This window comes from Ktedonobacter sp. SOSP1-52, from assembly GCF_016587395.1.
On record NZ_BNJH01000005.1, the window covers coordinates 366,029 to 423,699 of the forward strand.

Below are 57,671 nucleotides of genomic sequence, written 5' to 3' on the forward strand. Positions count from 1 at the left end.
GACCTCTATGTACTCCAGGGGGCCATTGAGCTTCTGGAGAAGGGGCATCGCCTCGATATCATTTCTTCGCCTGATGGCATCCATGGTCCCGCCGCCGAGATCCAGGGCTCCCTTGATGAGCAGGTCGCCTTGCTGACGTTATCGCACACGGTCTTCAAGAGTGGCTACCTTTACGACATGGCCGAGTTAACCCGGGCCGCCCATAGTGTGGGCTCGCTGGTACTCTGGGACTTGAGCCACTCCGTGGGCGCGGTTCCGGTTGACCTGAACGCTGCCCAGGTCGACCTGGCAATCGGTTGCACCTATAAGTATTTGAATGGAGGCCCGGGCGCTCCTGCCTTCCTCTACATTCGTCGCGAGCTACAGGAGCGCCTCGGCAACCCCATCTCTGGCTGGATGGGCCAGAGAGACCTGTTTAATTTTGCCCTGGACTACAAACCCGCCATGGGCCTACGCCAGTTTTTAACGGGGACGCCCCCCATTCTCTCGCTCTTACTGATCGAGCCAGGCGTTGATGTACTGCTAGAGGCTGGCCTGGACGCCCTACGCGCCAAGTCTGAGCAACAAAGCGAGTATTTGATACAACTATGGGAAGCCGTGCTTAAGGCAGACGGCTTTGTCCTCAATTCGCCACGAGAGGCCCAGCAGCGTGGCTCGCACGTCTCGCTTGGCCACCAGGAAGGCCTGCGCATCGATATGGCGCTCATCAACGACATGCAGGTGCTACCCGACTTCCGCGCGCCCGACAATATCCGCCTGGGCCTGGCCCCTCTCTATACCTCCTTTAGCGATATCCATACAACCGTCACGCGCCTCCACCGGGTCGTAGCAGACAAGCTCTACGAGCAATACCCACACGAAGTCCCAATCGTCACCTAAACAAATATTGTGTGTTGGATAGTGGTTGGGTGGTTGGGCGCATGCGCCCAACCACCCAACCACTATCCAACACACAATTGATCTCTGAGCGCCGCAGGAGCGAAAACATAGCCAATTAGGCTAAAAAAGATGCTTATCTCATCCTCAAACGATAAAACTAAATAGAGAGTAATATATTTAGTTCAAGATAAACGTTTTGCATTGAACATTCCTCTTTCTCTATATATGTGTTCTGCTTTATTTGGAGGCTTTTATGTCTAAACCGCCGGGTGCAAACAAGCTCTTCCGTTCGCCTATTCCTGGCAGTGAGGCAAGCAAACATACAGGTGCCCTCGCTCATGAGGACAGCAGCGAAATTGGTACCCAACCTGTTCCAGCTATGCCGACTGAAACACCTTCGCATTCCTCCTCTGGTGACCTGGCGGATCGACCAACGATGCAAGCTCCGGCTGTTCAACCTGCAAGTGCAGTATCATATCAGCAGAATCCTGCCTCGCAGGCAGGGATAGGAGGGTATAACCCCATGCCTGCGCCGTTCCCTGTCTCACAGTCAGGGATAGGCTACGGACCAGGCCCCGCCCAACCGCCCGTTACACCACGCCCCCAGGCCCTGGCTGGACAGAGTGGCAATCTGAACAATATGCAGCGGCCGCCTGCTGCCGCAAATGCGCCGTGCCCTAATGCGTTTGTCAAAGCACGCAGGAAATACTCCAACCTATCAACGCGTGCCAAAATCGTGATCCTGGCCATGCTTGCACTCTTACTCTTACCCTCAGTGTTTATTGTGCTTGAGAGTGTGAACGCCTTTGCCCTGTATAGCCAGGCCGATAGCGCCATTAAACATTTGGAGGCGGCCCAAAACGTTTTTAGTGGCGGAGGGAATAGCCATGGCAACCTGGCGCGTTACTTCGATGTGAAGAAGCTCCGCCAGGTTCAGGGAGAGATCAACGCGGCACATAGTGACCTGGTCAGGCTGCGGGATGAGCTGGACCAGGATGGAAATGTGGCCATGTTAGCTAACATGGTACCTGCCCAGGTGGGGACTGCTCGTTCCCTGGTACACATTGGGGTCGACGCTACCGAGATTGGCCAGATTGCGCTTCAATCCGCCATCAAAATGGCTCCCACACTCTCGCAAGCCTTCAATAATCCCCTCAATAGCGGGAGTAAGAATACCGAGGAGAGCACCGCCCCCTTAAAGCCGTATCTTACATCGAGCAATGTTGATGAAATATTTGCAGATATAAACCTCATCATTCCGCATGTCCATGCCATGAATATGCAGGCCCGAGGCCTCTCCCTCAACACCTTGCCGCTGAGTAGCAAACAGAGTAATCTTGTAGGCTCACTCCTGAAACTCCTGCCTGCGGCTGAAGTCGGCCTGAACCAGACAATGAGCATGAAGAGCGAGATTAGCTGGTTGCTTGGTGCTGACCAACCGCGCACCTTTCTGGTGGAACCAATGGACCGCGCGGAACTGCGAGCCACGGGCGGCTTTACCGGGCAGTTTGGCGAGCTCTCAATTAATGGTGGACATATGTCCCCGCTGAAGCTGAAGAATATTGCCCAGTTTGAAGAGGATATTACAGGTGAAGGTGCTGCGCGGCCAGATCAGAAAGTCTATGGCAAAGTGGTAGGTCAGCCAGCGCCAGATCCTTATAATAATTGGTGGCCTGTTGGTAACTTTGGTATGCGAGATGCCAATCTCTCCGCCGACTTCCCGACATCCGCGCGCCTGATTATGGACCGCTATAATTACGAGTTTGAGAAAAAGCTTGATGGCGTCATTATCTTTACGCCTGCCTTGATTGAACACGTCTTACATGTGACCGGCCCTATCCATATTGCAGCCTACAATGAGACTATTACCGAGCAAAATCTTGAGGCGCGGCTGCATTACTATCAACTAGATAACACTGGAATTCGCCGGGAAGAGATTATTGAAAAGGTGGAAGACCCGCAGCAGGCGCGCAAGCTCTTTACCCAGCAGGTGACCAAAACCCTGATGGATACGGCTCAGCACCTGCCATATGATAAGGTGCTGTCTCTGGTGAATGAGATGTTTCTCGCGACGAAAACCAAGGATCTACAGATCTACTTCACCAATCCTAAGGTTAATGCCCTGATCACCAAATATGGTGCAATCGCTTCGCTGGATCGCTCGACCCAGCATGATGGCCTGGCTATCGTGCAATCTAACCTGAGTGCCAGTAAGGCATCGCAATATGTAACTACATCGATAAAAGATATTGTTAGTCTCGATGCCTCGGGTGGGGCGACCCATCAAATGGTGATGATGCTGAATTATCAAAAGAAGGGCGATGTCTACGGCATGAGCACTTATCGCGATTATGTGCGTATCTATGTCCCGCCCTCTAGCCAACTCATTTCGAGCTACGGTTTCGCGCATCACTTAACTCCATATTGTGGCTCTGGCGCGGGCTATCAGGCATGCGCACAGGACGTATATGGAGATGGCACTCTTGTTTGTACAACGGCTCCTGTTGATACCGACTCCACTTCATTTCTCGACTATGGTGCTGGTTTCCAGAAGCCGATCCCGGCCATCGGTCAGCTAACCAATCAGAAGAGCGATGAGCCTGGACGTGCCATGTATGCGGGATGGGTGGTTGTGCCGCCCAATTGTAGTATCAAGGTGACGCTCTCGTGGTATGTACCCCCAAGTAGCCATACCTATAGCCTGCTCTTCCAGCCGCAGGCGAGCGTGCATCCACAGCTAGACTTGACGGTTAAGTCGGCCCAGAAGGCCTGTGCGGGTAGTAAGCCCTCCGACTTACACTTCGTCGGAACCATGGATGGGCAGGATCGTACCTTTACCTTGCAGACCGGGCAGTCCGGTGGTGGTTGCGCTCTGAGGATGTCCTGAGGCTTGCGCGACCAGTTTGAGCTTCTGCTGACGCGAGAGGCACTTGATCTGATATTCGGCTCGGAGTGCCTCGCTCTTGCCTGGAAACGCCCAGCTGGCGAGGAGAGTCACGGGCCGATGCGCGCGTGTGTAGTGTCCACCTTTTCCCGCGTTATGCGTGGCGACTCGCCGCTGGAGGTTGTTGGTGTAGCCTGTGTAGAGTGTGCCGTCCGCGCATTTAAGAATGTAGACATAGTGCGTCTCGTCGCTTGTCTCTGGCATGCCTTATCCTATCTCGCATGACTTCTCGCGCCTGCGGCGCTCGCTATGATAAATGGTATGATGCAAGTTAGCGGCCACAGGCCGCTAACTTGCATCATACCATTTATCATACCTTTTGAGAACGGAGGTCAATTGTGGAGAATGGCGAGGTAACCAGGCTATCGCTACGCTACTGTGGACTTGCTACGCTTCCCGTGTCCCTGGCTCAACTGAATTCGCTACGGGTCTTAGATCTTACCGAGAACAGGTTGACGGCTTTGCCCGAAGAGCTTGGCTGCCTGGAGCAGTTAGAGGAGCTGTACCTGGATGACAATCAGCTCGCTACGGTGCCTCATGCCCTGGGCACTCTGGTGAATCTGCGCGCGCTGCACGCAGATATGAATCGCCTGAGCGCTCTGCCTTCCTCCCTCTACCAGCTTCCACACCTGGAGACGCTTCGCCTTTATAAAAATCAGCTTACCGACCTGCCCGCTGATATTGGGCGATTGCAAGGGTTGCGCGACTTTAGCGTTGGCAAGAACCAGCTCACCTCTCTCCCCAAGTCATTATGGGAATTGAGGCGCCTCCAGGTCTTGAATCTCGCGGAGAACCAGCTTACTTCTCTCTCCGAGCGCATCGGCCAGCTAACACAACTGCAAATGTTGGACGTGGCTCATAACCAGCTTACTTTGCTCCCCGAGTCGCTTGGTCAGTTGACGAACCTGACGCATTACCTCTATCTCAGCAATAATCGCCTGTCGGCCCTCTCTGAGTCACTTTTCACACATCTTACCCAGCTTGCATATCTTAATGTCACCGATAACCAGCTCACGAAACTCCCGCGCAGTCTTGGCTGCCTGACCAACCTCAAAGAGTTAAGGATCTATAACAATCAACTGTCAACCTTGCCCGAAGAGCTTGGCAATCTGGCAGCTTTACGCGAGCTACATGCGATGAACAATCGCCTGGAGGCACTGCCAGATTCTCTGGGCAAGCTAAAGCAGTTGAGGGAGTTACGCCTCACCAACAATCACCTTGCTTCTCTCCCCACCTCCCTCGGTGAAATGGAGAACCTTACCGTCCTGGACCTGCGCAATAACCGCCTCGCCGCTCTTCCAGCCTCTCTTGGTAATCTGGCTAAGCTGCGTTCTCTCGACCTGCGCGCCAACAGGTTAACGGCGCTCCCTCCAGGCTTGCAGAAGCTCCAGCACCTGGAGAAGCTAGACCTGAGATGGCTAAAGCTCTCCCCGCTTCCCACCTGGCTTGACCAACTTGAACAGCGCGGATGCACGGTGTTGTTATAGGGTCCATGCCAGCACGGACCCTACATTTTGTCTTATGCCCCTGCTAAGCAGGGACCTGGCTTGTCTTGTCTGCTGACGTTGCGGTCAGTTCCTGGGCGAAGCGGGGGTCCTGGAACTGGTAGGAGGGCGCGAGACCAGGCTGGGAATATAGTTGCTGTAGCTGCCTGGTTGGGATGGTGCCTAGCGCTGTGCTGGGAATGCTTTGTTCGCCCGTGGCTTCGCGCCAGGCTGACTCCCAGATGGAGGCCAGGCATTGTGCTCCATCCACCATCAATTGTATGGTCTGCTCGCCTAGCTGTTGCCACATGTAGTTCAGACTGTTGTGCATCTGGCTCCCAGTGTTGTAGGCGGCAATAATAGTCTCGGGCGGTAAGAACTGAAGGCTGTGGCGCATCATGGCGATAACGGCCAGTGCCGCCTGTTTGCCCCCTGCAATGGGTGGGTTGAGCGTGATACCCGCCAACTTCTGGTTGACGCCATCCACAATCTCGGCGGTAAAGCGGTTGACCATGGCCGTCTCGTAGGCGCTATGTACGCCATGCTCAGATGGCTGGTCTGGGTGCCCATGGTGCAGGTAGGAGACATGCAGTGGCTGGCAGGCATCACCCACATAATGGGCCATTGTGCCCGCGATACAGACGAAGCTCGCGACATCTTGCTGCTTTAAGGCCGCCACCATTTCATCGTACATCTGCCAGACGCGGAAGGGTAAGGCGCCGCGCTTGGCATCCATGTTGAGCGCGTCATAGAAGTTGTTCCAGAGCGTGATACTGACGTTGTGTTCGTCCTGGCACAGATCGAGCAGCGTTTGCCCGTCAAAGGCCCCCTGCCCAGGCTGGTCCATGTCGGCGAAGTGGTTGGATTCGTCCCGGGGTCGCGTTGTCCTCCATACCAGGTCAGCCACGTCGGCCAGGGGGACAAATTGCCCGCCACCATGAATATGGGTTGTCCCTTGTACCAGTTGATCATCTCCGAAGGCGATAGCGTCTTTATTATTACTCATCAGCGTCTTGAGGTTGGGTAATTGGAGGATGTCACAGGCGCTGCCCGCGATTTTATAATGACCAACCTCGCCCCAGTATTCGCGATGCCCCGTATTCCAGCTAGTGACAAGGTCCACATCAAGTTTATGGCATACAATGCTCAGGCAACTTGCCAGGGCGAAGCGAAGTTGCGCGCTCCCCTGTGCCTCCTGAACTACATGCCCACCCCATTGAAGCGCCAGGGGACGCAGGAGGGTAGGTGCCTTGATGGGGCTACCTCCTGATTTCTGTTGCCCCAGAGCGCGATCAGGATCAAGACACCAGATGGTTCCTGAATCGCCAGGCATAGTCTGGAGGGCTGGCTGTCCCGGGCGGGAGCCGATCAGAAGCTCACTGACATAGTCAAAGCCTCCCATGGAGCAGTAGCGGTAGAAGAGGGCCTGGACCTCACCATACATCTTGCCTGAAGCCGCGCCATGCGCGCAGACGGGGAGGCCGATGAGGTCCAGGGAGATATTCTCAGGATTCAGATTCACGGGCGCACCCAGCTCGCCCAGGCCAAAGATCTGCGCTGTCCACTTGCTGAGATCCTCGATACGAATAAGCCCCGCGTCCAGGTTGAGGTAGGCATTTGTCCCGGACCAGTCGGGATAAACCTCCGCGAAGCCCCTTTTGCGCAACTGATTTGTAATTGCCTGGCCAATTGCCTGCCGTTGCCCATTAGAAATGGTGTAGACGGTATTGCCCGGCTCTCCACTCACATGCTGATTGGTCAGGACATAGATGTTATTGCCGTCTGTAACCAGGCAACCTGCTGAACCTATGTGCTCATGTCCTTGTGTATCGGTCACGAGTGGATAGCCTCCTCCGAGCATGTCATGAGGGAAGGCCACATCTCGCAGGGATGGAGGCGCCTCCTGCTGCTCCGGAGCCAGGATCACGCAGGTGGGAACGATACGGCCATCTGGGAGATAGAGGAAGCGTGGCACCACCTGGTCCGGGTCCGCCTCGATCAAGGCTTGTTGAGTCTGCCATTCTTTAACGAAGACGAGCACGCAGGGCCAGGACCAGGGTTGGACGATGGTATTCTCCAACGTGCGCTCGGGAGATTGATGACGGTGGCGCCATTCAGTTTGCTTTACAGGTGTGTGCGCGTCGGGATCATCCTGGCGAATGCGGTAAAGGCCAATGGCGGTCGCGACCACATTCTCCAGGTTTGCCAGGTGTACATGATAGGCATCCCGCGCATCCAGCAGGTCGCGCACAGACAGCGACCTGAAGTTTCTGCCAGCATGGCTTGGGTGTGTCAAGGCTTTCTCCTCTCAAGCAAGCAACAAGCCGCCCACGTTGGCGACATAATTTGAGTAACCATAAAATGTGTTTGAATTCTTTTACATGTCTGGCACTCAATTGAATTCATGAGTATACATTACTCTAAATAAGACGCTGAAATGGTTCTCTTTTCGTGTCTCCTTACGTCTTCTCGCCGCAATATGTCTCACAGGTTTATTAAGATGAGGTGGGGGGAATTCCTGGTAGAGTAAATGTAGATGGAGTGTTTCTATTTAGAAAGGTGAAAATATGCGTGTCAGCATTGGTTTACCAGGAACTATTCAGGGCGTAACGGCTGAGCGCCTGCTGTAGTGGGCAGGCTCTCAATGAGCAGGTGGGCGCGATTGGCTCGGCCCCGGTGCAGCAGGGTGGACCCGAAGTGCTCATCGGTGGTAATTCACCGGCGGCTCTTCAGAGGAGTGCACGCTGGGGCAATGGTTTTATTAGGGGGGGTGTGGGGATCCCTCGCAGGCGTCTCAGGGCTATTCCCAGGTTGAGCAGGCCTGGAGGAATGCCGGGAGGCCGTGAAGGCGACTTAGCGACAAGGGTGTGGATGAGCCCTGCCTCGCTGATCTCGACCAGGTAGATCGCCTTGCCGACCTTGTCGCTAGTAGCGCTTCATAACGGTTAGAGCCGCTCCAGCCGCCGTGTGCTTGTGCGTGGATCAAGATGATCGCGTATGGCATCGCCAAAGAGATTGAGGCTGATGAGCACAATCACGATGGTCAGGGCAGGCCCAAGCATCATCCAGGGATCGGTGCGCAGAAAGGGTTGGGCCTCGCTGACCATCGCGCCCCATTCGGGCGTGGGTGGTTGTACACCGAGTCCCAGGAAGCTCAGCACCGATTCGTCAAGAATGGCGAAGGAGATGGAGAGCGTGGCCTGGACCAACAGAGGGCTAAAAATATTGGGAATGATGTGGCGCGCCAGGATCTTCCAGGTTCTGGTGCCGCTCACACGCGCGGCGGTGACGTAGTCCTGGGACGCTATCTGGAGCGTTTGACCCCGGGCGATACGGGCGTAGATAGGGATACGTACCACGGCCAGCGCGATGACCAGGTTGATCAGGCTGGGCCCTAGCGCGGTAACCAGAGCCAGGGCCAGGACCAGCGATGGAAAGGCGAGTAAGGCATCTACCAGCATGGTAATGACCTGGTCGACCCAGCCCTTATTATAGGCGGCGAGGACGCCAAGAATGGTGCCACAGACGCCTCCTAGCAGAATCGTAATCGCCGCGACCGAGAGTGAGATACGCGTGCCATAGAAGATACGGCTGAGCTGATCCCGGCCAAGCTCATCTGTGCCAAGCAGATGCGCGCCGCTAGGTCCCTGGGCGATGTGCTTGGGATTATAGGTTATTGGAGAATAAGGACTAATAATGGGTGCGAAGATGGCTATCAAGATGAAGAGGAGCAGGATCAGGCCACACCACCAGCGGGGATCTTTCCGCAGGGCGTATAGTAATTGCTTAAAACCCGAACTGGCCTTCTCTCTCTTGCCGGGTGGGTCAGCCTGTGTCTCGCTCTCCAGGCTTGTTGGTACACTCATATATTTCTCTCCTTGCATGCAACCCTCACTTCGCCTCAAAACCTATGCGCGGGTCAAGGACTGCGTAGCCGACATCGACGAGCAAATTGGCCGCCATATACGAAAGGGCAGAGAGCAGCACAACTCCTTGAACGACTGGGTAGTCCTTGGAGAGGATGCTGGTCACAGCTAGTTGACCAATACCAGGCCAGAGAAAAATGGTCTCTATGGCGAAGGTACCCGCCAGAATCGCTCCTACCTGTAAGCCTATAATCGTGAGCACGGGGATGATGGCGTTGCGCAAGGCATGAGTATAGAGTATTGTGCGCTCTCTCAAGCCCTTGGCGCGCGCGGTACGCACATAGTCCTGGCTCAATACCTCGATCATGCTGGCCCTGATCTGGCGCATATTGACCGCGATAGATCCAGCGCCCAGTGTTATCATAGGTAAAATAAGGTAGCGTATGTTGCCTGCCGGGTCCTCTTGAAAGGAGATATAGCCACCTGGAGGAAAGATGCGCAGATTTACGGCAAATAAGAGCAAGAGAAACAAGCCCAGGACGAAGGCAGGGGTAGCCGTGCCAAGCAAACTGACGATATTGACGAGCCAATCGATCCAGGTATTGCGGTGCGTGGCGGCATAGACGCCCAGGGGAAAGGCCAGCAGCAGGGAGAAGAGCAGCGCGCTAACGCCCAATTCCGCGCTGGCGGGAAGCCGTTGCCAGATCGACTGTAGTACCGGCTGTTGGAGCTGGATCGATTGCCCCAGGTTGCCATGAAAAGCCTGCCAGAGCCAGGTGCCAAACTGTTCGGGCAGCGGTTTATCTAACCCTAATTGCTGGTGCAGGGCGGCGATGGCCGGGGGCGTAGCGTCCTCACCGAGTAGCACACGCGCCGGGTCGCCCGGAACAAGGTGAATAGTCATAAAAGTCATAAAGCTGACCAGCAACGCTACAGGAAGCATAAAAAGTAGGCGTTGTGCGATATAGCGGGCCACACTGTACTCCTTCACTGTTTTGAGGTTATATATATTGAGTATGGCTACCTGGCTGGCGAAGCCAGCCAGGCAGCCATACTCAATATGTTCTTATGCGGCCAGGGTTACTGTCGCAAAGTTGTAAATGCCTGTTGGCAGGATCGTGAAGTTCTTGACGCTGGTGGTCGTTGCCTGGACTGAGACTCCGTGGTTGATAAAGACGTACGAGGCATCCTGCAAGATCTGTTGTTGCGCCTGCTGGTAGTCCGTCGCGCGCTCTTGCTGATCGCTGGAGGTACGTGCCTTCTCTAGCAGGAGGTCTGTCTGGGGATTGGAGTACTGCATATCATTATTGCCGCCGCCCGTATGGAAGTACGAGTACAGGTTGCCATCTGGATCGGGACGCCCACTCCAGCCAATGAGCGCCGCCTGGAAGTTATGGGCGCTGGTGTCGCTCAAAATGGTGGCAAAGGTCTCCTGTTTGATGTTAACCGTAATCCCGGCTGGTTGCAGCTCGGATTGAATAAACTGTGCCTCCTGTGTATTGAGCGGCGAGCCACTAGGGACAAGCAGGGTAAAGGTGATGCTGGTCTTTCCTGCTTTGGCCAGCGCGGCTTTGGCCTTTCCAATATCGTAGGTGTAGGGCTTAAAGTTTTTGTCATAGGCCCAGCTAGTCGGTGGAATGGGGCCATTTGACAGAACACCATTGCCCTTGAGCACGGTATCCAGAATCTCCTGGCGGTTAACACCCCACTCGATAGCCTGGCGCACATCGGGATTATCCAGGGGCGCGACTTTAGTGTTGAGCATAAAGCCGTAGAAGCTCAGGGCTGGCGCCTGTTTATAGGTCAGGTCGGGGTTGGATTTGGCCGACGAGATATCGTTCGGGTCAAGCCCATCTGCCAGATTGATGGCCCCGGTTTGCAGGTTGGAGAAGCGCAGGCTGCCATTGGTGATGGGGCGATAACGCACACTATCCAGGTAGGGCAGCGCCTTCCCCTGACCATCCTTTTGCCAGTAAGAGGCGTTCTTCTTGATCGTGAGATGGTCCCCTTTGGCCCATTCGCCAAACGTAAATGGTCCGCTACCAGCATTGGTAGGGGCATTTGCCAGGTTCGCGCCCAGTTTTTGAACCGCCGTTGGTGATAAGATCATGCCAGCGCGGTCGCTCAGGGTTGCGAGCAAGGGCGAAAAGGCGGTCTTGAGGTTGAAGACTACGTGTGAAGCATCCTGGGCCTGTACCGACTTGACGCTTGAAAGCTCGCTATAACGGGGCGATGATTGGTTGGATAGAATACGATTGATGTTAAATACGACCGCATCCGCGTTGAAAGGCGTGCCATCCTGGAACTTTACATCGGTGCGTAGGGTAAACACCAGTTGTGTGGGCGAGGAATACGACCAGGAGGTCGCTAGGTCAGGGACGAGTGCATTCTGCTCATTGACGTGAACCAGGGTGTCATAAATATTCAGCATTACTTGCCGATCAACAAGGGCCGTCGATTTGACTGGATCAAGCGTTACAACATCTGTGTTTAAGCCGGCAGTCAGGTTACCGCCAGTCTTGCTCTGGGTGCTAGACGTGGTGTCGCCGCCGCAGGCTGCTAGTAGCAGCGCCAGGGCGCTCAAGAGCAGAGAAAGTGTCAGGAGCAGGCTTGGCTGACCCATGCCTCCTCTTCGCCAAAAAGAATGTCTCATGGCTTGGTTCCTTCCTTTCGGAGCACTAAATAAAGAAAGATACGCTATCTTCAAAGAAAGATACGCTATCTTCTCAAAACTTCTCACCACTGCATGGCTCACCAGTATGCGAAGCGTTGCAGACGCTGAGAATACATGATAACAAGAGGAACCGCGTTGTTACCTCAAAAAAACGTTGTCAGTTTATGTAATAGTAGATAACCTGAAGGAAGCAAGTGAGTCAGATTTTATTTGACAATTTTTGCCTGGGGAATAGGATAGAAAGGCAAATGCAACTTGCTTGTTAGTAACAATATAATATCAAATTGACCTTTGTCAAGCTTTTTGTCAAGGCTTAATGCAGAGATTTCCCTAGATATAAAGTAATAAAGAATGGTTGTAAAGTAATAAAGAGTGTTTGCTTTAAAGTAATAAAGAATGTTTGTTTGCTACTAGAATGTGATATACTTCGGTAAATTCCTGCTTAAGTAGCAGCATATTTGTAATCTCAATGCGTCTTGCATTGCTTATGGTAAAAGGAGGTTTCTCTTGGCCCTCACAGCAGGAGCACAGACATTTCCTCAACATCGTCCGGCTACCCTGGCCCGGCGGGGTATGGTTGCGGCCCCGCACTATCTGGCAGCGGAAGCCGGGTTAGATATCCTCAAGGCAGGTGGCAACGCGATTGATGCCGCCATCGCGGCGAGTGCCATGCTCCAGGTCGTCTATCCCTTTGTATGTGGTCTGGGCGGCGATGTATTTATGCTTATCTATGAAGGTGCTAGTGGAAAGCTCTACGGCTTAAATGGGAGTGGTCGCTCGGCTGGGACCGCGACCATTGAGCGCTATCATGAGCTGGGGTATGAACGCATGCCAGTGTTTGGTATTCACTCCGTCACTGTGCCTGGCTGTGCCAGTGGCTGGGGCGAGGCTGCGCAACGCTTTGGCCGCCTGGGATTAGGTGCGTCCCTGGCGCCCGCGATCTCCTACGCGGAAGAAGGCTTTGCCATTGGACCCGACCTGCACGCGGCCCTGACCAATGCTAGCGCCAGGCCCGACGTTCACCGTTCCTGGCATACCCATTTTCTCCCTGACGGTAGCGTACCCGCTCACGGGTCGATCATGCGTTTCCCCACGCTGGCGCGGACGCTACGTACCATCGCTAAAGAGGGGCCGGAGGCCTTCTACCAGGGCGCCATTGCCGAGCAGATCGCCAGCTTCTTCGCCCGCGAGGGGGGCTTGATTACGCGTGAGGACTTGGCAGCCCATCGCAGCGATTGGGTGACGCCCTTGAGCGTGCCTTTCGCGGGCCTGGATATCTATGAACTTCCCCCCAATACCCAGGGGGTGACGGCTCTGCAAATGCTGGGTATGCTGGATCAACTTCCTCTCGGGGCCTCTCCTCTTTCCGCCGAAACGGTTCACCTGGCGGTTGAGGCCAAGAAGCTGGCCTTCGCTGATCGCCAGGCTTACCTGACTGATCTCGGGCACATGCGCGTCGATCCTGCCTCCCTTATTGAAGCCAATTACCTGGCAAGCAGGCGCGCGCTGATCGATCCCCAGCGCGCACAGGCTTCTGTTGCTCCCGGCGGTTTTACGGGTGATACTGTCTATCTCTGCGCGGCGGATCGCGAGGGCAACGTGGTCTCGCTTATCCAGAGCAACTATATGGGCTTTGGCAGCGGCGTGGTCGTGGATGATACGGGAATTGTGCTGCAAAATCGGGGCGCGTATTTCTCGCTGGACCCGTCTGCCGCCAATGCCCTGGCGCCTGGGAAGCGTACATTGCATACGCTCATTCCCTCCATGGCCCTGCGCGAGGGGCGACCCGCTATCGTCTTTGGCAGCATGGGCGGCGATGGTCAGGCTCAGACGCACCTCCAGGTCTACACGGCCCTTGCCCGCTATGGTCTGAATATGCAGCAGGCCATTGAAATGCCGCGCTGGGTCCATGGTGCCATTCATGGTACCGGCGGCGAGACGCTGCTGATGGAGAACCGCTTCCCGAGCGAGACGGTCGAGACGCTGCGCAGCCTGGGACACGAGGTACAGGAGGGCAAGCCATGGCTCACGACCATGGGCTATGCCCAGGGTATCATTTTTGATCCCGCCACTGGCGTTATGCAGGGTGGCTCAGATCCCCGCGCCGAAGGCATCGCGGCTGGCTGGTAAGATGATGGATACAAGCAGGGTGCCTTCCCACATGGGAAGGCACCCTGCTTGTATCCATTTCTTATATTTGGAGTGGCCTCAAACGGGCGCGGTCTCTTCTTCTGGAGTATACAGTGTGCCTGTGGGCTGATCCTCCAGGGACTCGCGCAGGCCGAAGCGCTGCCAGAGTACTTGGAGGGGGCGAGGCGCCCACCAGTTCCAGGCTCCAAGCAGGTTCATCATCGCGGGTACCAGCAGGCCACGCACCAGGGTCGCGTCCATCAGGATAGCCAGCGAGATGCCGACGCCAATCTCCTGAATGACCAGGATGCGCGAGGAGGCGAAGGCTGCCACGACGATTGCCAGCAGAAGCGCAGCGCTGGTAATCAGCCAGCCAGTGCGTTGCAGGCCGGTCGCCACGCTCTCGCGGTTGTCCCCGCTACGATCAAATTGCTCCTTGATACGACTGAGCAGGAAGACCTCGTAGTCCATCGAGAGGCCGAAGGCGATGGCAAAGATGAGGATGGGCTGAGTGCTATCCAGGCTACCAAAGGCCCTGAACTGTAACAGGTTTTGCAGGTGTCCATCCTGAAAGATCCAGACCAGCGCGCCAAAGGTGGCGGTCAGGGAGAGCGTATTCAGGAGAATGGCCTTGAGCGGCATAATCAGCGAGCCAGTCATGAGGAAGAGCAGGACAAAGATCGCCACGCCCATCAGGAGCAGAGAGTAGGGGAACGTCGTCAGCAGGCTGGCGAACTGGTCCACATCTTCCGCTGGCGTACCACCCACCAGTCGGCTCAGGTCTGTGGGCGGCGTGATGGCACGTACATCTTTGACCAGGCTTCTGGCATCATCGGAGCTGGCATCCAGGTTCGCCGTCAAGATGATCTCGGTCACATTCTGCTTCGCCAGTTGTTTCGCCGCCTCTGTGATTTGCGGATTTGAAGCTGGATGCGCGTAGAGCTGCTGATATTGCGCTAGCGTCAGGCCGGGAACCAGGCTGACCACGCTCTGCACATTCGTGACATGTTTCAATTGTTTGAGCTTGCTGACATAGGTATCGAGCTTCGCCAGGTTCTCTGTGCTCAGTGCATCCCCCGGTGTGCGCACGGCAATCGTGAGCTGAGAGTTGCCCTGGTCAGGGAAGTTCTGCTTGAGCTGTTCAACTACGATGCGCGAGGAGGCATTCAAGGGCAGCGAGTGCTCATCGGTCTGCGAGAATGAAGCGTGCAGGAAGGGTGTACCCAGTAGGAGCAGAAAGGCAATAGACACAATCGTAATGGGAATGCTCCAGCGCATCACAAAGTAGGAGAGGCGGTACCAGACGCCCTGGCGTGTATCGCTGGCGGAACGCTGGCGGCGACGCAAGAGACGTTGTATGGAGAGCGCGTTCACACGATGCCCTAGCAGGGCCAGGATGGCGGGGAGAAGCGTGATTGATCCCAGCATCGCGACCAGCGCCGAAGCGATCATGGCCATACCTATCGAGCGCAGAACATCCTGGGGAAAGATCAGCAGGCTTATCAGGCTGGTGCAGACCGTCAGTCCGGAGAAGAGCACGGTGCGCCCGGCGGTCGCCATCGTACGCTGAATGGCCCTGCTCACCTGGTCAGGATTGCTCGCCAGCTCCTCGCGGAAGCGGGTAATGATAAAGAGTGCGTAGTCAATCGCCAGGCCCAGCCCGATAATGGTAATTACATTCGTGGCGAAGCTTGAGACGCTGGTAAAGGTTGTAATCACGCGCAGGATCGCGAACGAGCCAACAATGGCGAAGCCACCAATCAGCAAGGGGAGCAGCGCCGCGACCAGCCCATTAAAAATGAGCACCAGTAGCAAGGCTACCAGGGGCAGGGCGATAGTCTCAGAAAAGGCCAGGTCATGCTCCAATTGCTGGTTAAACTGGATATCGGTCGCCAGCGAGCCACCTATGTCGACATGCAGCGGAGGCGCCTTGAGCAGCGGGGTCAGGGCGTCATAGACCTTTGTCCCGCCCGCGCTAGTATTGACCTCCATATAGAGCAAGGCCTGGAGCTTGTCGTGCGAGAGAAAAGAAGAACTGTGAGTTGTGTAATAGGAGGCGAAGGCCGAGACCTCCGGGCGGGCCTTCAAGGTTGCGCTTAATTGCTGCGCGGCCTGCGCAAACTGCGGGTCGGTCGCCACCAGGTGCGGATCGCTGAGCAGGACCAGCACTGTATCAGTATTCTTGCCTTTGGAGGCAAAGGTGTTTTTGAGTAGATCGCGTGCCTGAATCGATTCGCTATGTGGGTCCTCGATACCAATGCCACGCAGAGCATCAAAGACCTGGAAACCATACAGAGCCATAAAAACGGTGAGTACAACTGCCAACAAAACCACCCACCACCGCGTCCGGTACAGCTTGTCACCAAGCCAGAGTAACATAGGGCATCCTTTCGCCATGTTAAGAAATACAACCCGCAACGCGGCAGCATTTCAATGTATGAATTCTCGAGACCTTTAGAGAGGAGAGATTCCTTACGAATAATACCATAGGAGCCCCGTTTACGGCGCGCCGATTTATTGGTAAATGTCCTGGAAAGTGGCTCTTCACTGTTTTGGTTACAGCTCACAACGCTCAAGAGAAACACTGAAAGCTCTTGACCTAAAGCACTTGAGGTTTTTATACTACGGATATGAATAAGATGTCATCTGTTCAGCATCAAGAAACATACACCATTCATGAAGTTGCTCAAAGAAGTGGGTTGAGCATTCCAACCCTCAGATACTACGAAGAGATAGGGCTTGTGCCTGATGTCGGGCGTGATACAAGCAGTGGTCATCGACGCTATAGTGCTGACACTGTGCAGATTATAGAGTCACTGGCAAATTTGCGTGCCGTTGGCATGAGCATAGAAGAGATGCGTACCTATCTGACACTTCGCGAGCAGGGCGACGAGACGGCAGTCGAAAAGCGAGAACTGTTTCAGGCACACGCCGAAGAATTGGGGAAGCAGATTGCGCGGCTGCAAATACGTCAACGCTACCTCTCGTTTAAAGTCACCTACTGGGATGCCCGTGCCCGTGGTGATCTGGACGAAGCCGCGCGCATCGCTCTTGAGTACGAGAGTATTGTGAAGGATTTAAGATAACTCATAAAGGTGGGAAGCAAAATGATGAGGTTATCTTGGTAAAGGGGTGTGGTGGCGGATGGGCAAAGCCCATCCGCCACCACACCCCTTTACCCTGCACGAAGCACAGCAGGTGCTGAACAGATTAATGGGAGGAGGATGGCCGAAGCACAGTCGTGACTTCGCTGGCGGCGCGATAGCCTGTGAGGAGGGCGCTATGGACTGTTCCGGTAAAGCCAAGCGTATCGGTGGCCTCGCCGGCGAAGAAGAGCGTATTTTCAAGCGGTTCAGCCAGGCGCGTGGGAGCATCTACGGCGCCGACGGGGACATAACTGTAAGCTCCACGTGAGTAGGGATCGCGGCTCCAGTTGTGGGTCGCGGTAGAGAGAATGTGAGACTGTAATGTCTCGACGGAGCGGCCAATTGTGCGTGAGAGGGCCTGAAGCGCCTGCTCAACGAGCGAGGCTTCGTCGGCCTCCGCCAGGGGCAGGGCCTGGGTGCCACCAACCCAGGCCGTCAGGGTCGGCACGCGCAGGGGTGCCTGAGTCCACCAGACGGGAAAGGTTGGGTCATCGCTACGCAGAAAGCCCAGGCCGGGTAGCGCTGTCTGCTGTTGCTCTCCCTCCTGTTCCCAGAAGAAATCATCGAAATGGAAGACGACGCGCATCGCGGCCCCCATACGCAGGTCCTGTGCCGCCTTCCACTTGCCTGGTAGATCCGGCTCATAGGCGATAGCTCCGCGTGCGCCTGCCGGAGCCTGCCAGACTCCCAGCGGTACCGTGACTATCGTGGCGCGTGCTTGCCAGTTCTCTCTCCCGCCCTGAGCATTACGCGTCTGCACCGTGACGCTGCCAGGAGACCAGCTAAGCCGCTGCACTTCCTGTTCATAGACGATGCTTTCGCTTCCAAGTTGCTGTACCAGCCAATCAACCAGGCGACTATAGCCGAAGAGGGGGCGAAACTGGCGCTCTTCGTTGATAGAGTCGGCCGCGTGCTGACTCCGCTGGAGCCAGTGGACGCTGACGTCCTCCAGGCGCGCGGCGTTAAAGCCTTCAATATAGGAGACAACCTGAGCACGTGCTTGTTGCCAGTGCTTGGAGGCAAAATGCTGTTGCAGAAAATCCTGCGCCGAGCAATCTGGTCCTACGTAGGCGTATAGGGCCGCGAGGATGGTCGCGCTTCCCTTTACATCCTCGTGTGCATCTAATACCTGCCCTGAGTGGATAAAAGAGAAGGTACCGCTCTCCTCATTGAGGAGGAGTCCAGCCTCATTAAAGAGGGAGAGCAGATGTGGCTCCATGCCATGCACGAACTCGGCCCCCAACTCGCTCCAGGCGTTCGACCTTGCGCCATTTATATGAGAGGAAGGCTGCTGATGCTCCACGGTGGCAATACGGCCCCCGGCGTGGTTGCGTGCCTCCAGAATTGTCACCTGGTAGCCCTGGCGTTGTAATTTGAGTCCGGCTCCCAGGCCGGCGATACCGGCACCAATGATGAGCACATCCGTCGTGGGCATAAACAATTTCCTCTCTTCTCCTACATCTGTTCAATTGGTTCTCTCAGTATTGTATCCCAACAGGCGAGTGTTGTACCACACCTTCTTTTCAACAGAGACACGCAAAACAGAGAAAAGCGAGGGCGCAGCCTTTTTAAAGGCTACGCCCTCGTCGGATAACGTGGTCACCAGTCAGGAAGCCAGGGAGCTAGGGAGTGGTGATGTTCAAGGCCGCATCATCAACGAAGAAGTTAGTTGGCAATGATGAGTCGGTTGTTCCCTGGAAGTAGACCTGGACCGTTTGCCCCTTGTAGGAACTCAACGTCGAACTCACATCAAAGGTATATTGTTTCCATCCGCTCGCCGTGTTATTGCACAACGATTTGACCGTCGAGATCGTGGAACCGCTACTGGTACGCAAGCGAGCATAGAAGTAGTCATAGCAGGTGCTACCAGACTCCTGTGTGCTGACATAGAGCCAGAAGGTGAACTTGATCGTTGTGGCAGTTGAGGGAATGGCAACAGACTGCCAGATCTGATCGTTACAGTTATTGTAACCACACTGGTAGGCGCTATAACTACCGCTATGAGCAAGTGTCGTGTCGATAAGCTGGTAACCGCCGCTCGAACTCTCCTGCCAGGGAGTTTGCCCATTCTCAAAGCCAGGATTCGCGAGCGCCTGAGTGGTGGTGCCGCCGCCCGAGGTCGTGACCGTGACCGTAACGGAGGCAGTATGCGTAGCACTTCCCTCGGTACCCGTGACTGTAACGGTATAGGTTCCCGCCGCGACCGACGAGCCTACGCTGACTGTCAAGGTCGAGGAACCGCCCGCCGTGACCGAGGTGGGGCTCAGCGACGCGGTTGGGCCAGCAGGCGAGACGCTCGCGGTGAGGCTCACTGTGCCCGCCGATCCAGTTGTGACTGCTGTACTGATGATAGAGGTGCCATTGCCACCCTGGGCGATTGAGAGACTGGTGGGGCTGGCGCTGATAGAGAAGTCATTGGTGCCGCCGCCAGTGGTGCCGGCTGCGTCACGCGCGAAGTTCCAGGCGTCTGGGGTGCCAATGCCGGTCGCCAGGTCATAGCCGGTGCCCGCATTGTAGTGGAGATTATTGCCGCTGGTCACATCGTGATAGGCCGTATAGGTCTGGCTGGTATTGAAGAGGGTATAGAGCTCGGCATTAACGTTGCCAAGCGTGCTCTTGCCCTGGCCTGCCAGGTAGGAGTTAACGTCCGCGGCCACGCCAGCCCATAGGGGAGCCGCCGCGCTGGTGCCGCCAACTGCGATCCAGCCTGCCGAGCCGGAGGAGCAGCCGGATGCGCTCACGGTACAGTAAACGGAGTAGCCGGACGCGGGATCGGCATCGGCCGATACATCGGGAACGTGGCGCATACTGTTGCTATCCACACCCGTGCCACTCTGATAGGATGGCTTGGAGAAGTAGGTGCTATAGCCACCGCCACCGCCCGAGCCTTTGGGGCTGCGCTGGGTATCATTGGGATTGGACCAGGCCGACTCACTACCGTAGCTGCTGCCACTTCCCAGTTGCAGGTTGGTACCACCAACACCAACCACGTGAGGATCGTCAGCAGGCGAATCTACTGCCAGGCTGGTATTGTTGCAGTCGTAGGCGCCCGAGTCGCCCGAGGCCGCGAAGAAGGATTGTCCCTGCGAAGAACCCTGAAGGAAAATATTATCCAGGGCGCTTAGCTCAGAGGTGCCCGAAGAGGCCTCACAGAGACCCCAACTGGTGCTGGTGACCTTGGCGACATTATCGGTAACGATCTTGTTATAGGTATCGTTGACACCGGTTGTCGAGTTGGGTCCGATGTAAATTTTCTGCGTCGCTCCTGGCGCGATGGCCGAGACAACCTCCATATCCAATTCAACCTCGATGGCGCCAGCACCCGCTGTATTGGTGGCCCCATCCACCAGGACATTGGAGTACTTCGCCGATCCCAGGCTGTACTGGCTGAGATAGGTGTTGACGTCCGAGGCGTTATACCCATCCAGCTCAAAGATAGCGACGGTTTGCCCGCTGCCATTGGCGCTGCTGATCAGCGAGTTCATGTCGTAGGCAGTACGCAGATCGGTCGGCGTATAGCCACCGCCAGGGCCTGCGGCAGGTGCCATGTGCTTTGCGGGATGATAATGCGCCGCATTGTCCAGGCCGCTGATGTTGAGCACCAGACCAGAGAGATTGGCTGGGACAGACGGTTCGCTGGTAGGAGCGTAGACGGTGCTCCCATTGAGTGCGTAATCGGCGATTGTGATGTTGAAGGCGCGCTCAACGGCAGAGAGAGATCCAGATGCATCGATTAAGAGACGATTTGAAGCAACCGAACTGACCTGTAAGCCCTGGCTGTGCAGGTAGTTGACGACTGACCTGACGCTAGCTTCAGTGGGGCTAAACTGCGCGGTGAATTGCTGGGGCGTCAGATACTGGTGATACAACGAGGAATGTGGGTCGCTCTGAGCGCGTACCAGGGCCTCCAGCGCGCTTTTATTGCGCAGATTGAGCGCGATAGAGAGTTGGAGTTGCCGGTTTGCAGACGAGGTGTGTAGAGGCGAGTGGTGCTGTAAGGCGGGAACCAGGTGCCCGGATATGACTGAGCGTCCACTGGGCGGCGCCGCTAGAACGGCGGTAGAATGTAAGAGAAACGCTGGCACGATCATCGTAATCGTAGCCAGGACGAGGATCGCCCAACGCCGGGGCGATAGTCGAAGAAATGTGTTCTTCAAGGCTGAACCTCGCTCTAGAAGCCCTGGCGCGCGCTAGCGGCCCTGGCTCCCCTACTCTACCAGGATGGTGAAAGATAGTCGCCACCTGGTCACAGTACACAGAAGGGGATACAGTTTGTGTCCCTTCTCAAGGTGAAACGGGTAGTCTGCCTCCACCCTGCCAGCAGGCAAAAGGATGGATTAGGAGAATATTACCTCATCATGCTTTCGTATCACTTCAGCCACGCCTTCTGCACTCAATGCCCTTTCGGAGCGCTTTCATGTATTGAAAATGCTCTATGTCTTACCCCATCTTCTCTAAGTACTGTCTCTCAGACAAAGACTTATATAAGACATCTGTTCGCTTTTGTCTCAGCTCGCAAGCCCGCCTAACATCCCCATACCATCCTACCCTTTAAGCGCCGCAGGCGCGCAAGCTTACGCTAGGGACAGACCTTGGAGAAGTCGCGGAAAATTGCCTACGGTTTGCTTGTCACGCTTGAGTAGAGCGCCTGAGGATCAACGGTGCCATAATCCAGTTGTGCATTTTGTATCTTATGCTGTAGATCTATGTTGGAGGCGTTTGTGGTTGGAGGATGCTGAGGATGCTGCAAGAATAAAATAGTGAACAGGCTACCCGCACTTATGGCAACTACGAGTACAAGAATAAAGGCCAGGATAAGCCCAAATTTTCCCCGCCGCTTTGGTTTCCTGGGCACAAATGGCGTAATCACTACAGGGGCGTAAGCTTGCATAGGCTGAGCGACTGGTGCATAGGTCGTATAGGGTGTGGGTGCTTGCCAGGTTTGCAAGCCTGACTTAGCATATTCGCGGAAGGCAGTTTCTTCCACAAAGAGCTCAGTCGGCTCAAAAGGCTCAGGAGGATTTTGAACCGAGGCCTGGCAGGAAGGACAAACTCCACTTCCTGCGGGTAGTTCTGCATGACAGATACGACATTGCATACGTGTTCTGTTTCCTTACATGTACTGATATGCTCTCAAATGGATGTGCTTGATTATGCCATATATCTGTCTGCTTGTATAGAGAGAAAGAGAGGGCAGGTGCTGATACCCTCTCATAGCTGGTTATAGTGACTCAGCGCGGCAATTGTTCCCCTCTACTCCCGGCAGGCAGACAAACAAGGTAGGGGCGCCCTTTAGAAGCACCTACCTTGCTTACCTACCTGCATAGGCGAGGAGGCCTTACCGAGAAAGCTGGATGCCGCCGAAGCAGATTACTTCCTGGCCCTGGATGAGGACGGCACCGGCCCGGTTGGGGGAGACCTCTATCCAGAGTCCTGGCTGGACCTCCAGGCGCTCAGGCTGGGCGCTTTCGGAGACGTAGAGGGCGAGTTCGCCCTGGGCCAGCGACTGCTTGATGGCCAGCACCGGGCTATCCTGCTGGATGCTCTTGCTCTCCATATCAAGCACGAGCTGGTAGACCTGGCGTAGCACGTCGCGACTGGCTGAATGCTCCAGCGGTACGCCCGACCAGGCGACCTTGCCCTTGCCCAGGTGGGAGACCTTGAGCCGGTTGTGGGCTTTGCGAATATAGGATAGCTTCTCGCGCTCGAAGCTAAGCTGGCAGCGCTCCAGGCCTTCTCCCTCCAGGTATTCATAGTGACTTACTGGCCTGGGATCACTTCCCTGAACCTCTTCAGTGAACATGGCCGGTACATACTGCCGGTTATGTGTGTCGCGGGTCACGACGCCACTCACAAAGAGGGTGCTTCCCTGCTCTACAAAGCTCTGGAGTGCCTGCCAGGCGTTGGTGTCAAATGCCTGAATGCCTGGTGCGAAGATAAAGTGGGGTCGCTGTTCTGTCTGTGCCAGTTCTACGAGCTGGTGTTCCCCGACCATCTGGGGCACGATGCCAAAGTCATAGCCCAGGACGCGAATGCTCTGCCGGATGGCTTCTATGGCCAGCTCGGGGCGTACGAACCATTGCGAGTAGGGGATAACAACCCACACTTCTGGCAGGGGACCCTCCTTCGCCAGGTGCGGCTGAATGCTCTGCATCAGGCGCCCAAATTCTAACATGACGCCCAGTTCGGGTTTGGCGCTACCATCGGCGCGTACCAGGCCGATGCTGTTCTCGTTCTCATTCGCCATATAGGAGTTAATGTGCCAGAGCCACTGGATCAGGCCCGCGCTGCGCGCGATCAAGGTCATGATAAATTTGCGCTCCAGCAAGTTGGCCTGCTCCTGCTCGCTGCGCCAGGGACGCCCGTCCACATCGCGCACGAACATGACGCCAACCTCCTGCTGGAGATTAGGTTTTTCCACTGTCTTGTCCAGTAGCATATCGCAGAGCATGTCGTCGATATTCCACCAGGGGTGTGTGGTCGTGTAATCGACGACGGGGGCGTAAAACTGCGGGGAGATACGTGCGCCAGCCTCATCCTGGCCGACACCTATCAGGGTCTGGCTGCCCGCGTCGCGGATCGCGGCATTCATGCGCTCGACCCAGCGCGTAAATATCTCCTGGGAGAAGAGGGTATAGTCCATGACCTTGAGCATATGCCGGTTCGCGGTGTAGCGCGGAGTGGTTTCGTAATCCCTGGCCTGCGGCAGGCTTACCTGCTCCCAGCGCTCCAGGTTTGCTGTGGTCTCGCGCCAGCGCGCGCGTAGCTCGGCCAGGCTGTAGCGCTGCGCGAGCCACTGCTGGAACGCGGCCACTTCAAAGCGGTCATAGTTGGGGATGGGGCGCTCGCTGAAGATACGTTTGGGATCGCCAAAGCTGGGTTCGTTGATCAGGTCCCAGGAGACGCTCTGAACCGCTGCGTAGCGCCGTGCGAAGGCCGCGACGAACTCCTGCTGCCCCTCGATAGAGCGTGGATCGAGCCAGGGATTCTCGCCCTCGAAGAGTGGAGGTGAGAAGGCAAAGAAGTTGAAAATGACCTGGATATCGTGCCTGGCAGCCGTCATGACGAAGGCATCCAGCGCCCGGAGCGCGGCCTCATTCGGGATGCCTGCTACAAACATGAAATCACGCCACGCTGTCCAGATGCCGGTGCGGATGAGGTTAATTCCAGCACGCTTCATGGCAGCGAAGTCGCGCTCCCAGCGCGCCGGGTTGGGCAAGGTCAGGAATTTGCGCTGCACCTGACTATCCATATAGGTGGTACCAAAGATGTGGAAGCGCTCCCCCTGCTGATAGAGGTAATCACGGCCCGCCGTTAAGCGTTTATTTTGTGTGCTCTCGACCAGGGCCTCATTCCAGAGCCAGAAGCCGTTTTTGCGCTGGATGGCTGTTACCTGGGCGCCATATGTCGAAACCTCGATCTCGTAGAGGCCAGGTATTTTTAGGGTTGGCAACTGGATGCGTTGCTCGCCCGCTACCCCTCCAGGGAACGTTAGCTCTCGGGTCTCCAGGATTTCGCCGCCAGGCGTTGAAATGATAACGCGAGCCTGCAAGGTGTGGCGTGAGCGTGTGGAGACCAGGACCGTGGGTGCCTCGCCAGGCTGATAGCAGGCGAATTGTGGGTGTGCCTCCAGCGTATGCATGCCCTCGGCTGTCAGGAGCAGGCTTTTCTGGAGTGCGTCCGCATTGGCGAGCCAGTCCTCTTTAGTGGTAGGCTGCCAGGGAGAGATCAGCCAGCGCCCACCCTTAAAATGCCCCGAGCGCTGGTCGAGCATCATAAGCGGTGTGGCGAGTGGTTGGGCCTCCGCTTCGTCAGCGTTACGCAGGAAGAGGAGTGGTGTCAATTGGGTGTCTATGGGACCTGACGATCCCAGGTCGGCAGGCTGGTCGTTGGCCTGCGTCAGCATGGGGTAAAAGGACCAGAAGTTTCCGGCCTGGGCACCTGAGAGTTGCCAGGGCTGCTCACGCAGGAAGGCGGCCTCCTCCGAGGGGGCCAGGCACAGGCTGGTAGTGGGCAGGTGCAGCGGGTAGAAGGGTCCCAGGTAGAGCTGCTCCGTGTAGGCCTGTTGCTCGGAGAGGACGCCCCCCTCGCTATCTACGGGTCGCGTGAAGGGCATGCCGCCAAAAATGGCGAGGTTGCCACCCTGCTGGAGGAAGCGCAGAATGGCTGGCCAGGCCTGCTCAGGGAAATAAGCGCCATGAAAGGATACCAGGAGTGTGCACTCCTGGGCCAGCGCTGTGGGCAACTCCTGGGCATTCGCCACCTGGAAATCCCCTGGCACCAGGCGTGTTAGCTCTTCAGGTGAGCAGCCGCCTGGATAAGTCGCGTCATGAAATACAAGCATGCTTTGATTTGTTGGGAGTGGTTGGAACATAGTGGAGCTTTCTATTACAAAATAATGCCAATTGTAAGGTTGCTATATTACGCGCGGCGGGCAGCGGCCGAGGCGCGTTTGACCAGTTCTACGTTGATGATGCTGGCCGAGCTGACCATATCGGGATCGGCTGCTTGCATGAGCAGGCGTTTGACTGCGATGCTTCCCAGGGCCTCCTTATCGACGTGAACGGTGGTCAGGGCTGGTGTGAGGCGCTCGACCATAGCGATATTATCAAAGCCAACGATGGAGATGTCTTCGGGAATAGAGCGTCTACGCTCCATGCAGGGAAGGTTCAATGAAATAATTGAAGCATTGCTAGGCCTCTGCGATCTCGGGCTGGCGACGGATGCGGGGATCGGTGAAAATATCATATTCATCGCGGCTGGTGCTCGAAAACTCTGAGACGATGGCTCCCTCTGCGCCAGCCTGGAACCAGTGCAGGGTGTCGGGGGGAATCGTGTATTGCTCGCCGGGATGAAGCTCGATCTCATGGGAAACGGTATAGTAGTCCTCGCTCCCTGTGGGAATGTGCGCCTGGATTGTTATTTCCGGCTCGCCTTCAACATAGAGCCAGACTTTACCCCAGCGGCAGCGAAAGGTTTCCATCTTTCCTGGGGTTGCGTCTATAGGTGGATGTTTGTGCTCAGGGCAGGTCTGGTGTGGTAAGAGCACAAGCTCTTTGGCGCAGTAGCGATCAGTGTTGATGTAAGTGATGAGTTCGAGTCCTGTGCGTTCAATTTCGCCCAGTCCAAAGTCCGCAATTTCGATTGCCTTATGTTCTTCAGGTGTGAGAAGAATGCCCTGTTGGGCAAGCATCTTAGCGGTTCGGACTTGAAGTTGATCAACCTGGCTCTGTTTCAGCATAAAATAACCATCCTTTTAAGTTCCACTTCATCTGCTCAGTATTATACTAGCCCAGACATCTTGTCTGGAGAACTCAACCTATATCATATCTACTCATTCCAATTATAGCAATGTGGAATGTAGTACCTGCTGAACACGTCGAAGTATGGAAGATAGTGGTATTTCAGGAAATATTGCGCTTGAGAGAGCTTTTATTGAGCGTTTTTTGATCTAGGATGCTTAAACACTTCAGTGATGATGAGGCCTGGTCCCAGCTCGAAACGATTATTAACTGGGGGTGCTACGCTGAGTTGTTCTCCTATGTTGAAGATCGCAGTGTCTTCCGCCTGGAGAATCCTGAAACGAGCGAGAGTGTCAGAAGTTAAAGACTAGAGGTAAGCCTGGAAACGAACGAGGAGAGGCTAACCAAACTGGCTAGCCTCCCCTCGTTCGTTGCTCAATGTGCCTATTGCTCGATGATATGAAATATCAATGGTGATTACCCCTATTGCAATCTGGTCCAGATAGTCCTATCCGGACGTTGGATGAAGCCAGAACAATCATCACGCGTATTGGCGAGGCGCTAGCTTATGCTCACGAGCGCAAAATTGTGCATGGCAATCTCACTGCGCATAGCGTCCTTTTCAATGCCAACAATGAGGCCTTGCTCACTGATTTCACTATCATTTCTCTGCGTGCGAATGTCTCTCCTGAGATGCCAACTGGCCAGGTGTCTGACATCAACAGCGAACAAGGCGACCTGCGTGCCCTGGTCAGTATGTTTGCTACTCTCCTCAGTAGTGGACAGAGTTCGGCAGCCTCCTCCAATGGGCGTCCTATCAGTTCGCTTGGTAACTGGTTGCCACAAACGCGCATTACCCTTACTGCATCAGTACCACTACCTATCCAGGCCGCGATCAACCGTGTGCTCGATGCTGAATCTCAGCCAGGCTTTGCAAGTGTTAAGGATTTTCTGGCAGCTATTCAGATGCCTATGTCAACCGATGAAGATGCTAAAACTGAGTCACCTCAGTCAACTGCTCCTGGTAAAATAACTGGTATTTTGCCAGATGTATCTGCTGAGGTTTCCAGAAGCGTTAGCCAGGGGCTTCAGGAGGATGTGGAGACGCAACGTCCAGCCTTTCCATCACGCCCAACCACCTCTACACCTACACCTCTTTCCAGAACAAGAACTCCAGACCAGTCAGCACATATGACGAGACCTCTGTCTTCAGATCGCCCACTGGCGAGCAACAGACAGATATCACGTATGCTGGAGTCACAGCCTCCGTTACAGGCAAAAAAAGCATTTCCTGGCACGGCTTCAACTTGTACACCAGTGACACCACTGCCCATTCCATCGTTAGGAGCGAACAGCGAGCCCGAGGCGAATCATGCCCAGGCTACGCAAAAGTTGCAGTCATCAGACGCGCAGGCTGCGAAGCTGGCGCCCTCAGCGCAATCGGAGCCAAGGGCACGCCCTCGCCTTCAGGCAATCGTAGGAGTGTCTTTGTCCTGGGAACCTCTGTCGTCGTTCTTGCCTGTATTTGCGTGGTAACGCTCATTTACGCGTTCCAGCGGTCTGATACATCCACTCATATACCGTTGCAAGCCCTCGCGACCGCTAGCCAGCAACAGATGGATACCAGTACTACACCAGGGTTTTCCCCTACCTCAAAGGCGACAAGCCCATCCGGGTCAGGGGGAGTTCAGAATACGCCCCAGACGTATGTGACGCCCAAACCTGGTCAGGCCCCCTCGACCCAGGCTAATAACACACCTACCACCGGTCAGCCTGCGACCAATCCAACGACGGTCGTACCAACTCAAGCACCAGCCCCAAAGGCCTTCTATTCGTTTGAAGGAAGCGCTCAAGGCTGGTCAGGCGAGTCTTGCGATGTACAGGGCAGTGCTCAATATGCCTATGCAGGCGCGAATTCTCTCGAGGCGAAGAATATCGCTTCTTACTCCTATGCCTATGCCTATGCCTATGGCGCGACGATATCTCAGGGGGAAACCATCACCTTTTATGTCTATGTACCAGCAGGCTCCTCGTCGGTCTCGGCCGACGTCTATATCGACGCCGTAAGCTGGAGCTAAAGCATCTTGCGCATTCTGCGCCCGACCTCCTCGATGGGGTGCTCGGCGTCCTTGCGCCGCATGGCCGAGAGGCTGGGAAGCCCAGCCTGGTTCTCCAGAATCCAGTCGCGAGCAAAGGTACCATCCTGGATGTCTTTGAGGGTGCCGCGCATCTGTTCGCGGGTGTGCTGGTCGATGATGCGCGGCCCGGTGACGTAGTCGCCATACTCGGCGGTGTCGCTGATGGCCTTGTGCATCTGGTTGATGCCGCCCTGGTAGAGCAGGTCTGCGATGAGCTTGACCTCTTGCAGACAACAGGTATAGGCGATCTCCGGCTGGTAGCCAGCCTCGACCAGGGTCTCGAAGGCGGTGCGGATGAGTGAGGTGAGGCCGCCGCAGAGAACGACCTGCTCGGCGAAGAGGTCGGTCTCAGTCTCCTCACCGATGCTCGTTTGGATGACGCCGACGCGAGTACAGCCCAGGCCATGCGCGTAGGCCAGCGTGAGCGCCTGGGCCTGCCCGGTCACGTCCTGCTGCACCGTCCAGAGCGCGGGAATACCCTTGCCCTCGCTATACAGGCGGCGCAGCATAGGACCCGGCCCGTTGGGTGCGACCATGGCCACGTCGATATTGGATGGTGGAACAATCTGCCCGTAATGCAGGCTAAAGCCGTGTGCTACCATGAGCATCTTGCCATCGGCCAGATGTGGCCGAATATCCTGCTCATAGAGCGCGCGCTGGTGCTGATCGGGGACCAGCAGCATAATAATATCCGCCTCTTGTGCGGCCTTGCCGGGCAGAACAGGTTGCCAGCCATGAGCGATAGCCCGCGCGCGGCTCTTGCTTGCCTCGGGGAGGCCAACTACCACGTTATAGCCGCTGTCGCGCAGGTTGAGGGCATGGGCATGCCCCTGGCTGCCATAGCCAATGATGGCGATCCGCTTCCCTTGTAGTACGGTAGGATCGACATCGCCCTCGTACGATATATGTGCCATGATGTTTGATTTTATCCTGTTTTTTAATCTTCTATATTCTGTTCGCGTTCCTTCAGGAGGGCCTCCAGGACGCTTTTCTCCATGTGGTAGGTCTCTTTTTCAGCGGGGAAGCTCCCCTCGCGCACATCGGCGCTGTAGCGCTGGATGGCTTCTATGGCGGTATCAGCCAGGTTGGCGTATTTGCGCACAAATTTGGCTACAGGCTGTTTGTGCAGTCCGAGCAGGTCGTGGAAGACTAGGACCTGGCCATCGCAGTGTGGACCCGCGCCAATACCAATCGTGGGTACGGCTACCTCCTGAGTGACGATCTGGGCCAGACTATCGGGAATGCCTTCAAGGACGATGGCGAAGACTCCCGCCTGCGCCAGGGCCCTGGCGTCTGCGATCAGGTCGCGCGCGGCCTGGATGCTCTTGCCCTGTACCTTGTAGCCGCCCATGGCGTGTACGGATTGGGGTGTCAGGCCCAGGTGGCCCATGACAGGTATCTCGGCGTCTAGAATGGCCCTGACCACGGGTAGGCGCTTGCGTCCGCCCTCCAGCTTGACCGCTCCGGCCTTGCCCTCGCGTACCAGGCGACCAGCGTTGCATACGCTTTCCTCGACAGAGACGTGGTAGCTCAGCCATGGCATATCGACGACGACCAACGCGTTTGGGTTGGTGCGTGTGACGGCGGAGGCATGGTGCAGGATGATATCGACGGTGACGGCCAGGGTATCCTCATAGCCCAGGACGACCATGCCCAGGGAGTCGCCAACGAGCAGCATATCGACTGCCGCGCTATCCGCGATCTGGGCTGAGGTCGCGTCATAGGCGGTTACCATGGTGAGTTTCTGTCCGTTCTTGCGAGCGAGAATGGCAGGTGCGGTTATTTTTTCACTCAAGATTGTTCTCTCTTTTTCTTCTTCTTCTACGTGTGCTGAGAGCTCAAGATGCCCGTGTCCCAGGTGCCATCGGTGTGCAGGGCGAAGTTATCGATCAGGCGCACTGATCCCAGGCGGACGGCGAGCAGGAGGAGCGCGGGGGCTTGTAGCCGTTCGAGTGGTAGGAAGGTCTCCGCGTCGCGTACCTCAGTGTAGTCCAGGTGCGCCTGGGGTTCTTGCGCCACAATCTCGGCCATGGCCTGCATCACAGCAGCGGGGTTGCTCGTGGGTTGAGCCTCAAAGGCCTGTCGACCGGCCTGTAAAGCCTGGTAAAGTATGGGGGCTGCGGCGCGGGTGGCTGGTTCAAGATAGCTGTTACGGCTACTCATGGCCAGTCCATCGGCTTCACGTACGGTCGGGCGGACGCGCAGCGTGACGGGCAGATTGAGGTCGCGTACCATGCGTGTGATGACCGCGACCTGTTGCGCGTCCTTCTGACCGAAGTAGGCCCGCTGAGGTTGTATGAGTTGAAATAATTTGAGCACCACCGTGGCCACGCCGCGAAAGTGATTGGGGCGCGAGGCGCCCTCGCCTTGTTCAACCAGGGAACCCTGTGGCTCGACAAAGGTTGTGAAGCCCGGGGGATACATCTCGCTCGCAGTAGGCGTAAAGACCACGTCCACGCCTGCCGCCGCAAGCATATGCAGGTCTCGCTCCAGATTACGAGGATAGCGCTCCAGGTCCTCGTTGGGACCAAACTGCGTGGGATTGACAAAGATGCTAGCGACAACGGTCGCGTTCTCGGCGCGCGCCGTTTGAAAGAGGGAGAGGTGCCCCTCGTGGAGGTAGCCCATCGTAGGCACGAGGCCAACCGGACCGCTCCACTGCGAGCGCGCATATTCTATCTCATGAATAGTCCTGACTATTCGCATACGTCATTGAGTCCTGTCTGTGTTCTTACCATTTATAATAACCCATGCGGCGAAGAGTTGCGATAGGCAAAATTCCCATGCTTGGGAAGCAATATGCGTGTTTGTATGTTTGGTAACTAAACTATACCTTCTCATGCCCCTTTGCAGTAGAGCTTTTGTGCTTGATTGTAACATAAAAAGCACCTGGAACACTTCAGATCCAGGTGCTTTTTATGTAAATCTTACTTATAAAGAAGTAAAATTCTGTGGCTCTCTCGCAATTTGTGTGGAACATGAGCTTCTCAAGAGTATGCTCTTTTCAGAATGTACTTGTGGAGCCAGATCACTTTTGCATGCTCATGTTATTGCAAAACGTATCACATACATTGCGGGAGAGCCATAGAAATTCCTTTAACGGTGAGCCAAGGATTTGCACACAAACGCGCTAAGGTATGCTTTGAGTTGGTACGCTCTACTGCCCGAATAACTCACTCACAATCTGCTGCAAGGTGTTCTGCTGGGAAGATGAGCCCGTCTTGTTCTGCTGAGAAGATGAACCCATCTTGTCCTGCTGGGAAGATGAGCCCGTCTTGTTCTGCTGAGAAGATGAGCCTGTCGTATCCTGCTGAGAGGATGACCCACTCACACTCTGCTGAGAAGATGAGCCTGCTGTGTCCTCTTGAGAAGGCGAGTCACTCACACTCTGCTGTGAAGGCGAGTCACTCACACTCTGCTGCGAAGGTGATCCATCCAAGACGGCAAGAGATCTAGCATGGGAAATGCTTTGTCGCTGACAGATCAGGCAGGTCACAAATACGAGAGCGAGAATAGCCATGTACAGGCTGACTTTTCGCATGTGCTTTAACATTGATAAACTCTCCTTCTCTTTTCTTTAATACTTACACGTCTACATGTTGCGTGAGCTTTCTCTCTTTGCACCGTTGAGATGCTGCTCATACTTCCATTATAGAAGAGCTTCAACCATAGAAAAGAGCACGACAAAAGCGCCATGAGGCATCGCACGTGGATGAGGAGCCAAAATGCTCGTAGCTACACTGCAGCAGAACAAGCAACTGCGGCTGAAAGTGGGGGATCTGAGCAATTTCTACACATGTATTCGAGCGAGCCCGGGACCTGTGCATTGCGTGAGTCAAACTTTCAACGAAACGCGAGCCTTCTCTCGGCGCCCTCGCCGAGAGTACACCCGCAGAGAGGGCCCCCTACAGGGGCCGCGAATGCTCACCTCCAGGGGCAATGAGACAAGGTTAGCGGGGGTACGACATGATCCCTATTCTTATCATGCTTGCATTGGTTCTCTTGCTCATCATTCTTGCAATGCTCTTGCCCCTTCACGCCTCCGGTGCTCAAGAGTAAAGGGTGTGTGGAAAATAACTATAGCCATTTTCCACACACCCTTTAGCTGAAAGCTCGCGTAGCGAACTGATGAATTGTAGGTCCAGGCTAGCCTGGATTTCACCCGCTGACGGTTTGATTTTTATCCGATGCTTGCGTATATCTAACCATTAGCCAAAGAAAGCGTATATACACTGTAACGATATAAGCGATACCAACAGGTTCCCGTTGCGGGAGGAAGACATATGTTTCTGTTACTGATCTTGATTTTAGGCCTGGTCATTTTTATAGTCTTGCTGAGGGTCATACTGGCGATTGTTGGCCTATTCTTTGGGCGCGTGCTGTATCCGGGGCGCCCTCGTCTCTATCGCCGTGAGCTCTTCTTCTGGCGCCCATGGGGCTTCCGCAGGCGTTATATGGGCGGTTTTTATGGCCCTCGCCTTCATCATCACCACCACCACCATCATCATCGCGGCTGGTAGTGCTACTGTAAATTGGAGCGAAGAAGCCGGCTCTGAGATAAAAGACAGAGCCCGGCTTTCAGCTTTTTTGGGGCACTTTTTCTTATGTCTGACCTATATAACAAGCAAGTGAGTCTGATGAGCGGTGACATGCGTATCTCCTGAAGAGTATGTTTTTTTATGCAACAGGAGGTATATCATGGAGGTCTCGTTCACCCAATTTATCATCTGGATTATCATTGCGGCCATCATTGGTATCCTTGGTGAGTTCATTGCTGGTCGCAGAGCCCCGGCGGGCATCCTTGGCGCGATCATGATTGGTCTCTTCGCCATCTTCCTTATCGTAGGCTTCTTCCACTTCCACATCACAGGTGAACCCACTTTTGAGGGCGTGCCTATCATTAGTACGATTATCGCGGCTGTAATGCTGGTTGTTATCTGGAGTAGCGTGGCATATTATCGTCGTGCTTAAGCAAGCAGGCAGGTACTATGTGGCCTATAGGTTCGCACCTATAATGCGCAAGATTCGAGAAGTTTTTGCACGCGCCATAGGGTATATACGTTCTATAAATGTGTCGCTTCTACTTTTTCAGGCGAAATAAGGCGCATTGAAGAAAGGATAATACCATATGGCCAATCTTGTTACCTGGTTCGAAATCCCCACAAGCGATATTGAACGCGCGAAAACTTTTTACCGTACGATCCTGGGAATTAAAGAGGAGCTGCGACAGGAGAATCTGGGCGGAGACATGCCCTATGCCTTTTTGCCGATGGAGCCAGGCGACGTCAGCGGCGCGCTGGTCCAGCACCCGAACTATAAACCCGGCGAGGGTCAGGGTGTATGTGTATACCTTGTGGTCCATGGCGATTTAAACGATACACTGGCGAAGGTAGAGGAAGCAGGCGGTAGCGTGCTCATCCCCAAGATGCCACTCGGCGAGATGAGCCCCGGCTACATGGCTCAGATCACTGATAGCGAGAGCAACCGCATCGGCCTCTGGTCCGCAGAGTAAGCGCCCATGGCGGCGCGGATAGCCCGACGCGTACTTTAGTAGCGTCGGGCCACACATGGCTTCATGTTCCTGCTATAGAAAGAAAAGGTTCGATCCATTCGCGGAGCGTGAGGTCTCTCTGCCACCAGACCATGTCTGTGCGGTGTGCCCACTCCCAGATAGCGAGGCGCTCTTTGAGCATGTAGAGCGGGAAGCGAGCTTCAAAACCAGGACGCGGCGGTTGGAGCTGGAGATAGGTCCTCAGGAAGATATGCGCCAGGTCCACCCTCTCTTGCGTCATGTAGTCGGCAATGGGGCGTGCGAGATCCTCTTCCGCATCGCCAAAGTGGCCATGCACATCAAAGACGCCACTGACGTGCCATTCGGCGTCCCGCTCTTCTACGACGATATTCCCCTCTTTATAATCTCCCATAACAAAGCGTGCCTGAAACGGCTCAGCAAGCGCGCGTTTGCCCTGTTCCACCAGAGTCTCTACCCAGAAGCTATCGGCCTCTGTAGTGAGATTGGTTGCTTGCCGGGATAGGGAAAGTAGGCGATAGATCTCTCCTGTGATATATCCCGCATAGGAGGGATGAAAAGGCACGATGGTATCGTGCGTGGCGTCGTGTTCGCCTGGAGTGGGCCAGGTGAGGGCATGCATCTGGGCCAGGGTTACGCCAAGGGCGGCGGCGATCTGCTGGCGCTGTTGATCGCTCAGTTGACGCCTGACAACTGGATCGATGAGGGCGAGTCCTGGCATACGCGGCATGAGGATATAGCTCCAGCCGAAAATATCTGTGTCAGGATCATGCAGGTAGGGCCAGGGAACGGGGACAGTGGTGTGTTTGTGCAGTTGCTGCATAAACCAGCGCTCCCGAGCGAATTGCTCCGGCCACAAGGGCTTGCCACGCAGGACAAACTCGCCCTGAGTAGTCGTCAGAAAGATGTTCTGGCCAAAGTTTCCAAAGGGAACAGGCTCGGCCTGGAGCACGGTACCGAGCTGGAAGCGCGTCAGAGCTTCCTGTAACTGCTTATTAGCGATACTTCCAAGATGCTGTGTATATATCCTGGCTGGCATAGAGATGGGCTCCTTCCTCTTTACCCTCTAACTGCGTGGAGTGCATAGCCAGTGTTTAGTGTAGCACAATAACGCTACTGGCGTACGTGCCTACTGCTGAACACGTGCCAGCAGCGTTATTGTTTATCAGCGGAAGTAGCGTGTGGCCAGCGGAGCCAGTTCTTCCCATTCTATGCTTGTCTGTCGCCCCTGGTCGAATTCTTGTGCTAGCAGGGCATGGAGCTGTTGTAGGCGCTCATCGTCTTTGGCGACATATATCCCTAAGTGCTGGCGCAGCATAAAGATCAGGCCCGCGAGCCCACTCTCCTTGGTAAGTGAGACCTCAAGTGGTCTCCCAAGCAACTCGGGAACATTGAAGGGGGCGTACATCCACCAGAACTTGTTCAGGCCATCAGCATGGACGCCAGCGCGTGTCCTATGCGCGTCACGTCCATAGAGGGGATATTTAGGTGGAACTGGCTCGTTCATCTGGTCATAGAGCTCAACCAGCTCATTGAGTATCTTGAAGTCGGGCGCTTGTTCCTGAAAGTATCCCATGCCGCTCAGGTGGAGGAGAAGCATCTCAAGCGGCGCGTTGCCAGTGCGCTCGCCCTTCCCCAGTAGGGTGCCATTAATGACGCCGCAGCCCGCGCGAATGGCCGCCAGGCAGTTAGCCACGACCAGGCCGGTATCGTTATGGGGATGAAACTCCAGGTCGGTGGGCTGGAGTCCAAATGTGCGTATCTCCTGAAAGAGGCGAGGAATACTGCGGGGCAGAGCGACGTCCTCATAGGGCAAGCCCAGGCCCATGGTATCACAGAGGCGAAACTTGGGACGTAGATGTGGGGCATACGCCTGGCTGATCTCCAGTACCGCTTCGATAAAGGGTTTGATAAAGTCCATCGAGGCTCGTGTTGCATCCTCCAGGTGCAGGCGTGGGCGTATACCGGCATCTAATGTAGTCTTGACCGCTTCCAGGTAGGTCTGAGCCGCCTGGTTTCTCCCTCCAGGTTTAAACTTGTGGAAGGTGTGGTAGTCGGAGGCGGAGGCAAGCATACCGGTCTCGCGAATGCCCAGGGTGCTGATTAAGGCCACGTCTTTGGCGGTGGCGCGAATCCAGGTCGTTGGTTCAACTGGCGCTCCTCCCTGGAACCGCTCTAGCGCCCCCTCCAATGCCTGACGATCTGAGGCCCGGTAGACAAAGAACTCGGCCTGGCGGATCGCGCCCGAGGTGCCACTAAAGCGACAGAAGATATCATAAATGTGCAGGCTCTGCTCCGTAGTCAGCGGAAGGCCGCCCTGCTGTCCATCACGATGCGTGGTTTCGGTGGTCCAGACCGCCTCGGGAAGCGTTGCGGGTCGTGTGGTCCAGGCGTAAGCTGGGAATGTATGGCGTGGAAAGCTCTCCTCAAAGTATTCAGGCTGAAGAGGCTCAGGAATTATTGGCATACAGAAACAGCTCCTTTGCTGTAAATTTTTTGGTGTAGATTACGTTTATGAATGACTATTCACTACTGTATATGATTGACATCAATGCCGTCAAGGTTGATAATAAAATCAATATATAGAGGGGGGAGTATATGACGCAGACTCCACATTATGTGACCGCTCAGGAAGCGGCGGAGATGCTCCAGGTGCGTGTAGAGACCATTTATGCCTATGTGAGTCGGGGACTTTTGCGCTCTGAGCCGGGCAGTGGGAAACAGCGTGCGCGGCTCTACCGGGTAGAGGATGTGCAGCGCTTACAGGAGAAGAAGAGCTATCGGCAGGACCCTAGCAGTGCCGCCACGGGCGCGATGCACTGGGGAATGCCTGTACTGAAATCCGCGCTAACGCTGATTAGCGAAAATGGCGTCTATTATCGTGGAGAAAATGTTGTGCAATTGGCGCTGAGTGAGAACATTGAGCAGGTGGCATCCCTGCTCTGGCATGGTGAGCCTGGACCAGGAGAGAGGTTTCTGCTTGAAAATACGCTACCCGTAGCGATCTATCTCCAGCAACTCCATCAGCTATCGCAATCAACGCAGGCGCTACAACGCCTCTCCATCGCTTTAACCCTGGCGTCCGCCGACGATATAGCGGCCTATGATCTCGATCCCTCCCTTGAACAGAGCACGCAGATTGGCGCGCGCATCCTCTACCTTATGGCCTCTGTCCTGACGCAGGCTCCCCAAAACAACCTTACGCTTGCTACCATGCTGCAACGCCGCTGGTGTCCTGAAGATGAGCGGACCACGCGCCTCTTCAACGCGGCCCTGATTCTGTGCGCGGACCACGAGTTAAACGCCTCATCCTTTGTTGCGCACGTCGTCGCTTCCGCTCAATCCTCCCTCTACCAGGTCGTAATTGCCGGGCTCGCCACACTCCAGGGCTTTCGCCATGGTGGAGTAACATGGCTGGTCGAGCGCTTTCTGCAAGAGGTCGAGGCACCCCAACAGGCGAACACAGTCATAACCGCCCGCTTGAAGCGTGGGGAACAAATCCCAGCCTTTGGACATAAGCTCTACCCCTCCGGCGACCCACGTGCCATCTTCCTGCTCGACCTGTTAAAACAGATGTACCCCGATGCGCCGAGCTTGCAATGCTCCCTGGCTATCATAGAAACCATGAGCCAGCTAACAGGGAAGCTCCCAACCCTTGATTTCGCCCTCGTTACCATGGCGCAAACACTAGAGCTGCCCCCTGATTCGGCGCTGGCGCTCTTTGCCCTGGGCCGCAGCGTCGGCTGGATCGCCCACGCCCTGGAACAATACGCCGACGGCCAGCTCATCCGCCCTCGAGCCCAATACACCGGCCTGCTACCGGATTCAAGTGGTATGCAGAAGTATTAAGATCTACAGATATATATATTTCTTGAGTTTGTCTCTTGTTTTATAAAAACAATATACCTTGACAGGACAACTTGCAGGGGTTAACCATTTGAAGTTCATCCTTTGTTTTTGCTTAGCTTAAATGACTTCAAAACTATCCAACCCAGGTAGTAGTGTATCCACACTATCCAACCTACCCGAGCAACGTGGTAATCTACCCGCGTTATCCAACTTACCCGAGCAATGTGGTAATTTACCCCCGCTACCCGACCTATCCAAGCCAGGTAGTCGTATATCCGCGTTACCCGACCTACCCCCGCTACCCGAGCACAGGTAGCACTGGAACCGGTGGTTGGCCTGGCAGCACAGGTAGTACCGGAGCTGGTGGTTGGCCTGGCAGCACAGGTAGTACTGGAACTGGTGGTTATGGAGGTGGCGGTAGCGTTGGTCCGATCAGCTCTACCGTTCCCGGTAGCACCCAGATGCGGTAACTGTGCTTCTCACAGGACTGTTCAGAGCACTAAATTTGTAAGAGGGAGGGGTTGTGTGGCCCAAGCAAAAGATCCGGGCCACACAACCCCTCCCTCTTACTACTGGCGAGCCAGTGAGCCAGAATGGATGAATTTTGAAATGCCTTAAAAAATAAACGTGAAAAACTTGACAAAATAGCAAACATACGTTACGCTCAATATACATAAAATTCCTCATGGAGGCCAAAAGCACGTATGCCTGACCACTACTAATGTACACTCATCCAGGTTGCTGGTGAAAAAACAGGTAACCACTCTCTGCATCAAATAACGCTGTCCTTCTCTGTGAAAAAGGGCAGTTAATAGGGATTTGACGTAGTATGTAAGGTGCTTGTCTGTGTGCATGTGTAGTCCTGGTGAGACAACGGTGCGAGGTCTATCTCCTTTCCAACCCTTTTCTCTCCACCCTTGTTACCAAATTGACTCTAGAGGCTTCTCCGCGCGTTCTTTCCATGCCTGCGCCTGCCCGCTCACCAGTATGCCTTCTAATGTGTAATTTATACATTTTCATTTGAAAGGTGCAGAAAAGGAGAAGTCGTATGTCATCACTTGAAGGTCAGTTACAAGCCCCCCAGCCGCAAATGAGCGCAGAGGCCGTTGTTGAACTGATGCGGCTTTGTGAGCAGAATGGTTTTGAGATCTTTGTTGATGGTGGCTGGGGTGTCGATGCGTTGCTGGGGAGACAAACGCGCCCACACGCGGACTTAGACATAGCTCTCCAGCACAAGGATGTCCCGAAGCTTCGCGCGCTGCTTGAGGCACGCGGTTATAAAGATGTGCCTCGTGATGATACGCGGGATTGCAACTTTGTGATGGGCGATGATGAGGGACACGAGGTAGATTTTCACTCCTACACGTTTGATGCTCACGGAAAACTTGTCTTTGGTCTGGAGTACCCGTTGGATTCCTTGACTGGCACCGGGTCCATCCAGGGCTACCCCGTGAAATGCATCTCGCCTGAGTGGCTGGTGAAGTTTCATTCCGGCTACGAACTGGATGAGGATGACTATCACGATGTTTCGCTGCTATGTGATCACTTTGGCATCGCCCTGCCAGCCGAGTACGAGCGATTTATGCGAGATGGTAACGAATCTTGATGTAGAAAAGGTGATGATAGCGTATCTCCATACTTCCCTGGTACATCATCGGCAATAGAAATCTGTTGAGGCGAAAGACGGCGGATTTATAGGTAGAGACCTTAGCTCATTTTTCGTACCAACAGGTACAGAAAATGAGCTGAAATTTTTTGCTTACCTGGCGTCTCGATCTCTCAGGCCCAGGCGCACGGCCTCTGCTTCTATTTGGAGTGAAATATATTTAACTTTGTTGTTAACTTCCTTATCAGCCTGTAAGAACTGTCTCCCTGTCAGATCGAGGTGGGTTTGTTCTCTAGTGCACTCGATTCTCTGCCAAGGATCAGGATACTTATGAAGAGAGTGAATTTCAAAGCAATTGTTTATCACTCCAGGTGACTGCAATCGATGGTGACTGTTTAGGAGCGATACCAACAGTCATGTAAAACCTTCAAGCGCCCTTAGAGATTTCTCCAGATTTTCCTTCTGTTCTCTATTATGTGATCTAGCAACTGGAGCTTGTATATGGCACTGTCGGCATCCATCGCAAACGCTATGTGTTGTCCTGAGTCTCCAATTGGGCATGAGTGTTGTACAGTAGAGATGTGATCAAAGCAACGTAGTCAGGAAAGGACCAATACTCATGAATGAGTCTGAGATCAGCCAGTATATCATTGGGACATTTGAGGGCGTGGATGTGGTGGTCGCTTCGGGCGACAGCTTCTTCTTCTACAACCCGGATAGTAACGTACCGCCGGATCACAGGTTTCCGTTTGTGACACTTGTGACCAGCGATATCAATGACCAGTTCTCTAATCTCAACCGCCCGTCGGTCTTTCGCTTGAACATCGGCATTAGCAAGCAGACATTTCGCTCGCTCTTTGACGAACCCTCGCATCCTTCCGGCAGAGACAGCGCGGCGATCAGCGGCGAAAACTCTAGCGACTACGACTTCACTGCCCTGGATCAAATAATGCCTCACCCTGTGTATGGCCGAATGTTATGGGTGTGCGTGCTCAACCCGAGTGAGGAGACGTTTGAAACGAAAGTGCGGCAACTTCTTGCCGAGGCGTATGACCTGGCAGTGAGCAAGCACAAGAGACGGGTAGCTCGCGGGTAGGCTCCAACTGGAGAAGATGAAACCATATGAGGTAGGCTCAGGATGCATGTATAAATCTATCACTCACTATGAGCGATTTTTACACGTATCCTGGGCTTACTGACAATTGAGTAAAATTGTTTCAAGAAAGAGTAGCGCCTTTGTCACTTGAATCAAAAAAGTCGGAAGTTTTTGATCCAGGCTCTTGCTATCGTGCATCCTCACCATCCTTGGCTTCATCAATTAGAGCGTTGTTAACAGAGGAGTGTCGCTGTAGCGATGAAAATATAGCATAAGCTCTTCAATATATGGTGTCACGAAATTGTCGCGAAATTATACATGGTTAGTCGCGTTATTAGATTGAAATATCCTAATTGATGATGTTATAGTAAATATTAATAATACATTTATGCAGTCCAATATCCTAATTGCCCTCGAGTATGGACAAACTCTTGCCTTTACAGAAAAAACCTCAAAGAGCATTCTGTGCTACTGTGTAGTTACCTCTTTCATCTTTTTGGAAAAGAATGCGCTCGCAATCCATTCTGTGCCTGAGCATCAGCAAACCAGGGAAACATAGCTGTTTGAACTGGTAAGAGCTGCTTGCTCTTGCGCACACTTTACATACATAGTCGCGTCATTCTTGTTAACCGAGTAGTTAACAAAATGTAAGGAGGCAAGATGATGATTGCACGAACGAAATGGACATCGCGAGATGTTTCTCAATTGCGTAAGGGGCTGCTCTTTATCAGTCCCTGGCTCATCGGTTTCCTCGTTTTTGTGCTCTATCCACTGATCTACTCGTTGGTCATGAGCTTTGCGCGTTACTCTGGATTGCAGCCACCTGTCTGGCTAGGTTGGCAGAACTACACGCGCCTGTTTACCGATCCTCTGGTCTGGAGATCCGTTGATAATACCGTGTTTTACGCGATTAGAGCAGTACCCATAGGCCTTATCATCGGTCTGCTGCTGGCTCTGGCGATGAGCCGCGCGGTAAAAGAGGTATCAGTGTATCGCACGGCATTATATTTGCCATCATTGATTCCTATTTTTGCGATGTCATTCATCTTTATTGTCCTGGTCAACCCTCAATATGGCATCGTCAACGAGTTCCTGGGCCTTTTTGGTGTTCCCAACACAAACTACCTGGGAGATCCGACGGGAGCCAAAAACGTCATTGTAGCTCTGGCCCAGCTAGGAGCGGGAAATACGGCCCTGATCTTCCTTGCCGGGCTGAATAGTATTCCGCAGACACTCTATGAAGCGGCACGCATTGATGGCGCCAACCGGTTGACGTCGTTTCTGCGCATTACCTTCCCTCTTCTTTCTCCGGTTATCCTCTTCAACCTGATTACAGGCATCAGTAGCGGCCTCCAGGTCTTTACACCAGCCTATATTATGACAAATGGCGGCCCAGATAACGGCACTCTCTTTTACATGTACTACATGTACAAAAATGCCTTCAGCTATGCGCAACTAGGCTATGCGTGTGCCCTCTCAGTTGTGCTTTTCCTCGCTGGTCTCTTACTGGCGGTGATTGTTTATACAATCTCCCAGCGCTTCGTAAACTACGAAATTGTGAGTTAACCCCGAGAACCTGAGACAATCGCTGTCTGATGAGATAGTGGGCGACTTTCTAGTTCGTAAAGCTGGTCTATAAGACTGGTGGAATAGAGGAACTGTTGTCACCCAGGAGGAGAAAGAATTTATGAAGGCTGCTCTGAATCCAGCAAACTTTGCCGAGCGAGAGCGTGCTATTGCCCAGCGGAAACGACTGATTGCCACGCGCAAGCTGATTGATAAAAGTTTAACACGCGTCTTCCTGATTATCATGTCGGTCATCTTCTTGGTGCCGCTCTACTGGATGATTGTAACGGCACTCAAATCAAATCCAGAATTGGCGCAAATTCCCCCCACCATCGTCCCTCAAAGCTGGGAGTGGGATAACTTCGTGAAGGCTTTTCAGACCATCCCCTTTGCGAGCTACTTCCTGAACTCGGTCCTGATTACCGTTCTGACGGTAGTAGGAGCCCTGATATCAAATCTGATTGTGGCCTATGGCTTTTCCTGTATCGAATGGCCGGGGCGCAACCTGGTATTTTACCTGGTCCTGGCAACCATCTTTATTCCTTTCCCGCTGGCGATCATTCCGCAGTTTGATATGTTTGCCTGGTTGCATTGGATTAACACCTATCTGCCTCTTGTCGTACCATCGTTCTTTGCAAGCGCTTTCTACACCTTTATGTTGCGCCAATTTCTGCTCCAGATTCCACGTGACCTGTTGGATGCGGCACGGATCGATGGGGCCAGCGAATGGCGTATCCTCTGGCAGGTTGTTGCGCCGATGGCCAGGCCCGCCCTGGCGGCTGTAGCGATCTTTGCTGCTATCGGAGCATGGAACGATTTCATGGGGCCGCTGATCTATCTGCAGGACGACGCATTGCAAACGCTCTCCATTGGTTTACAGGCCTTTCGCTCGACACATGATATTCAGTTCAACCTCTTGATGGCGGCCTCGGTTATGGTGATTGTGCCTGTTACGCTTCTCTTCTTTGTCTTTCAGCGTTTCTTCATCCGTGGTGTAACGCTGGGCAGCATTCGCTAGTGCGTCAGAGATGAACCTTTCCCGAAAATTGAGCGAAAAGGAGTCAAACAATGGTTGTCCAGCGATATATGCTCAAGGCAGGAACGTCCTTCCTGTTGCTGCTCCTGTTCTCCGTGGCTATTTCAGCGTGTGGATTTGGGCAGAGCGATTCCCATGAAGTAGTTTTCTGGACTTCAGTCAACGACGACATTGACATCTCAGCCGAGAACCAGATCGTAGCGGCCTTTGAGAAGGAAAATCCCGACTTACATGTGCGTATCGTGAGCAAGCCATCACCATCAACTGGCGATGCGACAGCGCTCATCACGTCGGTACGCGGAGGTACACCGCCAGATGTGTACCTGGTGGATCGCTTCACCGTCAGCCAGTACGCGGCTATTGGTCTGCTAACGGACATCCAGCCATTTGTGAAGCAGGATGGAGGAACGCTGGGGAATAACTACCTTCCGTTTGCCTGGAAGGAGGCCTCATATCGAGGGGATGCCTATGGTCTTCCCATGGATACCGATGCGCGTGGTATGTACTATAACAAGGATTTGTTGCAGCAAGCGGGAATTGATCCAGGTATTTTTGACCCCTCACATGGTCCCATGACGGTTGACGAGGTGATGAGTATTGCCAAGAAGATGAATAAAACGGACGCGAAGGGAAACTATACCGAGCTAGGCCTGATCCCCTGGTCGGGTCAGGGGTTCCATGCTACCTGGGGCCTGGATTTCTCGGCCAAGTTCTTCAACGATAAGACGTGCCAGGTGACACCAACTGAGCCAGGCTTCGAAACGACGTTCAAATATTTTCAGCAATGGTCCAGAGAGTTGGATTATAACAAGGTTGATACGTTTTTAGCTACCTATCAGCCACCCAATGCACCCCCCAGCCAGACGCCACTGTTTACCGGTCACCTGGGTATGTCGATTGATGGCAACTGGACACTATCAAGCATTCAGCAGTACGCTCCCAAGCTGAATTATGGCATCACTTACTTGCCGGTGCTACATAAAGGAGACGCCCCCTTTACCTGGTCGGGAGGCTTCTCGCTGGTGATGCCACAGGGCGCGCATAACACAGGCGCCGGATGGAAGTTCATGAAATTTATGACGGGTCCAGAGGGGCAGGCCATCTACACAAAAGTAACAAGCCATCTCCCTACCTGGCAGACCTTGTTGCAGGATGATAAGCTCATTCAAGGTAATCAGCGCTTCTTCGCTGGCATGATGAAATTTTCTGAGAGCCGCCCACCGCTTCCGATAGGAGCTCAATACTCGGATGCAATGGATGCGGCACAGTCTTCGATCCTGTTAGGAACGTCGACGGTTGATCAAGCGTTGCAGCAGGTATACCAGCGTTTGCAGCCGCAGATGGACCAATATTGCCCTTTCAAACTGGATTAGACCCGTCCCCAACTCAAGGAGTTGCAATAAGATAGGGGATGTGGAGTGTGCTGGCTGCCTGCGGCAGCCAGCACACTCCACATCCCCTATTTGGCTCCGCTGCCACGGACGAAGTGCCCGGGGGTCGCGCCAGTGTGCTGGCTGTCGCGTATGACGCGTGTGCCGTTGACCCAGACGTCGCGCACGCCGGTGGAGAGCTGGTGGGCATTCTCGAAGGTAGCGCGGTCGGCGATGGTCTGGGGATCAAAGAGGACCACATCGGCGTAGTAGCCGGGGAGGAGCAGTCCTCGATCTCTTAAGCCCAGGCGAGCGGCGACGGACCCGCTCATCTTGCGAATGGCCTCTTCCAGGGTCAGGTGCCGCTCCTCGCGCACATATTTGGCCAGGACGCGGGGATAGGTACCGTAGGCGCGTGGATGCGTGGGACCGTGCGGTCTCGCCCAGGTAGGATCGACGCCGCCCGCGTCCGTGGAGATCTTTACCCAGGGCTGGCGCAGGCCGAGTGCCACATTGGCCTCGTCCATACTAAAGTAGATAGTGAAGATACGCTGCTGCTCTGAGATCAAGAGGTCGATCACGGCATCAATCCAGTGCTGACCGCGCATCTCGGCGATCTCTGAGAGGCGTTTCCCCACATATTGCTGGTTCTCGGGCCGCTCGAAGCCGATGGGCATGACGCCCTCGGGACCAATACCGTGTGCCAGGGCCTCCCACTCGCCCGAGGGGGCAAGCACCTCGGCGCGCACCCGCTCGCGTACAGCGGGATCGCTGAGCCGCTGGTACATCGAGCCACCCTCGGCCAGCCAGGGCGGAAGCACCGAACTCAGTCCAGTTCCCGAGCCGGGATAGGGATACATATCCGCCGTCACATCGATGCCAGCCTCGCGTGCGCGCTGGATACTTTCAATGGCGAGTTGCATCTTCTGCCAGTTGTGGCTGCCACTGGCCTTGAGGTGATAGATCTCGACGGGCACATTGGCCTCGCGACCGATGGTAATGGCCTCCTCGATGGCCTCTAGTAGTTGCTCGCCCTCGGAGCGCAGGTGCGTGACATAGATCCCACCGTATAGCCCGGCGACCTTTGCGACCTCGATCAGCTCCTCGGTCGAGGTATACGTATCGGGGGGATAGATTAGGGCGTAGGAGACGCCAAAGGCCCCATCCTCCATAGCTTCAGCCATCACGCGGCGCATACGCTCCAGCTCGTTCTGCGTGGGATCGCCCATGCGCAGGCCCATGACATACTCGCGTAACGTGCCGCCGCCCAGGAATGATCCCACATTGGGGGAGACGCCGCGCTCAACCATCGCCTCAAGCCAGTGGCGAAAGCGCGTCCAGCCCTTTGCCGGTTCGATCCACTCGCGTACCAATTCACGCTCCTGCGGCGAGAGATCGACGAAGCTATCCGTAATCTGGCCTCCCACGGGCGCCGGGGACCAGCCTTCGCCCATTACCTCTAGCGTCACTCCCTGGGTGATCTTGGAGAGGTCGCGTGGATCGCGCATAAGCGGCACATGCGAGTGGCTCAGGATATCGATAAAGCCAGGACTGACTACCAGCCCCTCCGCGTTGACAATCTCGCGCGCCCTCGCGGGCGAAATATGGCCGGGAGGCGCGATCTCTTGAATGCGCTCCCCGGTCATTGCCACATCACCATAGAACCACGGATTCCCCGTGCCATCAACGATCTTAGCTCCGCGAATCAGGATATCTATGCCATCTGTGCTCATATGTCTCCTCCGCGCTTTTCTCTCTATTGTAGCATCTAGCAGAGGTCCGCAACTGGCGAACGCGGCTACTGTAGGGAGGAGCATTTAGAAGCTCTTCCCGATCTGCGAACAGTAGCCACGTATGCCAATAATGGGCCACCGCAAATATGCTATGATGTGCTTATACTTTGCCTATGGTTGCTTATTTGCTCTGTCTAGGGGCTAGAGGAGAGAGTTATTATGCCACGAGTGAGCGTCCAGGTTCGCGTGCCCTTTCCCGATGTTGATAGTTCGAGGCGCATCCATTTTACGGCCATGCTGCGCTATTTTGAGGTCGCTGAACATGAGTTGATGCGCGCAATTGGTTTCCCCTATGCGACTGCGCTATGGGGAGTGGCCTTCCCTCGGGTCCATGTGGCCTGCGATTTTCGTGGGGCGGTGCGCTATGATGACCTCCTGAGCGTGGAGGCGCGAGTGGCACACGTGGGGCGTAGCTCGTGGAAAGTGGCCTTTACCGCGCGCGCGCTGCAAGAGGTCGCCTCGGAGCTACAGGTAGGCGATGTTGTGGCCGAGGGGGAGATCGCGATTGTGTGTATGAATCCAAAGAGCGAGCGCGCCCAGCCTCTCCCCGAGGAGCTACGCCAGGCGCTTGAGAGGGAGTAATAAAGGAGGGAACCTGTATGGCTCAGCCCGAAGAGCAATTAGAGCTAGTGAAGCCGGATGTCAAGTATGCGCAGGCCTACCTGGCGATGATCGATGCTCATTTTGCCAGCGGCGAGGAGTATAACTATAACAATATGTGGCTGGCACGCGAAGACTTTGCCGCCTTTGTACGTGAACTGGAGGATGAGGCCCAGGGCATCGACTTGCTCGCTGGCCTACCCAGGCAACAGACCTATTTTCTGCTCAAGGATGGCGTGCAGATCATCGGTGAGATCCGCTTCCGCCCGCACCTGGAGGAGCCTTACGAGAAGCTTAATGGGCATGTTGGCTACAATATTCATCCTGCTTACCGAGGGCGAGGGTATGGCACGCGCCAGCTAGCCTTGCTCCTTGAGGAGGCGCGCCAACTGGCTTTGCCTGGCGTCTCCATGACAGTTGAAGACGAGAATCCCTCCTCTGTGCTCGTGATCCAGAAGAATGGTGGTCGCCTGCTGCGCGTGGTGGAGAATCCCCCCTCGCTTCGCATTGAAGAGGAGAACGGGGAACTAGTGGTGAAGGACACCACCAACGAGGGTGAGCGCTGCGCCCTCTGGTGGATTGACCTATAGATGTTATTAGCTTGTGTGGCGAGCCTTGTAGCGCCTGCGGAGCCAGATCGCACCCGCGACAATGCCTAGCAAGGGGACGCCCACAACGCCACCTACGCAGGCCGCGCTTTTCACATAGGTGAGCGTGCAGTCGGGTGGTGGCGAACTATAATTCAGGCTGATATAGGGGCTGACGGGGTTGAGGTTGGCTTTGGGCGCCAGGATGGGATCGATCTGCATGTGATCAGGGGTGAAGCTGGTATAGAAACGCGTAAGATAGGCGTTCTCGGGCATTTCTTTGAGGTAGTTGCCCAGCGCGTATGGGCCGACTGGTTGGGCGTACTCGGTGACAAAGCCATAGCCCCCTGCCTTCTGAATGGCGGTGTCTATAAGCTGGTAGTAGTTTGCGCCAGGATTGGGCGTGGAAGTGATTTGATCCTGGTCGATATGAATGTCCTGGTAGTTCTGGGGCGCGAAACGCTCGTTAGCCAGGATCGAGACCTCCATATTCATCCGCGTATCGATGTCGGTGGCCGCCAGGCGAATAGGGATCATAACCTGTTTCATGACCATGGGGAAGGTGATCTTGACAGGCGCGATACTGGTCGTGTCCGCCTTGGCCTGGAGCCTCATGGCAAGGAAATACATGTTTTTCGCCACATAGGGCTGGATAAACTGCTGCGTGCTGGCCGGTACCGCGTACTGGTGAGCTTGTAGCCAGCTGGTAAGTGCCCCGGCGTCACCCGATTTAATCACATCGTAGGCGAAAGGGCCAACCGCTCCGCTGCCATAGACGTTGACGTTGGAGCTGCTCGTCGTATTAGGCGCGCCTGCTCCCATACCACTATAGTGCGGCCGTGTTATATCCGCGTAATCGCAGGTGCGGGCAGCAGGTACGACAAACCTGGGAGCGGTAAGCTGCTCCAGCGAGGTGAAGAGGGCTTGTGGCGCTTGGTCTACCGTGGGCACAACGGGTACAGGAAGCACCCAGGCGAAATCCTGGGCCTTCCCTTGATAGCGTATCTGCTCATATAGGGTCGTGCTATGCGCGCCAACAGTAATCAGGAGTCTCTCCGTATCCTGGCTGACCCTTGCCTGGTTTGTACTGGCAAAGAGCCCGCCGCACGCGAGCGCGGAAGCTGGCAGGAGCAGCAGGCAGCACAGTGCGAGCGAGAGGGGCGCGAGGAGTCGTATGAATTTCAGCATAGTTTAGAATGCAGAATCCTTTCTATGGGCCATATCTATGGAGCATAAGAGGTCTCATGAAAAGAGACGCTGCTGCTGGGCTTTTTGTTCCTCATGGGGGGTGGCTTCAGAGATATGTTGGGCCTGGAAGATCTGGCGATCTGGTAAGCGTATCGCTGTCAGTGTGCCGCTGCGATAGGCTCCTGTGTCGACGCAAATCTTATTTGGCTCGACTAGTGGCCTCGCTAGCTTCCAGTGACCAAAGACGACGAGCTTGCCCCAATCATAGTTGCTTTTCAGGAAGGCCCTTGGTCCCCACATCTTACGCGCGGCAGGCGTCTCCTCGAAGGGTTTGCCTGGCAGGACTCCCGCGTGGACGTAGTAGGCGAACTCGTCCTCGTACTCCAGACGGGTTTCCTCCAGCCAGTAGCCTATCTCGGCGGGCATATGTCTCCTGTTGGCCCTCCAGAGGCGGCGCGCGCTCTTCATGTTGGGGGCGCCGAGAAACTCTGAGCCATTCCAGCGCTCCAGCCAGGCGTCCTCATGATTGCCCCGGAGAAAGACGCACGAGGGATGCAGGCGCTGGAGCCTCCGCAACGCTCGTATGGTGGCGAGGGAATCCTCGCCCTTATCCAGATAATCCCCCAAAAAGACCAGCGTGTCCTGTGGATGCAGGGGCAGGAGTTGCAATAAACGCATGAGAAGCGTGATCTCTCCATGCACATCGCCGATGGCATAGGTCACAGGGGGGGCGCCCAGGTCGTTGCGCTCAGCCCTAAACAGGGCCTCTTCCACCGAGGGATAGGTATGCTCTCTTACAGGTGACAGGATGCCTGCCACCCTGAGTGCCAGGGCCTTCAGTTTTCGCGAAATAGAATCTATCACAGCGAATTAAATTATCAGAGAATATAGATGGAGAGCCAATAATGCGCTTTAACGAACGCATATGAGAAAGATCGAGCAAGGTAAATTTAAATACCATAGGTGCCCGATAAATCGCGCATAAGGCGATTTATCGCGGTGATACAGAATAACGGGTGCCCATCCATAATGGTGCATCCTCTTGCCTCCAGATGGGGTTGTTAACATCCAGGGGCAAGACAGAACATTTGATTGGCCCCAACCCGATAACCTGGTACTCATGCGATAAATCGCCTTGCGCGCCATAAATGGGGCGCCTATGTTTTAAGCGCGTTGTTCCTCTTTGTATTTCTGAATGAGGTCGGCGTACCAAAGGCCGCTGTCTTTGATGATGCGGCGCTGGCTGTCATAGTCGACGTAGATGATGCCGAAGCGCTTGCTGTAGCCCTCGGCCCATTCGTAGTTGTCCAGCAATGACCAGGTGAAGTAGCCCTGGACGGGTGCGCCCTGCTCGATGGCGCGCACAATTCCCTGGAGATGCTCTTGTAGGTAAGAGAGGCGGCGTGGATCGTGGACGTGCTGGCCACCATCCCACTGGTCGCGGAAGGCCGAGCCATTCTCAGTGACGTAGAGTTTGGGCAGGGCATATTCTTTATGCAGGCGTACCAGGAGTTCGGAGAGGGCGTTGGGATAGACCTCCCAGCTCATCTCGGTATAGCTGGCACTGGGAATGGGAGCAACCAATTGACAGGCATCGGCCAGGGGCGCAGGCTCGGTGCCACGAATGACACTGCGGGTATAGTTATTGACGCCCAGGAAGTCGATAGGGGCCGATATAATCTCCATGTCGCCGTCCTCGATGGGTGGGGCCTGGAGCGCCATGTTTTTAAAGAAGTCTTCGGGATAGCTGCCACGAACGATTGGATCGAGGAACCAGCGGTCGCTGAAGGCGTCGTAGTGTGCCAGGTCGCGCAGGGTCTCGGGGCGGTCGTCGGCGGGATAGCCAGGGGTAAAGTTCAGGGTAATGCCGACCTGGGCGCCGTTGGTGACGTGGGCGCGGATACGTGGCAGGGCGAGGCCATGTCCCAGTAAGAGGTGGTGGCCTGCGTCCAGCGCGCTCTGACGATCCTGTACGCCGGGCGCGTGAACTCCATTGCCATAGCCTAGATAGGCCGAGCACCACGGCTCATTGAGGGTAATCAAGCCCGCGACGCGGTCGCCAAGCCGCCGAGCCACAATTTCTGCATACTCGGCGAAGGCGTAAGCCGTCTCGCGGTTGCGCCAGCCGCCCTTATCCTCCAGGGCCTGGGGGAGATCCCAGTGATAGAGGGTCGCGAAAGGTTGGATGCCCTTGCTGAGCAGGGTATCAACCAAACGCTCGTAGAAGTCCAGCCCACGGGAGTTGATGTCTCCGCGCCCCTGGGGCAGGATGCGCGGCCAGGCGATGGAGAAGCGGTATGCGCCCAGGCCCAGGCGCGTCATGAGCGCGATATCTTCGTCTACGCGGTGATAGTGATCATCGGCGACATCGCCATTATGGCCCTGGTAGACCTTGCCGGGGGTTGCAGCAAAGGTGTCCCAGATAGAGGGGCCGCGACCATCCTCATGGGTCGCGCCCTCAATCTGGTAGGAGGCCGTAGCGGCCCCCCAGAGGAAATTAGCCGGGAAGAGCTTTGCCAGGCTGAGCTGTGTTTGTTCGGAGTTGCTGGTTGTCGTCATATATATCCTTACTAAGCCACCAGGTTTTGGATTTTCTCGCCTTTAGGTTTGCGTTCGCTACGCAGGCGTGGATTGGCGAATTCATCGACGCCGAAGTTGATCAGCGTGAGGGCCGTGCCCACGAAAGCGATACAGAGCGCGGGCGGCAGGAACCACCAGTAAGCACCCTGAAGGATGGCGTCATTATTATTGACCCAGTAGAGCATGGAGCCCCAACTGACGCTGGTAATATCGCCCAGGCCCAGGAATTGCAGTCCGGAAGCAGCCAGGATGGCGTAGATCACGGTGCCAATGAAACCCGACATGACAATCGCGATCTCGTTGGGCAGGATCTCGGCAAAGATGATGTGAAGGGCGTTTTCTCCACTGGATTGAGCGGCCTGCACAAAATCACGGCTGCGCATCGACATGGTTTGTGCGCGAATAACGCGTGCATTCCAGGACCAGCTCGTCACCGTCAGAACCAGTGCGATGGTCAGATCGCCCTTGACGGGGAAGAAGGCCGCCAGCACGATAGCCAGGGGGAGGCCAGGGATGACCAGGAAGATATTGATGAAAATTGAGAGGATATCATCAACGATCCCGCCGAAGTAGCCCGCGATCAGCCCGATGGCGGTCGAGAAAGCCGTGATAAGTAGCCCGGTTATGAAGCCCCAGAGAATGGAGGAGCGTGCGCCAACAATGGTCTGGGCGAAGACATCCTGCCCGGTTTGTGTCGTGCCGAACAAGAACTGGCCCGAGGGCGAAGCCAGGTTAGGTCCAACGTTGAGGGCGTTAGGATCGGTACGGATAAACACTGGGCCAAAGAGTGCGATAAGGATAAAGATGGCCAGGATGACCAGGCCCGCGCCGACCTTGCGATTGACCGTGACCAGGCGCCAGAGGTCACGTAGACGCCCAGTGGTGGGAGGTGGCGCTCCGACGCCCGCCATGCCCGAAGCCCCAACGGTAAGGGTGCTCTCGGCGCTGGTGCGTGACGCGACATGTGTTGAGCTGCCTGTTGCCTGGGTATTGCTTGTATCAGGTTGAGTCGAGCTCATAAATGTTTAACCCCTTTCTTGGCGAACACGCGGATCAAGCACGGTGTAGACCATGTCAACCAGGAAGTTGGCGCTCATAACGGCGACCGTAATAATGAGGAAGATGCCCTGCATCAAGGCATAATCCGAGTTCTGCACTGCCTGGAAGAGCGAGTAGCCAATGCCTGGATAAGAGAAGACGATTTCGAGGAAGAGCTGGCCCGCGACCACCTGACCAAGCGCGATAGCGAAGCCGGTGATATTGGGCAGAATGGCGTTGCGCGCGGCATAGTTGATCATGACGCGGCGCGTGGCAAGCCCCTTGGCCTGGGCCATAAGCACATAATCTTCAGAGAGCGTCATAATCATAGCATTACGCATACCAAGCATCCAGCCAGAGATACTGGCCACAACAAAGGTGATGGCGGGTAGGATGGCATGCTGGATAGCGCTGGAGATAAAATCAGGCGACCAGTCGGGCGAAATGAAGCGATCATAGCCGCCGCTGACGGGGAACCAGTTGAGGGTGAAACCAAAGATGTAGAGCAGGATCAGGGCCAGGCAGAAGTAAGGGATGGCCGAGATAAAGGTCATGAGGGGTGGCAGCAGGCTATCCAGGAAGGAGTTGCGGCGCCAGGCGATGATAACGCCCAGGAGCGTCCCCAGGGCAAAGCTAAGGACCAGCGAGACCAGCACCAGGACCAGTGTCCAGGGGAGTTCCTGCCCGATGGCTTCCGCCACTGGCGTTGGGAAGTAGGTGATGGAGAGGCCGAGATTGCCGTGGAGCAGATTATTGAGGTACTGGAAATACTGCACCCAGAGCGGATCGTTGGTGATGCCAAATTGTAGTTCAATCGCGTGAATGGCCTCGGGCCTGATGCGACCCTGGAAGCGAGCCACAAAGATCAATGCCGGGTTGCCAGGCGCCAGGCGCGGGATCAGGAAATTGAGGGTGAGCGACGCCCACAAGGCAATGAGATAAAAGCCCAGGCGGCGTAACAGGTGACGCATACAGGAACTCCTTTGTGAATAGGGCAAAGCCTCTGAAGCATGGAAGAGTTTCTAGGCTAATGAGGCCCAGAAACTCTCCAGAACAAGCGTTACGAGAGACTATTGTGCAGGTGACAGGTGGAGTATGACAATAGCCGCATCGGGGTACTGCCAGGGTGGCGGAACCGCGTACGGATTGTCAGCGGTGGGCCAGCCTGTGAAGTTCTTGGTGCTGTACTCGTTCCAGTCTGCACCGTAGACCAGTGTGATGACCGGAACTTGCTCGACCATGATCTTCTCCAGACCCTGAATAGCCTGTTTCTGCACGTTGGGATCGGTCGTCGTCGAATACTGAGTTAACAGACTATCGGTCGTCGGATCCTCCCAGCGCTCGTAGTTGGAGACCGCTGTCCCCCCAATAGGAGCGGACTTGGCCTTGCTGAGCACGTTGTTATAGGTATAGAACGGCGAGGGACCACTGCCGACGCTACCAATGCTCATATCAAAGCTGCCAGTATTGAGGGCATTCACATAGGAGTTGTACGCAATGGCGTTTACGTTGGTCTGGATACCGATAGCCTTCAGGTCGCTGTTGACCATCTGGCACATGGTGACCCAGTCGCTCCAGCCAGTGACCACGTTCAGGTTGAAGGAGAGCTTCTTGCCGTTTTGATCGACATAGATGCCATCGGAACCCTTCTTCAAGCCCGCGCTCTCCAGCAGTTGTGTCGCCTGAGAGACGTTGGGGGCCTGGTAGGTCAGGTTCTGATACTCGGGCGAGAGGTAATCCTTCTGCGCGGGGAGGATCAGGCCGGTCGGGTTGGCGACAGGCTCGAAGTTGCTCTCCGCAACATGGAACATCTTGTCGCGATCCAGCGCCATACTGATGGCCTTACGGACATTGACGTTGTTGAAGGGGGCTTTCGTCAGGTTCATGTAGAGCGAGACGTTGTTGCCCGAGGGGAACCAGTATTTGTTGTGCTGGGGATCGCGGTCAATATAGCCCTTTTGCAGGTTCGGTGTGAACAGGCTGACCCAGTCGAGGTTACCTTTGTCCATATCCAGTTCCAGGGACTGGTTGGAGTTGTACGACGGGTAACGCAGTTCATTGACCTTCAGTTGGTCCGCCTGCCAGTAGCTGGTGTTCTTGGTGTAGTCCAGCAACTGAGGGCTGAAGGACTTCAGCACGAAGGGGCCGGTACCCACAGGAGTGGGATTGGTGTACTTCGATGGATCGCCCACGCTCGCCCAGAGGTGCTTGGGAACGATCCAGGTTGTGCCACCGACGCTATAGAGAATAGGTGTGTACACCTTCTTCATGGCGATAACGACGGTGTGGTCATCGGTCGCGGTCACGCTGTCAAAATAGTTCCAGAGGCCGTTGGTGTCCGTCGCGGGATACTGCTTAAACAGGTTGAGGGTAAAAGCAACATCGTCGGCCGAGAAGGGCTGTCCATCGGACCACTTGACATTCTGGCGCGTGGTGAAGGTCAGCGTCTTGTTATCGCTGGAGAACTTATAGTCGGTCGCCAGCCAGGGTGTGACCTTACCGCTAAAGCCGTTGACGTAGAGAAGGGTCTCATAGACCATACCTACTGTGCCTGGATTGGCGTTAGGAGTATAAGGCCCAAAGTTTTTGGTGAAGTCGCCGGTTGGTCCAGTTGAGATCGTCAGATAATTATTGTGCGCATTCTGCCCGCTGCCGTTGCCGGTGCCACCACCGCAGGCGGCCAGGACCATGCCCAGGACAAGTAGGAGCGTAGTGAGCAATGCTCCAGTGTTCTTCTTCGCTTTGAAGAACCTTGTCAGAGATCGCAGTGTCATTGAAACCTCCTTAAAAAAACAGAGAAACAAGTTTAGTCCATTCGTCATTGAAAAGCTGCTAAACTGATAGAGTTCGATATAAGCTCCTTTCTATAGTCATAAATTTGCGCTGTGGGCGCTATAGGTGACTCGCCCGGGTCAGGCATACAATGAGTGATAGGTCGCATGCCTAGCCTCGGCGACACACTAATCTCATAAGATGAGTTCGTGAACAATGCTCTTCTTGGGAAGCGCTTTATGTTACCTGTTCTATGGATGAAACTGCCTGGTTCTGCCTCGCGCCGCAGGAGGCGCGTACCAGGAGACTGGTTGCCAGTTGGATTTGCTGAACCTGCTCGTCCTCTGGCTGGAGTGGTGTGGCGTGTTTACCGGCTCCCGGTGGGATGTATGCACGTTGCCGATGAGCCTGTTCAATCATGGAGATCAGCAGCTTTGCGCCCTGTCGCCCCATCTCTTGAAAGGGCTGCTTAACGGTCGTCAAGGGTGGTCGTACATGCGCGGAAGAGGAGATGCCATCAAAGCCGACCAGGGCCAGATCGTCAGGAATGCGTATACCATGCTCCTCGGCGTATGCTATAACGCCATAAGCCATATCGTCGCTGGCTGCAAAAATAGCCGTTGGGCGTTGCTCCTGTGGAAGCGAGAGTAGCTTCTGCATGGCCTCCATTCCCGATTTACGCCTAAACAGGCCCTCGACAACGAGTGTGGGATCGACGGGTATACCATAATCCTCAAGCGCCCGGCAGTAGCCCTGGTAGCGCTGGCGGGAACAGTAAAGATCTACGGGACCCTGGATGTGAGCGATCCGGCGGTGGCCGAGCTTCAACAGGTGGCATACCGCCTCATAGGCGCCTTGCTGGTTATCTGCACTGATCCAGGGAACTTCCGAAGGAAGCTCCCGATCATCAATCATAACCACAGGGAAGCCATGCTGGTGCAGGCGTATGACATGTTTAGCGGGGAGTCCCGGCAGAATCGAGAGCAGGCCCGCGACGAGGTCGGAGGCCAGGATGTGATCGATGACATCGCCCTTGTCATCAGCGCGAGTCTTGTCATTGATGCTATAGAGCACGAGTTCATAGGGGGTAAGGCCGATAGCTTCAGCGACGCCACAAACGATATCGGGGACCATAGGCCAGGTGAAAGAGGGAACCAGAACGCCAATCAGGTGACTATGCCTGCGCGCGAGGCCCGCGGCAGTCAGGCTTGGGACAAAGCCTTCTTCTTCGACAATACGAAGGATACGCTCACGCGTGGTTGGATCAACATCAGGCTTCTGGTTGAGAACACGCGAAACAGTTGCTTTTGAGACACCTGCCAGGAGAGCAATATCGCCAATGGTACGCTTCCTCGCCATAAATATCTTATCCTTATCGGTTAGCTACATCGCTTACACCAGGGTCGCGCACGCATCGCCTCTTACATAGAGAAGTCTGCGTGTGTAAAGGAAAGAGAAACAAGGCTGTCACGAAATAAATATCGTTCCGTAATCGGTTACGGTAACGCTTACAAAGAAGTATACTGATGAGTAGGTTAAAAGTCAAGGGTTTTTCTGCTGATTACGTTGGGGAATCCCAATATAATCAGCAGAAAAAAACTACTACAAACGGGTCCAGTCGAAGATGACGCCCATGGCGCTGGCGCGGCGCTCCTGGAGCATGGCGTATGCCTCGGGTGCCTCGTGGGGCGAGTAGCGGTGTGTGATGAGGTTATTGACGTGCATATCGCCACGCTGTAAATAGCGGAAGAAGAGTTCGGCCTGGCGCAGGTTGTTCCAGTGGGCGGAGTCACTAGATGGGAACTCGGCGTGCATGTCGTGCGCGCCCACAATGGTCAGCCCCTTTGTGATGACATCTTTGGTCAGATGCTGTGCCGTGGGAGTGCCAGTATCACCGAGCAGCACCAGGCGGCCAAAGGAGCGCAGCAGGGGCAGAGCCTGCGCGAAGACTGGCGCGGCACCCGTTACGTCATATGCCACATTGACGCCCTGGTTCTCGGTCAGGCGCAAGACCTCCTCACGGGCCTGTTCCACCCCCATCTGGAGTACTGTGGTCGCGCCGTGGGCCTGGGCTATGACCAGGCGTTGCTCCGCCACGTCGATGGCGATAATCTGGCGCGCACCAAGCAGGCGCATATATTGCGTGACGAGCTGACCCAGCAGGCCCAGGCCCACTACCGCCACATCATCGCCCAGGCGGTGCTCGGCACGCCTGATTCCGACCTGCACGATGGTTGCCAGGTGGAACCAGGTCGCGTCCTCGTCGCTCACGCCCTCGGGGATACGATAGATATCCTCGTCGGCGCGAACGACCGAATACTGCTTGTGGTTGTGGCGCAGGGCCACGCGCTCCCCTTCGCGTACATGCTGAACATTCTTGCCAACGGCGATGACGCGCCCAACCATGCTATAGCCAGGATGAAAGGGATATTTGACCCAGTTATCCCAGTGCGAGCCAGGCTCAAAGTTGCTGCTCAAACAGATGCCCTCGGTCCCTGTACTGATGAGGGACTGCGTGGCCTGGAGCAGAAAATCATCGGGTCCCAGCTCGCGTACA

General features: G+C 55.1%; 47 protein-coding genes (2 of these 47 running past the window's edge). 20 read left to right on the forward strand and 27 right to left on the reverse strand.

Features of this window, described 5'->3' with window-relative positions; all coding sequences use genetic code 11:
- Together kynU and JMJ16_RS42310 are read left to right on the forward strand one after the other, a co-directional pair.
- Positions 1–879 carry the 3' portion of a kynureninase gene (gene kynU / locus JMJ16_RS42305; RefSeq protein ID WP_201392327.1) on the forward strand. 390 nt of this gene lie to the left of the window's left edge, so 879 of the gene's 1,269 nt are visible here — the last part of the coding sequence; its start codon lies beyond the left edge, outside the window; the stop codon is at positions 877–879.
- A gap of 253 nt (positions 880–1,132) precedes the next feature.
- Positions 1,133–3,766, forward strand: a complete 2,634-nt coding sequence (locus JMJ16_RS42310; protein ID WP_201391383.1) for a DUF4012 domain-containing protein — start codon at positions 1,133–1,135, stop codon at positions 3,764–3,766.
- Here the strand turns inward: JMJ16_RS42310 and JMJ16_RS42315 are convergent.
- The gene (locus tag JMJ16_RS42315; protein ID WP_201391384.1) at positions 3,674–4,027 is read right to left on the reverse strand and encodes a GIY-YIG nuclease family protein; all 354 of its coding nucleotides are present in this window, start codon (positions 4,025–4,027) and stop codon (positions 3,674–3,676) included. The genes JMJ16_RS42310 and JMJ16_RS42315 overlap by 93 nt on opposite strands.
- A gap of 134 nt (positions 4,028–4,161) precedes the next feature.
- Between JMJ16_RS42315 and JMJ16_RS42320 the strand changes: the two genes are divergently transcribed.
- Positions 4,162–5,310, forward strand: coding sequence for a leucine-rich repeat domain-containing protein (locus JMJ16_RS42320; RefSeq protein ID WP_201391386.1), 1,149 nt, complete (start codon positions 4,162–4,164; stop codon positions 5,308–5,310).
- 43 nt (positions 5,311–5,353) lie between these two features.
- Here JMJ16_RS42320 and JMJ16_RS42325 read toward each other — a convergent pair whose 3' ends face one another.
- The 4 genes from JMJ16_RS42325 to JMJ16_RS42340 all read right to left on the reverse strand — a co-directional run bounded on the left by JMJ16_RS42325 (position 5,354) and on the right by JMJ16_RS42340 (position 11,826).
- Complete coding sequence (locus JMJ16_RS42325; RefSeq protein ID WP_201391388.1) at positions 5,354–7,603, reverse strand: hypothetical protein; 2,250 nt, start codon at positions 7,601–7,603, stop codon at positions 5,354–5,356.
- Between the two features lie 649 nt (positions 7,604–8,252).
- A complete protein-coding gene (locus tag JMJ16_RS42330) occupies positions 8,253–9,173 on the reverse strand; it encodes an ABC transporter permease (RefSeq protein ID WP_201391390.1) in 921 nt (306 codons plus the stop codon).
- Between the two features lie 25 nt (positions 9,174–9,198).
- Complete coding sequence (locus JMJ16_RS42335; protein WP_201391392.1) at positions 9,199–10,149, reverse strand: ABC transporter permease; 951 nt, start codon at positions 10,147–10,149, stop codon at positions 9,199–9,201.
- A 90-nt stretch (positions 10,150–10,239) separates the two neighbouring features.
- Positions 10,240–11,826, reverse strand: a complete 1,587-nt coding sequence (locus JMJ16_RS42340) for an ABC transporter substrate-binding protein (protein ID WP_201391394.1) — start codon at positions 11,824–11,826, stop codon at positions 10,240–10,242.
- A 528-nt stretch (positions 11,827–12,354) separates the two neighbouring features.
- On the opposite strand from JMJ16_RS42340, the gene ggt reads away from it, so the two are divergent.
- Positions 12,355–13,977: a gamma-glutamyltransferase gene (ggt, locus tag JMJ16_RS42345; RefSeq protein ID WP_201391396.1), complete on the forward strand. Its 1,623-nt coding sequence runs from the start codon at positions 12,355–12,357 to the stop codon at positions 13,975–13,977.
- 78 nt (positions 13,978–14,055) lie between these two features.
- Here the strand turns inward: ggt and JMJ16_RS42350 are convergent, their stop codons facing one another.
- Entirely contained in the window at positions 14,056–16,356 is a 2,301-nt protein-coding gene (locus JMJ16_RS42350; protein ID WP_201391398.1) for an MMPL family transporter, read from the reverse strand.
- Between the two features lie 260 nt (positions 16,357–16,616).
- Between JMJ16_RS42350 and JMJ16_RS42355 the strand changes: the two genes are divergently transcribed.
- Positions 16,617–17,063 carry a MerR family transcriptional regulator gene (locus tag JMJ16_RS42355; RefSeq protein ID WP_255553288.1) on the forward strand — a complete coding sequence of 149 codons (447 nt, stop codon included), beginning with the start codon at positions 16,617–16,619 and terminating at the stop codon, positions 17,061–17,063.
- A 124-nt stretch (positions 17,064–17,187) separates the two neighbouring features.
- Here JMJ16_RS42355 and JMJ16_RS42360 read toward each other — a convergent pair whose 3' ends face one another.
- From JMJ16_RS42360 to JMJ16_RS42385, 6 genes are all read right to left on the reverse strand, one after another.
- Entirely contained in the window at positions 17,188–18,558 is a 1,371-nt protein-coding gene (locus tag JMJ16_RS42360) for an NAD(P)/FAD-dependent oxidoreductase (protein ID WP_201391402.1), read from the reverse strand.
- Between the two features lie 187 nt (positions 18,559–18,745).
- A complete protein-coding gene (locus JMJ16_RS42365) occupies positions 18,746–21,280 on the reverse strand; it encodes a S53 family peptidase (RefSeq protein WP_236601938.1) in 2,535 nt (844 codons plus the stop codon).
- Positions 21,281–21,738: 458 nt separating this feature from the next.
- Positions 21,739–22,221 carry a hypothetical protein gene (locus JMJ16_RS42370; RefSeq protein WP_201391405.1) on the reverse strand — a complete coding sequence of 161 codons (483 nt, stop codon included), beginning with the start codon at positions 22,219–22,221 and terminating at the stop codon, positions 21,739–21,741.
- A gap of 240 nt (positions 22,222–22,461) precedes the next feature.
- Complete coding sequence (locus JMJ16_RS42375) at positions 22,462–25,467, reverse strand: beta-galactosidase (protein WP_201391407.1); 3,006 nt, start codon at positions 25,465–25,467, stop codon at positions 22,462–22,464.
- 77 nt (positions 25,468–25,544) lie between these two features.
- Positions 25,545–25,781 carry a substrate-binding domain-containing protein gene (locus JMJ16_RS42380; protein WP_236601939.1) on the reverse strand — a complete coding sequence of 79 codons (237 nt, stop codon included), beginning with the start codon at positions 25,779–25,781 and terminating at the stop codon, positions 25,545–25,547.
- A gap of 34 nt (positions 25,782–25,815) precedes the next feature.
- Complete coding sequence (locus JMJ16_RS42385; RefSeq protein ID WP_236601940.1) at positions 25,816–26,364, reverse strand: D-lyxose/D-mannose family sugar isomerase; 549 nt, start codon at positions 26,362–26,364, stop codon at positions 25,816–25,818.
- 215 nt (positions 26,365–26,579) lie between these two features.
- On the opposite strand from JMJ16_RS42385, the gene JMJ16_RS42390 reads away from it, so the two are divergent.
- From JMJ16_RS42390 to JMJ16_RS42400, 3 genes are all read left to right on the forward strand, one after another.
- Positions 26,580–26,729, forward strand: coding sequence for an AAA-associated domain-containing protein (locus tag JMJ16_RS42390; protein WP_236601941.1), 150 nt, complete (start codon positions 26,580–26,582; stop codon positions 26,727–26,729).
- Positions 26,730–26,851: 122 nt separating this feature from the next.
- Entirely contained in the window at positions 26,852–27,901 is a 1,050-nt protein-coding gene (locus JMJ16_RS42395) for a hypothetical protein (protein WP_201391409.1), read from the forward strand.
- Between the two features lie 80 nt (positions 27,902–27,981).
- Complete coding sequence (locus JMJ16_RS42400; RefSeq protein WP_201391411.1) at positions 27,982–28,443, forward strand: hypothetical protein; 462 nt, start codon at positions 27,982–27,984, stop codon at positions 28,441–28,443.
- On the opposite strand, the gene ilvC is transcribed toward JMJ16_RS42400, so the two are convergent.
- The 4 genes from ilvC to JMJ16_RS42420 all read right to left on the reverse strand — a co-directional run bounded on the left by ilvC (position 28,440) and on the right by JMJ16_RS42420 (position 32,056).
- On the reverse strand, positions 28,440–29,417 hold the full coding sequence (gene ilvC, locus JMJ16_RS42405; RefSeq protein WP_201391413.1) for a ketol-acid reductoisomerase: 978 nt from the start codon (positions 29,415–29,417) through the stop codon (positions 28,440–28,442). The two genes, JMJ16_RS42400 and ilvC, sit on opposite strands and share 4 nt — an antisense overlap.
- A gap of 23 nt (positions 29,418–29,440) precedes the next feature.
- On the reverse strand, positions 29,441–30,298 hold the full coding sequence (panB, locus tag JMJ16_RS42410) for a 3-methyl-2-oxobutanoate hydroxymethyltransferase (RefSeq protein ID WP_255553289.1): 858 nt from the start codon (positions 30,296–30,298) through the stop codon (positions 29,441–29,443).
- Between the two features lie 26 nt (positions 30,299–30,324).
- Complete coding sequence (gene panC, locus JMJ16_RS42415) at positions 30,325–31,209, reverse strand: pantoate--beta-alanine ligase (protein ID WP_201391415.1); 885 nt, start codon at positions 31,207–31,209, stop codon at positions 30,325–30,327.
- Positions 31,210–31,660: 451 nt separating this feature from the next.
- Positions 31,661–32,056, reverse strand: coding sequence for a hypothetical protein (locus JMJ16_RS42420; protein ID WP_201391417.1), 396 nt, complete (start codon positions 32,054–32,056; stop codon positions 31,661–31,663).
- Between the two features lie 730 nt (positions 32,057–32,786).
- Between JMJ16_RS42420 and JMJ16_RS42425 the strand changes: the two genes are divergently transcribed.
- The 3 genes from JMJ16_RS42425 (at position 32,787) to JMJ16_RS42435 (ending at position 34,015) form a co-directional block, all read left to right on the forward strand.
- On the forward strand, positions 32,787–33,023 hold the full coding sequence (locus JMJ16_RS42425) for a hypothetical protein (RefSeq protein ID WP_201391419.1): 237 nt from the start codon (positions 32,787–32,789) through the stop codon (positions 33,021–33,023).
- 178 nt (positions 33,024–33,201) lie between these two features.
- The gene (locus JMJ16_RS42430; protein ID WP_201391421.1) at positions 33,202–33,474 is read left to right on the forward strand and encodes a transglycosylase; all 273 of its coding nucleotides are present in this window, start codon (positions 33,202–33,204) and stop codon (positions 33,472–33,474) included.
- A gap of 157 nt (positions 33,475–33,631) precedes the next feature.
- The gene (locus tag JMJ16_RS42435) at positions 33,632–34,015 is read left to right on the forward strand and encodes a VOC family protein (protein ID WP_201391423.1); all 384 of its coding nucleotides are present in this window, start codon (positions 33,632–33,634) and stop codon (positions 34,013–34,015) included.
- A gap of 61 nt (positions 34,016–34,076) precedes the next feature.
- On the opposite strand, the gene JMJ16_RS42440 is transcribed toward JMJ16_RS42435, so the two are convergent.
- Positions 34,077–35,072, reverse strand: a complete 996-nt coding sequence (locus tag JMJ16_RS42440) for a phosphotransferase family protein (protein WP_201391425.1) — start codon at positions 35,070–35,072, stop codon at positions 34,077–34,079.
- A 126-nt stretch (positions 35,073–35,198) separates the two neighbouring features.
- Entirely contained in the window at positions 35,199–36,500 is a 1,302-nt protein-coding gene (locus JMJ16_RS42445; protein ID WP_201391427.1) for a hypothetical protein, read from the reverse strand.
- Positions 36,501–36,631: 131 nt separating this feature from the next.
- Here JMJ16_RS42445 and JMJ16_RS42450 point away from each other — a divergent pair, with 131 nt between their 5' ends.
- From JMJ16_RS42450 to JMJ16_RS42480, 7 genes are all read left to right on the forward strand, one after another.
- Positions 36,632–37,882 (forward strand): citrate synthase family protein, encoded by a 1,251-nt coding sequence (locus JMJ16_RS42450; protein WP_201391429.1) that lies wholly within the window; start codon positions 36,632–36,634, stop codon positions 37,880–37,882.
- A gap of 152 nt (positions 37,883–38,034) precedes the next feature.
- On the forward strand, positions 38,035–38,352 hold the full coding sequence (locus JMJ16_RS42455; protein ID WP_201391431.1) for a hypothetical protein: 318 nt from the start codon (positions 38,035–38,037) through the stop codon (positions 38,350–38,352).
- A gap of 620 nt (positions 38,353–38,972) precedes the next feature.
- Positions 38,973–39,488: a nucleotidyltransferase domain-containing protein gene (locus JMJ16_RS42460; protein ID WP_374229169.1), complete on the forward strand. Its 516-nt coding sequence runs from the start codon at positions 38,973–38,975 to the stop codon at positions 39,486–39,488.
- A gap of 619 nt (positions 39,489–40,107) precedes the next feature.
- Positions 40,108–40,584 carry a DUF6194 family protein gene (locus JMJ16_RS42465; protein WP_201391436.1) on the forward strand — a complete coding sequence of 159 codons (477 nt, stop codon included), beginning with the start codon at positions 40,108–40,110 and terminating at the stop codon, positions 40,582–40,584.
- A 660-nt stretch (positions 40,585–41,244) separates the two neighbouring features.
- Entirely contained in the window at positions 41,245–42,150 is a 906-nt protein-coding gene (locus JMJ16_RS42470; RefSeq protein WP_236601942.1) for a carbohydrate ABC transporter permease, read from the forward strand.
- Between the two features lie 121 nt (positions 42,151–42,271).
- Positions 42,272–43,168, forward strand: coding sequence for a carbohydrate ABC transporter permease (locus JMJ16_RS42475; protein WP_201391437.1), 897 nt, complete (start codon positions 42,272–42,274; stop codon positions 43,166–43,168).
- Between the two features lie 50 nt (positions 43,169–43,218).
- Complete coding sequence (locus JMJ16_RS42480; protein ID WP_201391439.1) at positions 43,219–44,559, forward strand: ABC transporter substrate-binding protein; 1,341 nt, start codon at positions 43,219–43,221, stop codon at positions 44,557–44,559.
- An 86-nt stretch (positions 44,560–44,645) separates the two neighbouring features.
- Here the strand turns inward: JMJ16_RS42480 and JMJ16_RS42485 are convergent, their stop codons facing one another.
- The gene (locus JMJ16_RS42485) at positions 44,646–46,289 is read right to left on the reverse strand and encodes an amidohydrolase family protein (protein WP_201391441.1); all 1,644 of its coding nucleotides are present in this window, start codon (positions 46,287–46,289) and stop codon (positions 44,646–44,648) included.
- Positions 46,290–46,508: 219 nt separating this feature from the next.
- Between JMJ16_RS42485 and JMJ16_RS42490 the strand changes: the two genes are divergently transcribed.
- Both JMJ16_RS42490 and JMJ16_RS42495 read left to right on the forward strand, forming a co-directional pair.
- Positions 46,509–46,931, forward strand: coding sequence for a thioesterase family protein (locus JMJ16_RS42490; protein WP_201391443.1), 423 nt, complete (start codon positions 46,509–46,511; stop codon positions 46,929–46,931).
- A gap of 17 nt (positions 46,932–46,948) precedes the next feature.
- On the forward strand, positions 46,949–47,539 hold the full coding sequence (locus JMJ16_RS42495) for a GNAT family N-acetyltransferase (protein WP_201391445.1): 591 nt from the start codon (positions 46,949–46,951) through the stop codon (positions 47,537–47,539).
- A 6-nt stretch (positions 47,540–47,545) separates the two neighbouring features.
- Here the strand turns inward: JMJ16_RS42495 and JMJ16_RS42500 are convergent, their stop codons facing one another.
- From JMJ16_RS42500 to JMJ16_RS42535, 8 genes are all read right to left on the reverse strand, one after another.
- The gene (locus JMJ16_RS42500; protein ID WP_201391447.1) at positions 47,546–48,724 is read right to left on the reverse strand and encodes a DUF2330 domain-containing protein; all 1,179 of its coding nucleotides are present in this window, start codon (positions 48,722–48,724) and stop codon (positions 47,546–47,548) included.
- A 54-nt stretch (positions 48,725–48,778) separates the two neighbouring features.
- Entirely contained in the window at positions 48,779–49,588 is an 810-nt protein-coding gene (locus JMJ16_RS42505; RefSeq protein WP_201391449.1) for a metallophosphoesterase, read from the reverse strand.
- Positions 49,589–49,888: 300 nt separating this feature from the next.
- Positions 49,889–51,283, reverse strand: a complete 1,395-nt coding sequence (locus tag JMJ16_RS42510) for a GH1 family beta-glucosidase (protein WP_201391451.1) — start codon at positions 51,281–51,283, stop codon at positions 49,889–49,891.
- 11 nt (positions 51,284–51,294) lie between these two features.
- Positions 51,295–52,323: an ABC transporter permease gene (locus tag JMJ16_RS42515; RefSeq protein ID WP_201391453.1), complete on the reverse strand. Its 1,029-nt coding sequence runs from the start codon at positions 52,321–52,323 to the stop codon at positions 51,295–51,297.
- Positions 52,324–52,329: 6 nt separating this feature from the next.
- Positions 52,330–53,313, reverse strand: coding sequence for an ABC transporter permease (locus JMJ16_RS42520; RefSeq protein ID WP_201391454.1), 984 nt, complete (start codon positions 53,311–53,313; stop codon positions 52,330–52,332).
- 99 nt (positions 53,314–53,412) lie between these two features.
- A complete protein-coding gene (locus JMJ16_RS42525; protein WP_201391456.1) occupies positions 53,413–55,116 on the reverse strand; it encodes an ABC transporter substrate-binding protein in 1,704 nt (567 codons plus the stop codon).
- Positions 55,117–55,351: 235 nt separating this feature from the next.
- A complete protein-coding gene (locus JMJ16_RS42530) occupies positions 55,352–56,473 on the reverse strand; it encodes a LacI family DNA-binding transcriptional regulator (RefSeq protein ID WP_201391458.1) in 1,122 nt (373 codons plus the stop codon).
- Positions 56,474–56,716: 243 nt separating this feature from the next.
- Positions 56,717–57,671 carry the 3' portion of a zinc-binding dehydrogenase gene (locus JMJ16_RS42535; protein ID WP_201391460.1) on the reverse strand. It continues 59 nt past the right edge of the window, so 955 of the gene's 1,014 nt are visible here — the last part of the coding sequence; its start codon lies beyond the right edge, outside the window; its stop codon occupies positions 56,717–56,719.

Coding starts and splice junctions, on each gene's coding strand:
- JMJ16_RS42310 (WP_201391383.1), top strand. CDS start 1,133: ATGTCTAAACCGCCGGGTGCAAACAAGCTCTTCCGTTCGCCTATTCCT.
- JMJ16_RS42315 (WP_201391384.1), bottom strand. CDS start 4,027: ATGCCAGAGACAAGCGACGAGACGCACTATGTCTACATTCTTAAATGC.
- JMJ16_RS42330 (WP_201391390.1), bottom strand. CDS start 9,173: ATGAGTGTACCAACAAGCCTGGAGAGCGAGACACAGGCTGACCCACCC.
- JMJ16_RS42340 (WP_201391394.1), bottom strand. CDS start 11,826: ATGAGACATTCTTTTTGGCGAAGAGGAGGCATGGGTCAGCCAAGCCTG.
- JMJ16_RS42350 (WP_201391398.1), bottom strand. CDS start 16,356: ATGTTACTCTGGCTTGGTGACAAGCTGTACCGGACGCGGTGGTGGGTG.
- JMJ16_RS42355 (WP_255553288.1), top strand. CDS start 16,617: ATGTCATCTGTTCAGCATCAAGAAACATACACCATTCATGAAGTTGCT.
- JMJ16_RS42360 (WP_201391402.1), bottom strand. CDS start 18,558: ATGCCCACGACGGATGTGCTCATCATTGGTGCCGGTATCGCCGGCCTG.
- JMJ16_RS42370 (WP_201391405.1), bottom strand. CDS start 22,221: ATGCAATGTCGTATCTGTCATGCAGAACTACCCGCAGGAAGTGGAGTT.
- JMJ16_RS42375 (WP_201391407.1), bottom strand. CDS start 25,467: ATGCTTGTATTTCATGACGCGACTTATCCAGGCGGCTGCTCACCTGAA.
- JMJ16_RS42380 (WP_236601939.1), bottom strand. CDS start 25,781: ATGGAGCGTAGACGCTCTATTCCCGAAGACATCTCCATCGTTGGCTTT.
- JMJ16_RS42385 (WP_236601940.1), bottom strand. CDS start 26,364: ATGCTGAAACAGAGCCAGGTTGATCAACTTCAAGTCCGAACCGCTAAG.
- JMJ16_RS42390 (WP_236601941.1), top strand. CDS start 26,580: ATGCTTAAACACTTCAGTGATGATGAGGCCTGGTCCCAGCTCGAAACG.
- JMJ16_RS42400 (WP_201391411.1), top strand. CDS start 27,982: ATGGATACCAGTACTACACCAGGGTTTTCCCCTACCTCAAAGGCGACA.
- ilvC (WP_201391413.1), bottom strand. CDS start 29,417: ATGGCACATATATCGTACGAGGGCGATGTCGATCCTACCGTACTACAA.
- panC (WP_201391415.1), bottom strand. CDS start 31,209: ATGCGAATAGTCAGGACTATTCATGAGATAGAATATGCGCGCTCGCAG.
- JMJ16_RS42420 (WP_201391417.1), bottom strand. CDS start 32,056: ATGTTAAAGCACATGCGAAAAGTCAGCCTGTACATGGCTATTCTCGCT.
- JMJ16_RS42425 (WP_201391419.1), top strand. CDS start 32,787: ATGTTTCTGTTACTGATCTTGATTTTAGGCCTGGTCATTTTTATAGTC.
- JMJ16_RS42430 (WP_201391421.1), top strand. CDS start 33,202: ATGGAGGTCTCGTTCACCCAATTTATCATCTGGATTATCATTGCGGCC.
- JMJ16_RS42435 (WP_201391423.1), top strand. CDS start 33,632: ATGGCCAATCTTGTTACCTGGTTCGAAATCCCCACAAGCGATATTGAA.
- JMJ16_RS42440 (WP_201391425.1), bottom strand. CDS start 35,072: ATGCCAGCCAGGATATATACACAGCATCTTGGAAGTATCGCTAATAAG.
- JMJ16_RS42445 (WP_201391427.1), bottom strand. CDS start 36,500: ATGCCAATAATTCCTGAGCCTCTTCAGCCTGAATACTTTGAGGAGAGC.
- JMJ16_RS42450 (WP_201391429.1), top strand. CDS start 36,632: ATGACGCAGACTCCACATTATGTGACCGCTCAGGAAGCGGCGGAGATG.
- JMJ16_RS42460 (WP_374229169.1), top strand. CDS start 38,973: ATGAGCGCAGAGGCCGTTGTTGAACTGATGCGGCTTTGTGAGCAGAAT.
- JMJ16_RS42465 (WP_201391436.1), top strand. CDS start 40,108: ATGAATGAGTCTGAGATCAGCCAGTATATCATTGGGACATTTGAGGGC.
- JMJ16_RS42470 (WP_236601942.1), top strand. CDS start 41,245: ATGATGATTGCACGAACGAAATGGACATCGCGAGATGTTTCTCAATTG.
- JMJ16_RS42475 (WP_201391437.1), top strand. CDS start 42,272: ATGAAGGCTGCTCTGAATCCAGCAAACTTTGCCGAGCGAGAGCGTGCT.
- JMJ16_RS42480 (WP_201391439.1), top strand. CDS start 43,219: ATGGTTGTCCAGCGATATATGCTCAAGGCAGGAACGTCCTTCCTGTTG.
- JMJ16_RS42485 (WP_201391441.1), bottom strand. CDS start 46,289: ATGAGCACAGATGGCATAGATATCCTGATTCGCGGAGCTAAGATCGTT.
- JMJ16_RS42490 (WP_201391443.1), top strand. CDS start 46,509: ATGCCACGAGTGAGCGTCCAGGTTCGCGTGCCCTTTCCCGATGTTGAT.
- JMJ16_RS42495 (WP_201391445.1), top strand. CDS start 46,949: ATGGCTCAGCCCGAAGAGCAATTAGAGCTAGTGAAGCCGGATGTCAAG.
- JMJ16_RS42500 (WP_201391447.1), bottom strand. CDS start 48,724: ATGCTGAAATTCATACGACTCCTCGCGCCCCTCTCGCTCGCACTGTGC.
- JMJ16_RS42510 (WP_201391451.1), bottom strand. CDS start 51,283: ATGACGACAACCAGCAACTCCGAACAAACACAGCTCAGCCTGGCAAAG.
- JMJ16_RS42515 (WP_201391453.1), bottom strand. CDS start 52,323: ATGAGCTCGACTCAACCTGATACAAGCAATACCCAGGCAACAGGCAGC.
- JMJ16_RS42520 (WP_201391454.1), bottom strand. CDS start 53,313: ATGCGTCACCTGTTACGCCGCCTGGGCTTTTATCTCATTGCCTTGTGG.
- JMJ16_RS42525 (WP_201391456.1), bottom strand. CDS start 55,116: ATGACACTGCGATCTCTGACAAGGTTCTTCAAAGCGAAGAAGAACACT.
- JMJ16_RS42530 (WP_201391458.1), bottom strand. CDS start 56,473: ATGGCGAGGAAGCGTACCATTGGCGATATTGCTCTCCTGGCAGGTGTC.